Below are 57,671 nucleotides of genomic sequence, written 5' to 3' on the forward strand. Positions count from 1 at the left end.
AGTGGACAACACAAGATTCGGAGTGACAGTAAATGGAGGATATGACACTAAAGGTAAGAACGTGAGAGCAGGAATAGGATTCAGAGCTATTTACTAGAGCGAAGATAAAATGTAGAATAAACAGAGAGGACAGTAGAACTTAGGTTTTACTGTTCTTTTTTTCATAAAAAAGGTATAATATTTATAAGGATAAAAATATAAATAATTCATTTAAAATTGAAGTCAAAATATGTAAGAATCATTGTGTTGTTAAATAACATAATAATCTTCTATTTTTATTTTAAATAGAAATTGTTGCATATTTTTTAGGAGGGATATTATGAAAAAAGTATTCATAGGAGTAAATATAATTTTATTGTGGATTACGATTTGGCATTTTTATAGATTTCCAATAACTGAAAATATGAGTTTGTCTTTGCACAATAAAAAAATTTATAGAAGACTGATATTTAATACAATTGATTCGATTGTTAAAGATAGAAATGACTTATTATTCAATATTAATTTTGGCGGGGAAGAGCAGGATGATGTAGGAAGAGCGTATGTGAAAGGATTGATGAAAAAAGGAGATGTGTGGATAGGATATGTTTACTCTTTTGATGAACTTGTAAAAGAAAGTCCAGCTTATGCTAGTAATCCACCAAATGGAGATGAATTGGTAGTGGAAGAATACGTAAATAAACATTCAGGATATTTTTATGTAACTTCAAATGATACTAAATATCATTTAACAAAAGAAGAAATAATGAGAAAATTTAATTTAAAAAAATTAAGTTTAAAAAATCCTAAATTTTTTGTAGATAAGTTTGGGACGGATAGAGAATTGTCAAATTGGCATAAATATACTTATGAACTGCCACAAAGCAAATTAAAGGATGAGAAAGATATAAAGAACGCAAAGAATATTGAAAAAAGAATAAAAAAGAGAAGAATTTTTTGGATATTGAGTTTAATTCTTTGTTTAATATTGCAAATATTATTTTTAATAAAAAATAAAAAGGGGACGATGCATAATGATTAATTTTATAGAAATAACGAATGAACTTTTTAAAAATAGCTTTGTAAATAAATTAACTGTAGAAGTTGTTTCTCTCAGATTGCTGCTGGCAGTTGTATTTGGAGGAATTGTTGGATATACACGTGAAAAAGACAATAAGCCTGCAGGATTTAGAACGCATATATTGGTATGTTTTGGAGCGGCGGTTATTTCTATGGTACAGGATCAGTTGAGACTTAATATTTTGGAACTTGCTAGCGTAAATTTAAAATTAACTGGGGTTATAAAAACAGATTTGGGAAGACTAGGTGCTCAAGTTGTAAGTGGGATAGGATTTCTAGGTGCAGGAAGCATAATGAAAGAAAAGGGGGAAACTGTTGGAGGAATGACGACTGCCGCTGGAATATGGGCAACAGGCTGTGCAGGACTTGGAATAGGATGGGGATTTTATAATTTAGCAATTCCAGCAATAGTGTTTATGCTTGTAATAATAGTAATATTTAAAAAATTTGAACCTAAAATTGTAAAAAAAACAAAACTTTTAAAATTTGAAGTAAAATTCTTGGAAGATAAAAATTATGCCAAAGGGCTTTTGGCAACATATGAAGTATTTAATCAGAAGTTGATAAAAATAACACAAATAGATAAAAATCAAGCTGAGAATACAGCAATTTTTACTGTAAATATGGATGAAAAAATTGATATTTCTGATATAATTGTATCACTTTCAGCTATTAAGACTGTGGAAATTGTGAAAGAGAACTATAATTAAAAAAGGAGCTTTTGATGCTCCTAAATTTTTTATTTATCTCGATAATGTGAACCACATTGCCATATTTCTAATGTATTATTTACAATTTTAAAAACAATTCGGTTTGCTTTATCAATTCTGACACTCCAATATCCAGCAAGATTTCCGGATAATTGTTCAGGTTTTCCTGTACAATGATATCCATTCCTGTCTATATCTTTAATTAGATTATTTATTTTTCTTATAATTTTTTTGTCCTGGATTTGCCAATAGAGATACTCTTCCCATGCTTCATCAGACCATACTTTTTTCACTATTCCACCTCAATTAATTCGTGTTCTTTTAATGTAGTTTTTCCCTCTTTTACATTTTGGATTGATTGATTTAGACGTTCCATATTTTGTTTGCTATAAAATGGATCTGCGGTTATTTCAAATGGTATCCGTCTTTCAGAACCTAATTTTTTTAAATAGATTGTTATAGCCGCTGATAAAGAAAGTCCCATATCAGAACATGCCTGTTCAGCATTTTTCTTGATGGTATCATCAATTCGTAAATTAATTTGTGCCATAAAATCATCTCCTTTCAAATATAATATACTATATTCTGAAGTAATTGTAAAGTGAATTTATATAATTTGCTATACAAAAAGTTTAGATAATTAGAAATTTGGTTCTGATTTTTATATTATTATAAATTTTAAAAAATATTTTATATTTTCTAAATACCATAATTACAGTCTTTATTGAGTATATTATAAATTTTTTGAAAAAATGTAAAAAAATTTTTAAAAAAGGGTTGACAAAAATATTAAATAGTGATATAGTATATTTGTTAGCAATCATAACAGAAGAGTGCTAATAAATAAAAATAATTTAAATTAAAAAGAAGAAGGTGATGTGTATGGAACAGAACTTTACGCAAAAAAGTATTGAGGCTATTTCAGAGGCTAATAACTTTGCGATTAGATATAGACATTCTGATATAAAGGTGGAACATTTACTGCTTGCACTTGTGGGGCAGATGGATGGATTGATTCCTAGCGTGCTTAAGAAAATTGGAATTGATACGACTGATATGATTAGGAAGATTGAGAGCAAACTGGAAAGTTTTTCTAAGATTGAAGGAGGAAATAGTGAGCCAAGAGCGAATAGTGAATTAAATAGAGTTCTCGTTGGAGCAAGAGATATTGCAAAGAAAATGGGAGACAGCTATATTAGTACAGAACATTTGTTTTTGGCAAGTTACGATAATAACAGTTTTTTGAAAGATTATGGAATAAATAAGAAACAGTTTGAAACTGTACTTGAAAATGTAAGAGGAGGTAGAAAAATTATGACAGATAATCCAGAAAGTACATATGAAGCATTAGATAAATTTGGAAAAGATCTGGTTGAACTGGCTCGAAAAGGTAAACTTGATCCAATTATCGGAAGAGATAATGAAATTCGACGGGCTATACAGATTTTATCAAGAAGAAATAAAAATAATCCGATTCTGATTGGTGAGCCTGGAGTTGGGAAAACAGCCATTGCAGAAGGGATTGCACAAAGAATACTAAAGGGCGATGTGCCTGAAAATTTGAAGGACAAGACAATTTTCTCACTTGATATGGGTGCCTTGGTTGCAGGAGCGAAATATCGAGGGGAATTTGAGGAAAGATTAAAAGCGGTACTAGAAGAAATTGAAAAAAGTGAAGGAAGAATAATTCTTTTCATTGATGAAGTACATAATATTGTGGGAGCAGGGAAAACAGAGGGATCTATGGACGCTGGAAACCTTTTGAAGCCAATGCTTGCACGTGGGGAAATAAAGGTTATTGGAGCTACTACAATTGATGAGTACAGAAAGTATATTGAAAAGGATGCGGCACTTGAGCGTAGATTTCAGCCTGTAATGGTAGATGAACCGACTGTGGAAGATACAATTTCAATCTTACGTGGATTGAAAGAAAAATTTGAGATTTTCCATGGAATTAGAATTACGGATAATGCGATAGTTACAGCGGCTACAATGAGTGACAGATATATAAACGACAGATTTTTGCCAGATAAGGCGATTGACTTGATTGATGAGGCTGCTGCAAAAGTTAAGACTGAAATTAATTCAATGCCAACAGAATTAGATGAAGTGACAAGACGTGTTATGCAGCTTGAAATTGAAAAAGTGGCACTTGAGAAGGAAAAAGATCAGGCTTCTAAAGATAGACTTGTTACATTAGAAAAAGAATTGGCAGAACTTAATGAGAAAAAAGCTGCATTTAAGGCACAATGGGAAAGTGAAAAGCAGGAAGTTGAAAAAATTCAAAATATTAATACAGAAATTGAGAAAATTAAACTTCAAATTGCTGATGCACAAAGAAAAAATGACTATAACAAACTGGCTGAACTGCAATATGGTAAATTGCCAGAACTAGAAAAACAAAGGGCAGATGAAGAAGAAAAAGCCAAAAATCAAAATCCAAGTGCGAATAAATTATTAAAACAGGAAATTGACAGTGAAGAAATAGCAGAAATTGTTGGAAAATGGACTGGAATACCAGTTTCAAAATTGTTACAGGGAGAGCGTGAAAAAATCTTACATCTTGCAGAACAAATGATGAAAAGAGTAATTGGACAAGATGAAGCAATTACATCAATAAGTGACACAATAATTCGTTCACGTGCTGGATTAAAAGATCCAAACCGTCCAATTGGTTCATTCATCTTCCTAGGACCAACAGGGGTAGGTAAGACTTATTTGACAAAAACTCTTGCATTTAACCTGTTTGACGACGAAAGCAATATTATTAGAATTGATATGAGTGAATATATGGATAAATTCAGCACCACAAGATTAATCGGAGCGCCTCCAGGGTATGTAGGATATGAAGAAGGTGGTCAGTTAACAGAAGCTGTAAGAAGAAAACCTTATTCAGTAATCCTGTTTGACGAAATTGAAAAAGCTCATCCTGATGTATTTAATATTCTGTTGCAACTACTTGATGATGGAAGGCTTACAGATGGAAAAGGAAAAGTTGTAGACTTTAAGAACACTATTATCATTATGACTTCAAATATCGGAAGTGAAATCATATTGGAAGATCCGCAAGTTTCAGAGTCTACAAAAGAAGCAGTGTTAAATGAAATGAAACATAGATTCAAGCCAGAATTCTTGAACAGAATTGATGATATTATCGTATTTAAAGCATTAGGAAAAGAAAGTGTAAAAAATATTATCTCACTTATTCTTGATGAAATAAACGATAAATTAAAGGAACAATATATAAAAATTGAATTTACAGACAAAGCTCTAGATTATATTGTAAACGAGGCTTATGACCCAGCTTATGGAGCAAGACCTCTAAAACGTTTTGTTCAAAAAGATATAGAAACTAACTTATCAAAAATGATTTTGAGTAATGAAGTTCCTGAAAATAGCACGGTTGTACTAGATAGTGATGGGGAAAAATTGATTTATAATGTAAAGAAATAGATTGATGTTTGTATAGCGGAATCAAAAAATAATTTTTTAGAAGGAAGCACCAGAAATGGTGTTTCTTTTTGTTTAATACTAAAATTTATTTAAACAATGAATTTATTATAAGCTTTTTTAAAACTAGTTTTACTATAAATGGTAAAGAGTATTAATTAGAGCAAAATCAAAGTGAAGATATTCCAAAAATTTGGAAAAAGCAATAAAATATGGTAAAATGTAATGAAAAACAAAAATAACGAAAGATAAATAATAAAATACTTAATTTAGATTTAATAATTCGAAAGGTGGCTTAAAATATGGATTTTACAAAAGTCAAAGAAAATGAGGAAAGAGCAATTTTAGAAAAAAGAGAAATTGTTAAAAAGGATTTTTGGCGACAAAAATATCATATTCAAGGAATTGTGGGGTTAATTAACGATCCAAACGGATTTTCGCAGTTTAAAGGGAAATATCATATGTTTTATCAATGGAATCCATTAGGAACCAATCATAAAAATAAGACATGGGCTCATAGTGTAAGTGATGACTTATTACATTGGAAAAGGTTGAAAACGGCTTTACGTCCTGATACCTGGTATTCTAAGGATGGAGCTTATTCTGGAAGTGCGATTGTAGATGACGATAAACTTTATTTGTTTTATACAGGAAATGTGAAAGATTGTGATGGGAATAGGGAATCTTACCAATGTTTAGCAGTTTCAAGCGATGGAGAAAATTTCGAGAGATGGGAGCCAAGTATTGTAAATCAGCCTAACGGGTACACTCGACATATAAGAGATCCAAAAATTTGGAAAAAAGATGGGAAATTTTATGCAGTAATTGGTATTCAAAGTGAAGATTTGGAAGGAAAAGCAGTTTTATACAGTTCAGAAAATATAAAAGACTGGAAGTTTGAAGGGGAAATTGCAGGAGCAAATCACGGAAAACTTAAAGATTTTGGATTTATGTGGGAATGTCCTGATTACTTTCAGTTAAAAGATGAAAAAACAGGAGAAGTTAAAGATTTATTAGTATTTTCACCACAAGGATTGGAGCCGGAAGGAGATTTATACAACAACAAATATCAGACAGGATATTTATTTGGGAAATTAGATTATAAAAAAACTGAATTTGAAATTTCATCAGATTTTGTCGAAATTGACAGAGGAAATGACTTTTATGCACCACAGTCAATGGAAGATGATAAAGGGAGAAGACTTATCGTAGGCTGGATGGGAATTCCAGAAGAAGAAGATTTTCCAACTGTAAAAAGTGAATGGCTTCACTGCCTAACTTTACCAAGAGAACTTAAAGTAATAGATGGAAAACTTTATCAAGTGCCTATAAAGGAAATGGAAAGTATCCGTGGAGAAAAAATTGAGTTTAGTGGAAAAGTGACTGGAGAAGTGAAAGTTGGAACAGGAGCAACTTATGAATTAAAAGCTAAATTTACTGATTTTAATTCTGATTTTGGATTAAAATTACGAACTGGTAAAAATAGTGAAACAGTTTTAAAATTTGACTATAATGATAAAAAATTTGTACTAGACAGAACAAAAGGTGAACAAGCTGATAAAAGATTAAGAAAAGTTTATCTTGGAGATATTTCGGAATTGGAACTTACTGTGTTTGTGGATAATTCTTCTGTGGAAGTGTTTATTAACGGCGGACAGGAAGTATTTTCATCAAGAATATTCCCTGAAAAAGAGGCGAATGGAATAATCGTTTTTGCTGATAAAGATGTAAATGTGGAAATAGAAAAATGGGAATGGAAATAAAGTTTTTTAAGTAAGAGAGGAAGAAATTGATAAAGAAAAAGAATATAAAATTAGATATAGTAAATTTACTAGATGAAATTCAGAATGGAAAATACAGTAATATCCAGTTAAATTACTATTTTTCTAAAAAAAATTATACAAAAAAAGAAAAAATGTTTATTACAAATGTAGTAAATATTGTGATAAAAAATTTGATTTATATTGATTATCTGATTGGGAAAAGTGTTAGGAATGTTAAAAAACGAAAAATAAAGCAGCTTTTGAGAATTTCGGTTGCTCAATTATTTTTTATGGAATCGGATAATGCGGGAGTTATTTTTGAGGCTGGAGAGATTGCAAAAATTTTGAATCCACATCAAGCTGGATTTGTGAATGCGACTTTGCAGACAATTTTGAAGAATAAAGAAAAATTTGATGAGGAAATTCCGAAAGATAACAGGGAAAGTATTGTTTTGTCCTATCCGCAATGGTTTGTGAATAAGATGAAAATTGATTATCCTGATGATTATTTAGAAATGCTTAAATCTTATAAAAAAAGAAGTTATTTGTCAGTTAGATTTGATAAAAATAAAATTACGAGAGAAAAATTTGAGGAATTGCTGAAGAATATTAAGACAGATGTCTTATTTTCTGTTGGAGAAGTTTATTATTTATTAAATGCAAATATTTTTGATACAGAAATTTATAAAAATGGAGATGTTGTGATTCAGGATGCATCATCTTATCTGGCAGTGAGAAATTTAGGCGTGAAAGATGGAGAAACTGTGCTTGATGCTTGCTCTGCTCCTGGTGGAAAATCTCTTGCGATTTTACAGCTGTTTAATCCTAAAAAGTTGATTTCTACTGATATTCATGAGCATAAAGTGAAATTATTGAATGAACTTAAAGGTAAATATGATTACAGCAATTTTGAAGTAAAATTGAATGATGCCACACAAATTGAGAATTTAGATATAATGTTTGACAAGATACTTTTAGATATGCCCTGCAGCGGACTTGGAGTTCTTAGGAAAAAGCCTGAAAAAATATATGATTTGACGACAAATGATATAAAAAATTTAAAGAAACTTCAGAAAAAAATATTTGAAAGTGCATATAAATCTTTAAAAAATGGTGGAGAAATGGTTTACAGCACTTGTACATTTTCTAAAAATGAGAATACTAATAATATTCAGTATTTTCTCGAAAAATATGAAGATTTAGAAATTATGGAAGTAGAGCTTCCTGAAAATATTGACAATATAAGAGATGAATTTGGGGGAATTTATATTTCATATAAAAATGAATATTTAGATGGGTTTTATATTGCAAAATTAAGAAAAAAATAAAAAATTTTTGAGTATAGTAAACTAAAAATGAAATTAAATTTTTTAGAGCTAGTTTATAAAATAGAAATAAATTTGAAAACGAAATATTCTATAAAAGTACAGAAAAAATAATTGAAAGGACATATTTGGAATGCGATTTGATTTGGATGATGATGTAAAATTCATATTGGAACAACTGAATAAAAACGGAACAGGATTTCTTGTTGGTGGAGCAGTTAGAGATAGAATTCTAAATAAGGATCCTGGTGATTATGATTTCGCAACTGATATAGGTTATTCAGAATTAAAAAGAATCTTTGCAGATTATAGCCCAAAGGAAATGGGAGCCCATTTTGGGATTCTTATGATAAATGTCAATGGAAAAAGTTATGAAATAGCAAAATTTCGTAAAGAAACAGGAGTTTACAACAGTAGATACCCAAAGGAAATAAAATTTGTAAAAACAATCGAAGAAGATTTAGCAAGACGTGATTTTACAATAAATTCACTTGCTTACAGCAAACAAACTGGAATAGTTGATTTGTATGGCGGAAGGCAGGATATTAGAAGGAAAGTTATAAGATTTGTAGGAAAACCTAAGTTAAGGATAGAAGAGGATGCACTTAGAATTTTGAGGGCCTTCAGATTTATTTCAAAGTTAGGATTTAATTTGGATAAAAAAACATCAGAAGCTATTTATAAAAAAAGGAAATTTTTGTCAAAAATATCTAAAGAGAGAATTTTTGACGAATTAAGTAAAATTTTAATGGGGAAGTATTCAAAAAAAGCTTTTATCGAAATGAAAAAATTACGAGTTTTAGAAATAATAATTCCAGAATTTCGTTATACCTATAATTTTAATCAGAATAATCCCAATCATACTGATGACTTGTTTAACCACATTATAAAAGTTATCCATCTTTGTGATTATGATTTGATAACGAGATTTGCCGCACTTTTTCACGATTTAGGGAAAATAAATGTGAAAATTATTGATGCAAAAGGTATTTTTCATTTTTATGGACATGAAAAAGAAAGTGCATTAATTGCGGAAGAAGAGTTGAGACATCTTAAAGCTTCTAATGATTTTACAAATTCAGTAAAAAAAATTGTAAAAAATCATATGTTAATTTATCAGGACGTTTCAGATAAGACGTTGAAAAAGCTGATTATAGAAATGGAAGAAAAAAATCTAAAAAGACTTTTCAATTTATTTTATGCAGATTTAAATTCTAAAGGAATTAGCAGAAAAAAAGAAAATGAAAAGATTTTGAAAAATTTTTGGGATAAAATTGAAAATATAAAAAAACAGGGGAAAATACCACAGTTTAATGATTTGGATATAACTGGAATTGATTTGATTAATCTCAAATTTAGTAATCGTGAGATTGGGGAAGTAAAAAATAAGCTGTATGAACTTGTCTTAGGAGATGAAATTGAAAATGAGAAGGAAGCATTATTAAAATATATTGTAAAGCATTACAACCTAAATGACAAATTTGAGTATGAAAATTCATGTGGAGCGATTGTTTTTAATGAAAATACTGAGAAAATTTTGCTTGTGAAAATGCACAATGGTAACTGGGGATTTCCAAAAGGACATATCGAAAACAATGAAACAAAGGAAGAAACAGCAATTCGTGAAGTTCACGAAGAAACAAATGTAAATATAAAAATTATTCCAAATTTTGAACGTGAAATAAAGTATATTCCAAACGAAAAAACTATTAAGAAAGTTACGATTTTTGCAGGAATTACACAAGAGGAAGATGTCAAGATTGATACTTTTGAAATTGAGGCTTTTCAGTGGTGTACTTACGAAGAAGCATTAAAGCTAGTTACTTATAAATTACAGAAGGATGTACTGGAAAAGGCAAGAAAAGTATTTGTAAAGTCGAAAACAGGTTAGAGTTTAGAAAAATAAATGTATGAGGAAAATGAAGTAAAAAAATGAAAACAGAGAAAATTTTAGGTTATGAAGTTCACAGAAAAAAAGTAAAAAATATAAATTTACGAATAAAGCCCAATATGGAAGTTTATATTTCTGTGCCAATGAATTTACATCGTGATTATATCGAAAATTTTATCCGTTCTAAAGAAGGATGGATAAAAAGTGTTTTGAAAAAAGTTGAAGATGTGAAGGAAAAACAGAAGGGATTTGAGTACAAAACTGGTGAAATTCATAAATTTTTGGGAAAAGAATACTATTTAACTGTGAAACTAGGAAACTTTAATGGAGTGAATTTAATAAATAATGAAAAAAAGCCGAGTATAATTTTAACAGTTAATGAAAATATTTTGGAAAATATTGACGAAAAGAAAAAAATTATAGAAAAATGGTATTTTGAAAATGCAAAAAAATTATTTCCGCAATTTATGGAAAAATGGCTAAAAATATTGGATGAACATGTGGAGAAAGTAGCAATAAAGCCTATGAAGACTAGATGGGGTTCGTGTAATTATGTAAAAAAGTATATAAATCTTAATACAGAGCTTATAAAAAGAACACCTTTTGAGATAGAATATGTGGTTTTACATGAATTGACACATTTAAAATATCCAAATCACGGGAAAGGTTTTTACAATTATATCGAAAGATATATGCCAAATTACAAAATTGCTGAAAAAATGCTAAATGCTAAACATTAAGAATATTTTTTCTTTAATACTATTTCCCGTTTAAATAGCAAATGTTTAACAAATTTTTAATTACATACTATTTAGCAAGGAATTAAAACTTTTGGTTCTTAATATAGTTTTTATTTTATAAGAAGATTTAATATTGGATTATTTTATTTAATATCAGCTTTTTACTATTTTTATTCGTTTTTTTCTTTTTTTCGCAGGATTGCTCATTGCCGCAAATCCTGCACCTATGGCTAGACTACGACTTTTATTTGTCCAACTCCGAAACTCCTCCTTGCAGTCGTCAAACAGTCGTAGTTGAACAAATAAAAGCTCCGTCAGTATTAAATTATATTTTAATTATTTAGCAATATTAGGATTTTATCCGTTGTTTAAATGAGGTTTAGTATAAATTAAAAGAGGAACTATCATTCAAAGATAGTTCCTTTATTTTTTTATTGACTTAATTAATTAGTATCTGTTATATCATAATCTACTAAAATTTCAATTTCTCCATTTTCATAAACAAAAAGTCCAGTAACAGCTTCGTGAGGCAAGTCACTATGCATTTTCTCGGCTGCTTTACGAATATATCCTTTTTGTGTTTCATCATCAGTAGGACAACCAGCACAGTCGCTATGCCCTGCCACAAAGATATGGTCAGATTTATGTTTATTAACCGAAATTAAAACAACCTTATCTTCTATTTTTTTTAAATAACCCTCATCACTAACAATTTTATTTACCGCTCCTGCATCAGTAATGGTATCAACAAAAGTATATCTATAATTACTTCTGATATATTCATTCAAAATATGAATAAATCTCCCATCCATACAGCATACTAAAGTACAAAACATAATATCCTCCCTCATTCAAACAACTATAGATTTTAAATTATTACAAATTTGAAGTCGCTTGAAAAATATCTTAAAGATGTTGAGATTATAGCATATTTATTGATAAAAATCAAAAATTTTAACTTAGTAAATTTTCTAGAAAATATTCAATCACATATTCTGCACATTTTATCCCATCAACTGCCGCCGACATAATCCCGCCAGCATATCCTGCACCTTCTCCACAAGGCATAAGACCTTCAATATTTGAGAAAAATCTCTCATTTCTAGGAATTTTCACTGGAGATGAACTACGGCTTTCGACAGCTGACAGAATTGCGTCATAATTAGCAAAACCCTTTATTTTTTTATCCATTAAGGTAATTCCTTCTTTTATGGAATCGTTTATAAATTGTGGAAAAATTTCATTTAAGTTTGCAAATTTGTAGCCTGCTAGGTAGCTTGGCTTTACTTTTCCTAATTTTGTTGAAATTTTATCATTTACAAAATCGCCAAATAGCTGAATAGGGGCTTTGTAATCTTTTCCGCCAAGCTCGAATGCTTTTTCTTCCAATTTTCTTTGAAATTCGACTCCAGCTAGAACGCTTTCTCCTGGGAAATCTTCAGGAAATACATTTACCAAAATTGCTGAATTTGCATTTTCCAAATCTCTCTGTGAATAACTCATTCCATTTACAACAAGTCTGCCTTCTTCGCTTGAAGATGGTACAACGACACCTCCAGGACACATGCAGAATGTATAAGCTCCACGTCCATTGCTTGTCTTTACATTTAATTTATATTCTGCAGCAGGTAATTTATCAGCAAATTTTCCATATTGCGAGTAATTTATCATACTTTGAAGATGCTCAATTCTGACTCCTACCGAAAAAGTTTTCCGTTCCATTGCCACATTTTCTTCATTCAGCATAAAGAAAGTTTCTCTTGCGCTATGTCCAATTGCGATAACTACAATATTTGTTGGAATTTCATAAATTTTATTTTTATCAGAATTTTCTACATTTTCAACTAAAATGCTTTTTATTTTGTTATTTTCAGAATCAGATTTTTCATAGTTTACTTTTACAAGTTTTGTACTAAAACGGTACTCTCCTCCAAGGTTTTCGATTTTATGCCTAATTTTACGCATTATTTCGATTAATTTATCAGTTCCGATGTGGGGTTTGGACATATAATTTATTTTTGGATCAGCACCAGCGAGAATTAATTCGTCATAAACCTTCTGAATCCGAAAATTATTTGTATTCGTGTTTAGTTTCCCATCTGAAAATGTTCCGGCTCCTCCTTCTCCAAACTGTACATTCGAATATTTATCAAGTTTTCCAGTTTTGAAAAAATTATAAACATCCTTTTCACGCTCATCTACATTTTTTCCCTGCTCAATGATAATTGGTTTTAATCCAGCTTCAGCAAGCACAAGTCCAGCAAAAATTCCGGCAGGTCCGCTTCCAACAATAACAGGACGTTTCACATTCTCAGTTTCTGTAAAGTTCTCAATTTTTTCCGTAGAATAAGGTTTTTTCTCAATTTTTCGGACATTTTTCACATTTTCAAATCTTTTCTTTTCTATTTCTTCATCAAAGTTAAAGGAAATATCCACCGCATAAACAAATACGATATTATCTTTTTTTCTAGCATCAATTGCCTGTCCTGCGATTTCAAATGATTTTACTTTATTCTCATTGATTTTGTAAAGTTTGTAAACTGTTTTTTTTAAATCATTTTCACTGTGTTTTACAGGCATTTTTATATTATTTATTCTAATCATTTTTCTCCTTAATTAGTTTGGTTGTTTTTAAAAGTTTTTAACATTATTTTTCGTTCTAAATAGTAAATTTGCTATAAATCTATTTTAGTAAGGGAGTTAAATTTTCTTGTTATCAAGTAAATAAAATACTATTTTTATAAAATTTATTATTAAGATATTTAATTTATTGAAATTTTAAATTATACTGTTTTTTTTAAAGATTTTTTCCTAAAAAATATCCAGAAGTCCACGCCCATTGCAGGTTAAATCCACCGCATTCACCATAAACATCCAGTATTTCTCCAGCGAAATACAGATTTTTAATTTTTTTTGATTCTAAATTTTCTAGATTTACTTCACTTAAAGGAATACCGCCAGCAGTGACTTGAGCTGCTTTAAAGCCATTTGTATCAACAATTTTTATTCTATATTTTTTTAAAGTTGTACAGATTTTACGAATTTCGTTGTCTGTAAGTTCATTTATACTTTTCGATAATTTTTCAATTCCTGCCGATTTTGTTAAAAATTGTCCCAGTTTTTTATTGACAACTCCATTAAAAAATTGTTCCATTGTAAAATCCTTTAATATTGTTCGACGTTTTTTCAAAATTTCAAAAATTTCATTATAAGTAAATTTTGGCATAAAGTCAATTTCAAATTCCACGTTTCTGTAAATTGGAAAAACATACGAAATATTGAAAACTACATTTCCAGAAATTCCAAAGTCCGTAAAAAGTAGTTCCCCATCATAAGTACAAATTTTTATTTTCTCTCCACTTTCGTTTTCTCCAAAAGCCGTAACTTCCACATCCGACTTAATACCCTTTAATCCTTTAATTTTTTCTTTTTCTGCCTTTAGCTGTACAATAACGGGTGTTAATTCTGTGACAGTATGCCCAAAACTCTTTGCAAGTTCATAGCCACTTCCATTTGATCCAAGTTCAGGATATGACTTTCCTCCAGTTGCAAGCACTACCTTTTTGGCAATTATCTGCCTTTTATCCTCAGATATTATCTTAAAATCGAACATTTCCTTTTCAATTTTTGTAACATAAAAGTCTGTAATTATCTCTATTCCAAGGCTTTGTGCATAAAATCTGAGTCCATCTACAATTGATGCAGCTTGTCCGCTAAGTGGATAAACTTTTCCACGATTTTCTTCATTACAAATAATTCCGACTTCATCTTCAAAGAATTTCATTGCATCCTGTGAAGTAAAACTCTCCAAAATTTTCTCAATAGGCTGCTTAATTTTTTCAATTCCAAAATAATTTCTATTGGAAGCATTTACATTTGTCAAGTTACATCGTCCATTTCCAGTTGTAAGCACTTTTTTCAGAACCCTCTCCTTTCTTTCCAGAATGACGACATCTTTCCCATTTTTCTTTGCAGTAATCGCTGTCAGAAAACCTGAAGCGCCGCCTCCAATTATTGCTATTTCTCTTTTCATCTTATGATTCCATTCTCCTAAATATTTATGATAAATTTTTTAAATTTTATTAATTTTTTGTTTAAATGCTAATTTATAAAATAAAAACGAGCCGTGTGCTCGTTTTTTTGTATGAAAGAAGTCTAAATGTAGAGATGGGGCGTCTCTATTAGACAGTTATTTATATCACATATATGTATATTTGTCAATATTCTAAAAAAATTCAAAATTAATTTTTTGTTGTAAATATTTAAAATTTATACTTCCAATATTTACAAATATTGGAATTTACCTTGCTTTTTTATTTAGAATATGTTATTCTTTGCTTATGAAAATATTGAAATTTATGAAAAAAAATAGTATATTATAGAGTAGTTAAATTTTATGAAAAAATAGGAGGTAATATGGCTTTAATTATACAGAAATATGGCGGAACTTCCGTTGCAAATGCCGAGAGGGTAAAGGAAGTGGCTAAAAGAGTTGTAAAGTATAAAAAGGCTGGACATGATGTAATCGTTGTTGTTTCTGCACCGGCTGGTAGGACTGATGAGCTAATAAAAAGAGCTTATGAGTTGTCAGATTCGCCAAATAAACGTGAATTTGATATGCTTTTGACTTCAGGAGAGCAGATTTCGATTGCATCACTTGCGATTGCTGTAGCTGATATGGGAGAAAAGGTTGTTTCGTTAAATGCTTTTCAAGTTAATTTTAAAACGACATCTGTGCATACAAAAGCTAAAATTATTGACATTGATACACAAATTATACAGGAAAAACTAAATGATGGAAATGTAGTCGTATTTGCTGGATTTCAAGGAATTACTGAAAATAATGAAATTACTACACTTGGACGTGGCGGTTCCGATACAACCGCTGTTGCACTAGGAGCAGCTCTTAATGCTGATGAAGTGGAGATTTACACTGATGTTGACGGAGTTTATACAGCAGATCCGAGAATTGTAAAAAATGCAAAAAAATTAGAAACAATTTCCTATCAGGAAATGCTGGAACTGGCTGCTTCAGGAGCAAAAGTCCTGCATCCAAGATCAGTTGAAATTGCAGCAAAATATGGTATAAAAATACATTTACGTTCATCATTTGACGATTCTGAAGGAACGATTGTACAAAGGGAAGAAGGATTTGATGAAATAGGAAATCAAAATATTAACATAAAAGGAGAAGCTATGGAAAAAGTAAAAATCGCTGGTATTACCTCTTCTAAAAATGAAGGAAAAATAACACTATTTGGAGTACCTGATAAGCCAGGAATTGCTGCAAAAGTATTTTCTAGACTTGCTAAGGAAAAAATTAATACAGACATAATCTTGCAAAGTTCAAGTGCAAACAAAGAATTAAATAATATATCATTTACTGTAAAAAGTGATGATTTGAAGGAAGCTGTGGCTATTTCGGAACAGATAAAAGAGAATATTGGGGCTGAAGGTGTTTCATATGAAGAAAAAATTGCAAAAGTCTCTGTTGTTGGAATCGGATTAAAAAGTCACTATGAAACTACTGCTGAAATATTTGATACACTTGCTGAAAATAATATAAATATAGATATGATTTCTTGCTCAGAAATCAATGTTTCTTGCATTATTCATGAAAATGATGTGGAAAAAGCAGTAAATGCACTTCATAAAAGATTCATTGAAATGGATAGCTAAGCTAGAAACAAAATATCAGAATAACCAAAAGAGAGGACTTTAGAAAATATGAAAATAGGAATTATTGGATTAGGAACTGTGGGAGAAGGAGTTTTTAAGGTATTAACAAATGAAAAGGAAAGCATTTTTGAAAAGTCAAGAGCTGATATTGAAGTAAAATATGCTTGTGATTTAAATATTGAACGTGAATTTTCATTTGATTTTGATAAATCAGTTCTTACAAATGACTACAAAAAAATATTAAATGACCCTGAAATTAAGATTGTTGTAGAGCTAATTGGTGGAGAAACTATTGCAAAACAGATAATTATTGAAGCATTTCAAGCTAAGAAAAGTGTTGTTACAGCAAACAAGGCACTAATTGCAAAATATGGAGTAGAATTGTTTCAATTGGCAAAGGAAAATGGAGTTTCATTCCTGTTTGAAGCTGCTGTTGGTGGAGGAATTCCTATTGTAACACCTTTGATGGAGAGTCTAGTTGCAAATACAGTTACTGAAATTCGTGGAATTATGAACGGAACTTCAAATTATATTTTGACAAAAATGAAAGAAGATAATTTATCATTTGATGAAGCACTAAAAATTGCCTCTGAAAAAGGGTATGCGGAAGCTGATCCTACTTATGATGTAGATGGAATTGATGCGGGACATAAAATAAATATTCTTGCCTCACTAGCCTATGGAGGTTCAATCAAGTTCAAAGATATGCAATTATCAGGAATAAGAGAAATCAGCACAGTTGACATTTTCTCAGCAAACCAACTAAACTCAACTATAAAATTAATTGCAAGCTCAAAACTTTTATCTGATAAATCAGTACAAATTTCAGTAGAGCCAACATTAATTCCAAACAGCGAAATTTTAGCAAAAGTTGACGATGTTTACAATGCGATTGAAACAACAGGTTCTTATACAGACAAAACTTTATTTTATGGAAAAGGTGCAGGAATGGATCCAACTGCATCAGCGGTAGTTGCAGACATCGTAAAAATTGTAACAAGAAACCATATTGAATCAGATTATTTCTTTAATTCTACAAAAGTATTTGAAATTGTGGACTCAAACACAGTGAAAGATTCTTACTATATAAGAGTTTCAGATGACTTTGATATAGAAAATTCGCCATTTGAACTAATAAATCAAATTGAAAATTACTATATCATCTTAGCAAATAATATTTCAAAAAATGAAATTAACGAGATTTTGAAAGATGCAAAAGAGAAGCTTATATTGAGAGTTATGAAATAATATATTTTTATAATTTACATAATTAAAAGGGCATTTTTATGCCCCATTTTTTGTATTTTTATTATTTTGTTTCTTTTTCTTTAAATGAATTTATAAAATCAATTCTTTCTTCACATTTTTTAGCAACAAACTGTATAAAATCAGTCCAGTCACCTGTTAGCGAACCTTTTTCCAGACTTTCAAAATAAATTGCTTTTTCCGACTTTTCAATAATTATAGGAGGATAGCCATTTTTCATAAGCTCAAAATTTAGAAGGAGTCTGGAAGTTCTTCCATTTCCATCTAAAAATGGATGTATTTTAACAAATTCACCATGTAAAATAGTTGCTCTTTCTATCGGGTGCAACTCATTTGTCTCATTTCTATACCATAACATTAATTTTTCCATTTCAGGAAGTATCATGTAAGGCTGTGGTGGAATATGCTCTGCACCGCTTATATAGACTGGGACTGTTCGATACTGTCCTGGATTTATATTTTCAATGCCTTTTGTTACTAAACTATGAATATCTCTTATCTCTTTTTCTGATAGTTCCGTATCATCTTTTATAATTTCTTCTAAATAATAAATGGCTTCAGCATGCCCTATTATTTCAAGATGTTCTCTCATAGTCTTCCCGCCAACAGTTATCCCATCTTCAAGCAGAACTTTTGTTTCCATCAATGTAAAAGTGCTTCCTTCAATTGCATTGCTGTTGTATGTCCATTTTATTATTAGATCCTCTCTTAATTGTTTCAATAAATGTTCATTAAGTTTTGTTTCTTTGTATTTATTTAATTTTTTATCTATTTCTTCAAAATTTATTTTATATTTTTTTATTTTCATATTATTCCTCGCTTTATTATTTTAAAAATAAACTTGAAAATTATAACTATTTTCTCGAAACTTTTGTTTTATTTAACTTTTATAAACTTAATTTCATAAAACAAGTATATCAAATTTTTTTTTGAAATACAATTTTGATTTTTAAGAAAAAATATAAAAAATCAGAAAATCCCTCAATTATTAAGTTCATTCCTGATTTTATTTTACATAAATTCTAAATTAATTATTTTACAATTTTTAAAATATCTTCCACAATTTGCTCTTTCGTTAATCTATTATTTTTAAACGCCACATCTGGAGCCACTCTATCAGTAAATTCCTTTTTGATACCATAATTTAAGACTTTCATATCAGAAGCCCCGTAGAATCTCGCAATTTTTTCTCCAAATCCACCGTCAATTACACCATCTTCTAGTGTAACAACTAATTTATGTTCTGCTTTTAATTCGTTTAGCAATGTTTCATCAATCCCTGAAGCATATCTTGGATTAATCAATGTTGCATCAATTCCATTTTCTTTTAAAAGTTCTTTTACTTCTTTTCCTAATTTGTAAAAGTTACCCAGCCCTAAGATTGCTATGTCTTTTCCTTTTTCAGTAACAAGATATTTGTTTAAGTCGCTAAAATCTTTTTGTACATTTCCTGTATCTTCTGACAATTGAGAAGGCACTCTTATTGCAACGGGATGTCCTTTGTATTCAATTGACCAGTCTAGCATTGCGAAATATTCTTCCTTACTTGTTGGAGCTAGAAATACGATATTTGGGATATTTGACACTAATGAGATATCAAACCAGCATAAGTGAGTAACATCACTCATTCCACCTAGCCCTCCGCCGAAAATAAGAATGGTAGCTGGATTATTATTTATTGCCAAATCTTGAGAAAGCTGATCGTAAGTTCTTTGAATAAATGTGCTAAAAACTCCATATATTGGTTTTCCTCCATTTTTAGCCATTCCAGAAATCATTGCTACAGCCTGTTCCTCTGCAATTCCGACATCAATAAACTGTTTTGCAAATTTTTCTCTTCTATCCCTTGTAAATCCTAAAACAGTTGGTGTTCCAGAAGTTACAACAGCTACTGTTGAATCTTTTTCCATTTTATCCATCAAAAATTCAGCAGTATCATTACTCAATCCACCAGAATAAGAATTACGTTTTTCTCCTGTTTCTGGATCAAAAGGCATTCCATAGTGCCAAGTTTCCTTATCCTTTTCAGCGTAAGGCAGTCCTTTTCCTTTTTGAGTATGCACGTGAACAACTATTGGATGATCAATATCTTTTACTTTCTCAAAAACTTCTATCAAAGCCTCCAAGTCATTTCCTTTATTCACATAAATATAGTCAAGGCCTAGTGATTTAAAATAATTGTTTTGAGCCTGTCCGTTACTTTCTCTTAATTCTCTTAAATTTTTGTAAAGCCCTCCGTGATTTTCAGCAATCGACATATCATTGTCATTTGCAATAATAATCATATTTGTATTAAGTTCAGAAGCTACATTAAGCCCTTCAAATGCTTCTCCGCCGCTAAGAGAACCATCTCCAATAATTGCAATTATATTTTCTTTTACACCACGTAAATCTCTCGCTTTAGCAAGTCCAGTTGCTAAACTGACAGATGTCGAAGTATGCCCGATTTTAAAGAAATCATGCTCGCTTTCATCTTGATTGGTATACCCTGAAACTTCCAAATACCTATCCAAATCTAAAAATCCAAATTTTCTCCCAGTAATGATTTTATGCGGATAACATTGGTGCGAAACGTCAAATACAAATTTATCAACAGGTGAATTAAATACCTTGTGTAACGCAATTATTAACTCAACTGCTCCAAAGTCAGGACCCACATGTCCCCCTTTATTGCTAACTCTGTGAAGCATTGCATCCCTAATATCCTGTGCTAATACTATTAATTCTTCTCTACTTAATTTTTTTAAGTCTTCTGGCGAATTTACTCTTTCTAATGCCATTTTTTCCCTCCTGTAATTCATCAAATTTCTTTCCTGAATTGTAACAAATATCCCTTATAATTTCAAATGCTTTTTTCTTATTAGTAATTATGCCTTTTAGTAATAGCTAAATCTAAATTATTAAATTTTGATATTTTTTTGAAAATTAAAAATATTTTTAATGGTTTAAATTATAATAAATTAACTTTGAGATTAATCAAAAAAAATTGTTGACAATAAATATTAAATATAGTAAAATAAATATATGAATAAATGTTCATACGTTTAAATAAAATAAATTTGATAAATAAAAAATGGAGGTTAAGTTCATGAAAACTAATGAATGCACATTGTTTATTGATGGGGTAGACTGCCCAAATTGTGCTGCTAAGATTGAACGTAAATTAAATACATTGCAAAGGATTAAGGCAGCTACTGTCGATTTCCTTGGAAAACGAGTTATTATAGAATCTGAGAATTTTTCGCAAGATGAACTGGCAAAATTTATTCAAGATGAAGTAAGTAAAATTAAGGACGGAGTAAAGATTTCTACTAAAAAGCTCCATGCCCACAGCCATAGTCACTCGCATTCTCATGCACACGCTCACTCCCATGATCATAGTCACGCTCATGGAGAAGAGGATACTGATAAAATAAAGAAAAAATTATTAATTGGTGGAATTTTATTTGTTTTAGGAATTTTTATTCCAAAAACTTTATTTATTCCTAAATTAGCTGTATTTCTAATAAGTTATTTCATAATTGGTGGCGATGTGCTGCTGTCTGCTGTAAAAAATATTTTGAAGGGGCAAATCTTTGACGAAAACTTTTTGATGGCGATTGCTACAGTTGGTGCATTTGCTATTGGGGAATATCCTGAAGGTGTGGCTGTTATGCTATTCTATCAGCTTGGGGAACTATTTCAAGGTATTGCAGTCAATAATTCAAGAAAATCTATTATAGCGTTAATGGATATTCGTCCTGATTATGCAAATCTTAAAACTGATAATGGAATAAAAAAAGTAAATCCCGAAGAAATAAAAGTTACTGACATTATTGTAGTAAAACCAGGAGAAAAAGTACCTTTAGATGGAAAGATTATAAATGGAAATTCAGCTTTTGACACTTCTGCACTAACAGGAGAATCGTTGCCACGTGAAGCAAAATCAGGAGATAACGTCCTAAGTGGATTTATAAATAAAACAGGGCTTGTGGAAATTGAAGTTGCAAAAGTGTTTTCAGAATCAACTGTTTCCAAAATACTTGACTTGGTGGAAAATGCCAGCAGTAAAAAGTCAAAAACAGAAAACTTTATTACAAAATTTGCAAAATATTATACTCCAGCAGTTGTAATAACAGCTTTAATTATGGCAATTTTCCCTCCATTGTTAATTTCAGGCGCAACATTTACAGACTGGATTTATCGTGCTTTAATTTTCCTTGTTGTATCTTGTCCATGTGCTTTGATTATCTCTATTCCATTAGGGTTTTTTGGTGGAATTGGTGGTGCTTCAAAACACGGAATTCTGGTAAAAGGTGCAAATTATCTGGAAGCATTGAATGATGTGGAAAGTGTCGTTATGGACAAAACTGGAACTTTGACAAAAGGTATCTTCAAAGTTACTGAAATAAACGTTGAAAATAATGTAAAAATAAATGACTTTGAAAATAATAAAACTGATTTGACACAATCTTTACTATTAAAATATGCTGCACATATTGAAAAATTTTCAAATCATCCTATTGCACAGTCAATAGTTTCTGAATATGAAAATACTGTTGCAAAAATTGATGAAAGCGTTATAAAAGATTTTGAAGAAATTTCAGGATTTGGAATAAAGGCTAACATAAATAATCATCAGATTTTAGCTGGAAATTCTAAATTGATGAACTTGGAAAATATTAAATTTACTGAAAAAGAAAATTTAGGAACTGTAATTTACATTGCATTTGATGGGCAATATATCGGAAATGTCCTAATTTCTGATGAAATAAAAGCAGATTCTCCAAAAGCAATCAAAGGAATGAAAGCAAACGGAATCAAGGAAATTATAATGCTTACTGGTGATAACAATGCAATTGGTAAAAACATTGCTCAAAAGCTTGGGATTGATAAAGTTTTTGCTGAACTGCTTCCAAATGAAAAAGTTGAAAAACTGGAAGAAATTTACAAGACTAAAAGTGAAAAAGGGAAGGTTGTATTCGTAGGAGATGGAATAAATGATGCTCCTGTACTTGCCAGAGCCGATATTGGAATCGCAATGGGAGGTGTTGGAAGTGATGCTGCCATCGAAGCTGCTGATGTTGTAATAATGAACGATGAACCTTCAAAAATCGTAACTGCTATGAAAATAGCCAAAAAAACTAAAACAATTGTTTGGCAAAACATTGCTTTAGCATTTGCTGTAAAATTAATAGTTCTAATTCTAGGGCTTTTTGGGGATGCAACAATGTGGGAAGCTGTATTTGCAGACGTTGGTGTTGCCTTACTTGCTGTATTGAATGCAACTAGAGTTTTGAAATATAAAGTTGATGAAAATTAAAATGTAAATAAAAAATCGGAAGAAAATATCTGACAAATTAGATTAACTTCCGATTTTTTTTTATAAAAAGAAAAGTTTGCAAATAATAATAAAATTTGTTATCATAAATTTGAGAAAATTATTTGAAAATATTCAATTGCAAGGAGAGATGGCTGTGGGAAATATTATTTCTATGAATGATATGAAAAAAAAGGAAATTCTTGATATTTTAGAGCTGGCAAGAAAGATTGAAGATTGTTCAGAAGAGAAAAAATTAAAATTTTTACATGGAAAAATAATTGCAACATTATTTTTTGAACCAAGTACACGAACAAAAATGTCTTTTGAATCAGCAGCAATGCGATTGGGAGCTAATATTCTCTCGTTACCGCCTGTAGAACAGTCATCTGTTCAAAAAGGAGAATCATTTACTGATACAATTAAAATGGTAGAAAGCTATTCAGATTTAATAGTTGTAAGGCATCCGCTTGATGGAGCGGCAAAACTTGCCTCAGAAACTTCAAAGAAGCCTGTGATTAATGCAGGAGATGGATCAAATCAGCACCCTAGTCAGACTTTACTTGATTTATATACAATTCTTGATGAAAAAGGAACACTTGAAAATTTAAAAATAGCATTTGTTGGAGATTTGAAATATGGAAGAACAGTTCACTCACTTGCAAAAGCACTTACACACTTTAATCCATCGGTAATGTATTTTGTAGCACCGCAGTCATTGCAGATGCCTGAATATTTACTGGAAGATTTAAAAAAAAATGGGATAAAATATGAGATTTTAGAAGATTTTAGGGACTGTATTGATAAAATTGATGTTTTTTACATGACCAGAATTCAGAAAGAACGATTTCCAGATATTAAGGATTACGAGAAAGTAAAAGGAATTTATGTTATAAATCGTGAAAATATAGTTGGAAAATGTAAAGAAGATATGATAATTCTTCATCCCTTGCCAAGGGTAGATGAGATTGAAACAGATTTAGATGATACAAAATATGCACTATATTTTAAGCAGGCCAAAAATGGTATTCCAGTAAGGCAGGCTATGATGATGACTGTATTAGACAAAAATAAGGAGTTTTTTAATCAAGATACAGAATATAAGAATTCCCAAAATATCAATTATATAAAAAATATGAAATGCAATAATTCAAAATGTATTTCAAATCACGAAAATATTGAAGCAAAATTTATTCATATAAAAGAAGATTCTGAAAAATTAGATGAAAATAATTTGGAAGAAAAAACGAAATATAAATGTTTTTATTGCGAAAAAGTAATTTTGGAAGATGAAATAAAAATTCAATAGTTAATTTAAAAATAGTTTATTAAAGAAAGGAAAAGAGATGCCTAGAATAATTATAGAATCAAAAATATCTCCTAATGGTGCAGGAGATAGGTTTAAATTAAAAATAAATGATGAAAAAATTGTAGAAGTAAAATTTAATGAAAAAACAGAAATTGATGTAGACTATGGAGAACAAACGCTTCAAGTATACAATAATTTTTTAATAAAAACTCCTAAAAAAGTTATAAATGTGGAATCAGATAATCAAAACTACAGAATAACACTTCATTTTAAAGCATGGGGAATTACTTTTGCCTTTCAGATTCTAATGGTAATATTAATTATGAATTTACATCAGACAGCTGTTTTTATTGCAATTCCAATATTTATTTTAGAAATTTTGATTCTAATTTTTATGGGAATGTTTGAAATAAAAGAAGTTAAAAGGAAGGAAGATTAGAATGGCTAGAATTGATGAGAGAGCAAAAGATAGAATATTTGTTGCGCTGGATTATGATAATATGGAAGATGCAAAAAGACTTGTAGAGAAACTTGGAGATAATATTTCAATGTATAAAGTTGGGCTTGAGAGCTATCTAAATACAGACGGGAAATTAATAGATTATTTGCACGAAAAGGGGAAAAAAGTATTTTTGGATTTAAAATTTCACGATATTACGAATACTGTGAAAATGGCTTGTGCGAATGCTATTAAAAAAAATGTATTTATGTTTAATATTCATTGTTCAAATGGAAGCAAAACTATGAAAGAAGTTGCTGAATTGGTAAAGGAAAGTAAATCAGAAAGCCTTTTAATTGGAGTGACAATTTTGACAAACTTGGGTGAAAATGATATTTTTGAAATGTATAAAAGTGATTTAAAATTAGAGGAAATTGTTTTGAATCTTGCCACAATTGCCAGAAATAGCGGAATGCACGGAATTGTGTGTTCACCCCAGGAGTCAAAGGACGTAAAAGAAAAACTAGGAGAGAATTTTGTAACAGTCTGTCCTGGGGTACGTCCTAAATTTACATTAAATGCTGATGGGAAAAGTAATGATGACCAGACACGAATTATGACGCCAGCAGATGCAATAAAACAGGGGGTAGATTTTCTTGTAGTTGGGCGCCCAATAACTAGGGCTGCAAATCCAGAAGAAAGTGCAAAATTAATTTTGGAGGAAATTTCAGAAGCATTATAAAGGACTATTTCAAAGAAATAAAAAATTAAAGTAATAAAAAAAATCAAATTTTAGAATAGAATAAATAGAATTCAAAGATAACTGTATTAAAATAGAGTGTACAAAATTTAAAAAAAATAAGGAGAAAATTTATGAAAAAAAATTTATTGTTATTAACATTGGGAATTTTGGCAGTATGTCAGTTAGGGTATAGTGAAAATACAGATGTTAAAGTTGAAAAAACTCAGATGGAGGATGTAAAACAGACTCAAGAAGAGGTAAAAACAAATGAAACGGAAAATACAGAAAACACAGAAACAGAATTAAAACAATCACAAGAACAAGAAGCAGAAGAAACAAAAGAAACAAATCAAGCACCAAGACAAGTTCAAAAGGAAGCACCAAAAACTAAAAGACTTACTCCAGAACAAGAAAGAAGGTTAGAAGCAAAAGCTAAAAGAAATAAAGAAAAAAACATGACATTAGATGAAAAATTGGATTTACAGATTTTAAAAATGGAAAGATTGCTAAAAAGTTTAGAAGGAAAATAAAAGATAAAGTATTAAGGAAATATGAGTATATCTATAAAACTTAGGAGTAAAACATGGAAGATAACAAGATTATCATTCTAAAAAATGGCATTGATGTTTTTGGAAATAAAATTGAAATTTTAATAAATGATGAAATTATTAAAAAAATTTCTGAAAATATTGATGAAAGCAGATTTAAAAATAACAAAAATGTCAGAATCATTGATGTTGAAGAAAAATTAATAATGCCAGGAGTTATTGATGTGCATACGCATATGAGAGAACCAGGAATTACCTACAAAGAAGATTTTACAACAGGTTCACGTGCGTGTGCCAAAGCTGGTATTACGACTTTTTATGATATGCCAAACACAATTCCGACGACCACAACGTTAGAAAATTTGCTGGAAAAGAAAAAATTAGCAAGTAAAAAGTCAATTGTGAATTTTGGATTTCATTTTGGTGGAAGTAAAAATGATAACGTTGAGGAAATGAAAAAGGTTTTGAGAAATGGCGAAGCAAATACAGTAAAAATTTTTATGAATGTAACGACTGGAGAGATGCTTATCGAAGATGATAAAATCTTGAAAAAGGTATTTGAAAATTCTGAATTGGTACTGGTTCACGCTGAAAATGATATGATTGACAAGGCAATAGAATTAAATAAAAATTATGGAAAAGGACTTTATGTTTGTCATATCCCATCAGCGGAAGAATTAAAAAAAGTTATAAGTGCCAAGAAAAATAAAGAATTAAATACAAAAGAGCATCCAATTTATGCTGAAGTTACGCCTCATCATTTATTTTTAAATACTGAGATTCGTGAAAGTACAGAGCGGAATAAAATGCTTCTAAGAATGAAACCTGAATTAAGAGAAAAATCTGATAATGAATTTTTATGGGAGGCAATAAATCAAGGAGAAGTTGATACAATTGGAACAGATCACGCACCACATCTAATAAGTGAAAAATTGGAAAAAATTACGTTTGGAATGCCAGGAGTAGAAACTTCACTTGCACTTATGATAAATGCCTTCAACGAAGGGAAAATATCACTTGAAACAATACAAAAGTTAATGTGTGAAAATCCTGCAAAAATAATGAAAATTGAAAAAAGAGGAAAGTTGCAGGAAGGTTTTTTTGCCGATATAATTGTAGTTGATACACAAAAAGATTGGATTGTCGGTGTAGATGACACAATTGAATCAAAATGTGGCTGGACTCCTTATGAAAACTGGAAATTAAAAGGAAAAAACACAATGACAATTGTAAATGGAAAAATTATTTATGAAAATGGGAAAATTAATGATATTCCTAAAGGAAAAGAAATCAAATTTTCAGAATAAATCATTTACCTATATGTTAATAACTAATAAATAGTTTAGAAATAAAACAAAAATCAAAATTTGAAAGGAAATGATAAAATGGCTAATTTAACATTGGAAGAAAAAGTAGCAAAGGCATTATTTGATGTGAAGGCAGTAAAAATCAATGTAGGAGAGCCTTTTACGTTTGCATCTGGAATAAAGAGTCCAATTTATTGCGATAATCGTTATGTATTAGGATTTTCAGATGAGAGAGATACAATTGTAGAAGCATTTGTTGAAAAGCTTGATAAAAATGTGGAAGTAATTGTGGGAGTTGCAACAGCTGGTATACCTTGGGCTTCGTTTATCGCTGACAGAATGAAAAAACCGCTTGCATATGTAAGAAACAAACCAAAAGATCATGGTGCGGGAAAACAGATTGAAGGTGCAGAAGTAAAAGGGAAAAAAGTCGTTGTAATTGAAGATTTGATTACAACAGGTAAAAGTAGCCTTATTGCAGTTGATGTGCTTCAAAAGGAAGAAGTGAAGGAACTGGAAGTAAAATCAATTTTTTCTTATGGATTTGACAGTGCAAAAGCAAATTATGCGAAATATAACTGTAAATTCAGTTCACTTTCAAATTTTGATGTTTTAATAAAATTATTGGCTCAAACGGATTATTTGACACAGGAAGAAGCAAAAATTGCTTTGGAATGGAGTAAAAATCCTGAAAAATGGGGAAGATAATAATTCTTAAAATAAATATTTAAAAAATTTGAAAATAAAAAATATAAATGAAGTAACTAAATATGAAAAGAATATTATCAATTATTGTAGGACTAATTCTGATGCTAACATTAGCAAGTTGTCAAAATGGAAAAAAATTTGCTGAGAATGACTTGAAAGAATCAATGGAAGCTCTTCAAAAAGGAAATTTTTCTGTATTAAAAGTTGATAAACAAACTGAAGATGCATTCAAGGCATTTGAGGGAGCATATGAAAAGATGTCCTATAAAATTAACAAGACGACAGAGAAAAATAAAGATAAAATCCTTTTAAATGTTACTATGAAGTATCCTGATTTATCAGCAACAGCAGAAATGTTTAAAGACAAAATATCAAAAGAAGTTCAATCATTGAGTGGAAAATCAGATGAAGAATTTAATAAGCAAAGCATGCCAATTTTAAAGGAAGTGGTAAATGAGAAATTAAATGATTCTAATTTAAAATATTTTGAGGAAACATTTGATATTACATATGTAAAACAGGGGGATAACTGGGAAATAGAGGAAAATAATCCACAATTTATTAAAGCGGTATCCTTTAATTTTCCAATATAGTTTATTCAAAATCAGATTTTTTATAAAGAACTTTAAATTATAACAGTAAAAAAATCTGTAAAAATATTTGATTTTTCAATTTTTTTGTAGTATAATATTTGCTTTAAAATACAAATAAATTTTTATAGGAGAAAATATTATGGACAACAATAAATTTGGTGAAAATGCAAAAGAGCAGCTGGAAAGAGAAATAGAAGAATTAAAACGTCAGAAAGAAATTCAGGATTTACAAAGACAGAAAGAAGAGCTGGAAAAAATAGTTTATGGTAGTGTTGCGGGAAGCAGTACTAAAAATATAAATAAAGTGGAAAAGCCTATTAGAAATACAAATAATCCAGAAATAAATAAACAAGAAGACGAAGAAGAGGAAGCTGAAGAAAAATACGTTTCAAACAAAATGACGACAATTCTAGCTGCTGCAGTTGCAATATTTATTGTTTTAGTTGGATCTGGGATTTTTTATCTGAGAAGTCAGAATAAGAAGAAAAAAGAAAATCTAAAAAAAGAAATGGCAGCAGTATCACAAAATCAAAATATACCAACTGTAACAAACGCTCAAACTTCTGAAATTGTGCAACAGAAGGAACAAAAAAAGGTAGAGCAGCCAAAAGTTGAAGAAAAAAAAGAGATGCCTAAGGAAAGTAATGAGAAATTAGTTGTAAAAAGTCCAGTAGGTGTAAAAAAAGGAAGTTATTGTATAAATCCTAGTGCCAGTGAATCGGCATTCGATACTGATACTGTAGAAGATTCGTATGCACAGCATGGATATATGGCAGATATTTCATTTCAGGACTGTGTAATTAATAATGGGAGCTCTTTAAGACATACAGGACCTGTAACAGTAACTGTAAATCTTGCTGAAGAAAAAAATTATGACGCTGTTATGAATAGAAGCAAATGGTATTTGGAAAATGGCCAAATTAGAAGAGTAAGTGGAGGTGACAGCACATCTTTATATTTTAATGGATGGCTAATGTATAAACAAAGTAATTAATCAAAAATAAAATTATAAATCAAGGGTAGAAGTTATTGCCCTTGTTTTGTTATATAGGTTTTAGAATTTTTAATAAAAAATTTTGATATATAATTGACTTTTTTTTGAAAATAATCTATAATTTGATAGAACTCTTGCATATATAATTTAGTATTGGATTACTGAAATAAAATAATTTTGGTAAAAATTTTAAAAATAAAATTAACATAGTTTTAAGTAATTTAAATTATGTAGCAGGTTTTAAAGTTCAGAAAAGGAGTAAAAATTGAAAAAAATACAATTTATAATAATTCCTACGATATTGTCCTTTGGATTAATAATATCTGCAGCATTAATTTCAAATGCCATGAACAAAGCAAATAAAGATGAAAACAGAATTACAGTAAAAGGAGTAGCGGAACGTAGAATAAAAGCAGATAAGGCACTCATAAATATCGTAATTTCTGATAAAAATGAAAATCTCGACGAATTGAAAAAAAGTATATCAGAAAAAGAAAAATTGGCAACAGATTTGATTAAAAATCTAAAAATTGATTCAAATGATTATAGTATTGGAAATTTAAGAATTCAGCCAAATTATATTGAAGCTTCATCGAATGTAAAACAGCAGACAACAGCAATTTCTACTCCAATTATGCAAAATGCTAAAATTTCAGATTACGAGGGAGTTGAAACAATTTCTATTGTAACGAAGGATATTGACAAAGTCGAAGAGTTTTTTCAAAAATTATTAGAATTAAAGTTGCAAAGTAACAATATTCAAATAAACGAGCCAGAATTTTTTATAACGAATATCGAAAGATATAAAAAAGATATGGTAGTAGATGCTTCTCGAAATGCTGAAATAAGAGCAATTGAGATGTTAAAAGTAAATAACAATGAAATTGGCGGACTAAAAAATATTAGTCAAGGGCAATTTGAGATACTAGAAGACACAGAAGATGTGAGAAAAATCAATGAAAATGAGGCTAATCAAATTTATAAAAAAATGAGAGTGGTAGTAACTGCAACTTATTTGATAAAATATTAGTTAGGAAAATCAAGTTTATTTTTAGAATAAATAGTAAATATAAGTTAAAAAATAAATCATAAAATAAAGTGAAAATTTAGGAGGAAAAAATTAATGAAACCAGCAGCAGAATTAAGACAAGGAAGCACATATAGAAAGGACAACATCCCATATTTAATACTAAAAGCTGAAAGACATCAGTCAACATCAGGAAAAAGACAAAGAGCAGCAGAAGTAAAATTTAAAACAAAAGAGTTAATCTCAGGAAAAATACAAGAAATAACAGTTTTAGCAACTGAACTTATGGACGATATTATTCTTGATAGAAATCAAATGCAATTTTTATATGAAACTGATGGAGAATATAATTTCATGGATCAGGAATCTTTTGAGCAAATTACTTTATCAGCTGAAGATTTAGGAGATGCAGTAAATTTCTTAGAAGAAGAAATGATTATTCAAGTATTGATGTATGAAGGAACTCCAGTTGGTGTAGAATTGCCAAATACAGTAATTAGAGAAGTAACTTATACAGAACCAGGATTAAAGGGTGATACAATTGGACGTGCGACAAAACCAGCAACTGTATCTACAGGGTATGAATTGCAAGTGCCTTTATTCGTAGCAATTGGAGATAAAATCAAAATTGATACGAGAACTGGTGAATATATCGAAAGAGCAAATTAATAACAATTCAGAATTATAATAATAAAAAATGTAGCTATCGAAAAAACGGTAGCTTTTTTTGAAAAGGTGAGAAAAAATTAATAAAAAATTAAAATTTAAAAAAGAGGTAAACTTTATGAAAAATGATAAAATAAAAAGAGTTGAGCAAATGGAAAAAATTATGGATAAATCAGCGGATATTTTTAGAGAACTGAACATGGTGTTGGATAAGCTGGAAGAAAATTTGTCAGATTATAAAAAGCTGGATGAATATTACAGTAGCGAAAACTGGTTTTTAGATGTGGAAGACTTTAATAACGGTGTTTTGCCACAAGACTTGAAATGTGGAGTTTTGAGCGAAGACGGAGCTTATAATTTGTTTGGGGAAAATCATGAATTGGCAATTAGAATGGTGGAGATTGCAGCTAAGATGTTGAGAAGATAATTCTCAGAAATAAAATAAAAAAATCAAGGGGTTGATTGAGATGAAGAATAAAATAATTAGAGGGTTAGTTTTTGTTCTTTTAGTTTTGGGAATATTTTCTTATTTTAGAAAAGAAAAGATAAATGAGACAATTGATGTAAATAGAGATGAGAATAGAATTTTAGTTGCATCATTTAATGCTATGCGTCTTGGTGAGAAACAAAAAGATTATCGGACACTTGCGAAAATTTTAGAAAAGTTTGATTTAATTGGGATAGAAGAGGTTATGAATGAGAAAGGAGTTAAGAAAGTTCAGGCGTATTTGGAAAAGTTGACAAAAGAGAAATGGGATTACATTATTTCGGAAAATTCTGTAGGAAGTGAAAATTATCGTGAATATTTTGCATTTATTTATAGGAAAAGTAGATTTTCTGAAGCGAGAGAGCTTGGATTTTATAAGGAAAAGGATGAGAATGAGTTTATGAGAGAGCCGTATGGTGCATATTTTAAAGCAGGAAACTTTGATTTTGTGTATGTTATTGCACATTCGGTTTTTGGTGATAAAGAAAAACAGAGACTACTTGAGGCAGCAAATTATGTCAATGTTTATGAATATTTTTCTAAATTGACAGATGAGAATGATATAATTATCGCTGGGGATTTTAATACGCCTGCTGATAATATGGCTTTTAAAAATATGGCTGATAAATATAACGTCAAGTATATTTTAAATCCTGAAGAAAATTTGACTACACTTTCGGATAGTAAACTTGTAAGTTCTTATGATAATTTTTTCATGAATTTTGAAAAAACAAAAGAATTTACTGGAAATTTTGGAGTTTATAACTTTATAAAAAATAATAATTATGCTATAATAAAAAAATATGTGTCAGATCATTTGTTGATATTTTCAGAATATTCAACATTGGAGGATTTAGATTAAATAGATTTATTAAAGTTAAAAATTTATTTTTGTTAAAGAAAAACTATAAGTAAACTGAAACTGTTGAAAAAATCTAAAAAATATCAATGAAAAAGAAAGGAAATAAATGAAAGAAAAAGCATTAAATAGAAAATTGGTTTATAAAAAGGTTATTAATATTGGATTACCTGTGGCAATTGAAAATATGATTTATGCACTTATGAACTTTGTTGATATGTTTATGGTGGGGAAAGAGATTGTGGCGCTTGGATTGGGGACAGTTGCTGTTGCAGGATTGGGGTTTGCAAATCAGATGTTTATGATTTTTATGACTTCACTTTTTGGGATGAATAGTGGCGGTGGAATTTTGGCGGCTCAGTATTTTGGGAATAAGGATTACAAAAATCTGAAAAAATGTCTTGGAATAACGATAATTGTTGGATTTTTATTTTCACTGCTATTTCTTTTCGCAGGATTATTTACGCCAAAACTTGTAATTTCAGTATTCACAAATGATAAAAAAGTTATAGAAATAGGGGCTTCATATTTACGTATAGTAGCGTGGACTTATCCACTTGTGGGAGTTGGTTTTGCCTTTAATATGCAGCTTCGTGCAATAGGGAAAACCAAATATTCATTTTACTCAAGTGTAATAGGGCTTTTGATAAATGTGGTTATTAACTATGTTCTGATTTTTGGACATTTTGGATTTCCTGCGATGGGAGTACGTGGTGCTGCAGTTGCAACAGTTATTGCGAGAATTATAAGCACTTTTTATATAATTTATGTGATTTATAAGTTAAAATTGCCAATTGCAGGGAAAATAAATGAATTATTTGACTTATCAATGGAATTTTTTGTAAAAGTTATGAAAATATCGCTTCCTGTGTTTATTCACGAAATATTGTGGGTACTTGGAGCAAGTGTGTATGTAATGATTTTTGGAAGAATGGGAACAAATTTTGCAGCTGCAGTTCAGGTTGTAAAATCAATTAGCAGTCTTGTATTGACATTGTTATTTGGACTTTCGAGTGCAACTTCGGCTATAATTGGTAATGAGATTGGTGCTGGAAGAGAAGAAAATGCTTATGACTATTCAATAATTTTATTAAAGGTGGCTGTTATTTCAGGGATTATTATTGGAGCAATTGTATTTATTTTCAGTCCATTTATTCTACAACATGTAAATGAAAAAAGTTACCCACTAGCAAAAGAGGTTGTGAAGGCAGAGGTATTTGTAATTTTTGTAAAAGCAATAAGTTTACAGCTATTAGTTGGAATTTTACGTTCAGGAGGGGATACGCTCTGGACAATGTTTGTGGATTTGATTCCGCTTTGGTTTATTGCGATTCCAGTAACATATTTTTCTGGATTATATTTAGGATTTCCAGTTGTATTTGTATATTTACTTTCATGCAGTGACGAAATTATAAAAATATTTCCATGTATCTGGAGATTGAAGAGCAAGAAGTGGATAAACAATCTAGTTAGTTAGAAATTTGAATAAAAATGAAATATTTAAAAGGGAAAGTAATAAAAAATAAAAGAGGGTGGTTAAATTGGGAATAAAAAAGACGAAAACAGAAAATTAGTTAATGGATTAAAAATTGAAAATACAGAAAGTATGGAATATTTTCAGAAACTTGTAAATTTTGGAATGTGGAGCGATTTGATTAGGATAGCGTTTTATAAGAAGAAATTTAAGATGGTGAAGGAGAGAGTTCGATAAGTAAATTTAATTATATGGATATTCCGATACAATATATTTATTAAATAATTTAGTATAATTTTTTATTTGCTGCAACTTGGAATAAAAGGAGGTTTATATATGAATTTGTTTGAAAGAGAATATAAATTTTTATATAAAGAAAGTAAAGAAAATATTAGCCAATATAAAAGAAACAAAAGTTATAAGAAAATTATAACAAAGTATAAAGAAATATCAAAAAATGAAGATATAGAAAAGATAGATATATTGTATTTTTTGATACGATATGAAATATTTTTACTTTTGATATTTCCTCTATATTTTAGTAATTTTTTTAATCAATATAAAATAATATCAGAACTTATAAGTTTATATCCTAGAATTTTAATTGTTATAACCTATTTGTATAGTATGTCTAATAAAATGATATGGAATATTTTTTTAAAAAGCATCATAAAAATAAAACTAGAAAATAATTTTTTTAAAAGTATCGTAAAAATAAAACTAGAGAATATTTTGTTATTAATTTCATTTTCAATACCGATATTTTTATATATTTTCAAATTCAACATATTATTTATAAAAAGATCCTTAGTTAGTTTATTTATCATTAATTTATTTTTTATTATTATAATAAGAAAAAAAATGAATAATGAGAAGGAATATGATGTTAGAAAAAATAAAATAAAAAAATCATTAAAAAAAGAAATTTCATATTTGAGATTAAAAAAAGATGATTTAAAATTTATTTTAGAAAAAAAGAGATTAAAGATTTCTATTTTTTTTATGGTATCACTTTTTTCGACCTCCTTATTTCCAATAATAGATATTATTAAAGGTCCGAATTATCTGTCAGAAATTATAATAAATAATCAAAAATTTATAGAATATTGGTTTTATCTTTTTCTTATATTATTGATAATAAAAGCTATTTATCAGATTTATATAAATATATTTGATATTTCAGAAGAAGAAAGAGTTGAACTAAATGATATATTATTAGAAATATATGATGAAATAAAATAAATTTAGTTTAAGAATTACTAAATATTATTCTCTTTTTAAATAGTGAAAAACTTTTTTATTATATGATTTAATAAGGAATCACCAAATAAATAGAAAGGATTGAGATTAGATAATGGGTTTTAAAAGAAAAAAGTATTTATTAATTGGTATTTTAACAGCCTTTACAATTTCATGTTCCACAATAAAAACTCCTCCACTTGGAGTAAATTATGAAGGTCCATTGAGGGATAGTGATAATGTTGAGTTTCATTATGATTTGACTTATCTGGATAAGGATGGGAATATTCGGTATGACAGGCAGATTTGGGAGGCGACTTATAAGGTTGTGGATGAGGCAAAGGATTATCTGATTGTGGAGATGTTTTTGTTTAATGACATTTATAATAAGGATAAGGAGCATTTTCCAGAGTTTGCTAAGGAATATACGAGAAGGCTTATTAAAAAGAAGATGGAAAATCCTGATTTGAAGGTATATGTACTTTCAGATGAGAATAATAATTTATACGGGGCTTTTGAGCATCCATTTATTACAGATATGAAAAATGCTGGGATTGATGTTATAATGGTGGATATTTTTAAGCTCAAGGATACGTTTCCATGGTATTCGCCAATTTGGAGAACTTTTATAGAGCCTCACGGAAATCCACAGGGGAAAGGATGGATTGGGAACTTTTACGGGCCTATGTGGCCTAAATTGACTTTGAGAAATTTATTGAGGGCATTGAATGTAAAGGCCGATCACAGAAAAATATTTTTAAATGAAGAAAATGTTGTAGTTTCAAGTGCTAATATTCACGATCCTAGCTATTTTCATGAAAACGTAGCAATATCGGCTAATGGAGAAATTACAAAGGATGTTCTGCATGGATTACAGCTTGTGGCTGAATTTTCAGATGGGAAGATTGATGTAACTGAGAAGCAGGAAAATAAAATAAATACCAGTCAAATTGGAAATTTAACGAACAATCAGACAAGTGAGACAAATAATTTTTCTGAAAGTGAAACTGAAAAGCAAGTTAAAGAAATTGAGAAAAAGAAGAAAGAATTTGTGGAAGAGGAAACAAGAAGATTTGCACAGACTGGAGAACTTTCTGAAAAAAGTCAAAATTCTGAAAACGAAAATCAGAAAAATGGAGATACGATTACAAGATTTGATGATGAAAATAATAAGTATCAGCTTCAGTTTGTGACAGAAGCAAAAATTGGGGAGCATCTGGATAAGGACATTGACAGTGCGAGAGCAGGGGATGAAATACTTATGGGTATGTATTTTCTGGCTGATAAAGGTGTTGTTAACAGATTGATAAAAGCTGCAAATCGTGGTGTAAAAGTTCGGATTATTTTTGATAGAAGTAGAGATGCTTTTGGAATGAGTACGAATGGACTGCCTAACAAACCTGTTTCTAAGAAATTGAAGAAAAAAACTAAAAATAAAATAGAAGTGAAATGGTATTTTACAAATAATGAGCAATATCACACAAAGATAACACTAATCAAAAAAACAGATGGCAATGTTATAATACACACAGGTTCGGCTAATTTAATCAAAAAAAATATACGTGGTTACATAATGGATGCTAATTTTAGAATTTTGACAAATAATAATTCTAAGCTGACAAAAGATATCTATACATATTTTGATAGATTATGGGAAAATAAGGATGGTTTGTTTACCATAAACTTTGATGATGAGCCAACTACGAAGGCAAGTGCAGATTTTATGTATAAAATTTTAGATGCAGCACAATTAGGATCATTTTAGATGAAAAAATATATAGAAAATATATTAAATTAAAAAATTATAAAAATAAAAAGAATTTGAAAGAGAGGAATGAGAAACGAATGAAAAGAAAAATAATGTTAGTGGTAGTAATTTTAGCTATTGGTATGATGTCAGTTTCTTGCTTTAAAAAGAAAAAGGATGATAAGAAAAATAATCAGCAGACACAACAGCAACAAAATAAGGACATTAATACTGATATTTTTAATCTTGGAGGACAGGCTCAAGGAAATCCAAATATACAAAATTTAACTCCTGAGGAACAGCAAAATTTAATTGACAATCAAATTGATCCTGCAAAAGTTTCTGAAGCATTGACAAAAGCTCAAAATGGAGATAAGGAATCAATTATGTCGCTAGCACAGCTTTATTACAATTTAAAAAATAAGGATAAAGTTAAACAAATTTTGCAATACGGTGTAGATAAAAACTATCCTGAAGCAATTTATAACTTGGCTATGATTTTTAAAGAAGAAGGAAATACGGCAGAAGCAAATAAATTGATTGCAAGACTTCCAAAAGGTTCTACAACGACTGCTGGTAGACAGCAAATGAGACAAATAAAAATGCGTCCTGGTGCAGAAGCATATAATAGAGGTATTGATTTAATAAAAGCAAAGAGATATAAAGAAGCTAAAGTGGAATTTGAAAAAGCATATAATGCTGGGATAAAGGAAGCTGACATACGTGTGGCACTTTTAAATAAAGAACTTAAAAATGAGTCAGAAGCGATGAAATGGTTCCAAAAGGCTGCAAACCGTGGTGTTAAAGAGGCAAATTATGAAATTGGAGCAATTTTATATGATGGTGGTAAACAGACTGAATCACGTCCATACCTTCTAAAAGCGTATAATGCTGGGAATAAAGGACTTGCAATGCCAATCGCAATGTCATACCATCAACAAAATAATATGACAGAGGCTTTGAAATGGTATAAAATAGCTGCAAAAAATGGAGATAAAAATGCTGCGGCTACTGTTGAAAGAATTGAAAAGGGTGGAGTAGTTGAAGAAAAGAAAAATGACAAACAGCCAAAAACATTCCTAGGAAATGTAAACTCATCTCAAAGTTTGACAGAAAGCACTCTTAATAATGTAAAAAGTAAAAGTAAAGCAGAAGAAGCTTCAAAAGTTGAAATTAAAGCTGAAAAACCAAGCACAGCTAAGCAGCAGCAACCTGCACAAACAGTAAAATCTGACGAAAAATCTTCAGATGTAAGTATTGATGAAATTATGAAGAAAAAAGCAGCAGAATACAATAAATAAAAATACAGGAAATAAAAATTTTTTAATATTGACATTTGTAAAAAAATATTATATACTTGTTTTACAACAAAGTTATTTGAAAATCAAATAAATTATAATACAATTTAATAAAACTTATCAAGAGAGATATTAGGGAACGGCCCGTTTGAGTATCCAGCAACCTGTAATAACAAGGTGCTAAGTCCGGCATATGAATGCGAAGATAAGAAACAATTCTCTTCCTTTCTAGGAAGAGATTTTTTTTAAGTCAAAATATTTTATGCATTGAAATTGGAAATTATAAGTTTTAAGATTGATTGTTGTAAATTAAGTTGTGTTTATAGAAAAAATTAGGAGGAAATAGAATGGCTAAAAAAATTTACTTTACATCAGAATTTGTATCACCAGGACATCCAGATAAAATCTGTGATCAGATTTCAGATTCAATATTAGATGCTTGTCTTGCAGATGACGAAAGTTCAAGAGTAGCATGTGAAACATTTGCGACTACTGGGCTTGTAGTCGTTGGGGGAGAGATTACAACTAAGACTTATGTGGATGTTCAGAAGATTGTTAGAGATAAAATTTATGAAATTGGATATCGCCCAGGAATGGGATTTGACTCTGACTGTGGTGTGTTAAATACTATTCATTCACAGTCGCCTGATATTTCTATGGGAGTCGATACAGGTGGAGCTGGAGATCAGGGGATTATGTTTGGAGGGGCAGTTAATGAAACTGAAGAATTAATGCCTTTGGCACTTGTGTTATCTCGTGGAATTATTCAAAGACTGACTGAAATTACAAGAAATGGAACACTCGCTTGGGCAAGACCAGATGCAAAGGCACAAGTTACGTTAGCTTATGATGAAAATGGAAAATTGTTAAATGTTGATACAGTTGTTTTATCAGTGCAGCATAACGAAGATGTAACAAATGCACAAATTGAAAAGGATTTGAAAGAACTTGTTATAAAACCTGTGTTGGAAAAATATAACTTGAATATTGAAAATGTAAGAAAATTCCATATTAATCCGACTGGAAGATTTGTAATTGGAGGGCCTCACGGAGATTCTGGACTTACTGGAAGAAAAATTATAATTGATACCTATGGTGGTTACTTTAGACATGGTGGAGGAGCGTTTTCTGGAAAAGATCCATCAAAAGTTGACAGATCGGCAGCTTATGCGGCAAGATGGATTGCCAAAAATATTGTTGCAGCAGGTTTTGCCACAAAATGTGAAGTTCAGCTATCTTATGCGATAGGTGTTGCTGAACCTGTATCAATTCGTGTAGAAACATTTGGAACTGGGACAGTTGAAGAACCAAGGATTGAAGAGGCTGTTGCAAAATTATTTGACTTGACACCAAATGGAATCCAAAAATCATTAAACTTAAGAAAACCATCATTTAGATACCAAGATTTAGCGGCATTTGGACATATTGGAAGAACTGATATTGATTTGCCTTGGGAAAAACTGGATAAAGTTGAAGGCTTGAAACAAGAATTAGGAAAATAATTCAAAAATAGGGAGTGAATAAGTCACTCCCTTTAACTGTTTATTCATTAGAATATTTTTCAAAAGCTTTTTCAAATCCAATTGTATAAATATCAAAAAAGAAATTTATATTTTTTTCAGGAATATCACCTAATGCTTTCATAACATTTTTTGCAAAATGTACTGGACTGTCACCTCTTGCAGTTACCATCTTTCCATCAATTACTGATTCTGCTTTCACAAAATTTTCAGAATTTGTATAACTTTCATTATCCTTTATATCAGCAAGATTGTTTACAGTATGTTTGCAATCATTTAGAAGTCCGTTAGTTGCAAGGAAATAAGCGGCATCACAAATTGCACTCACAACTTTATTTGGATTATTCTTAAATTTTTTAACAAGTTCAATAATTGTGTAGTTTGTTTCAAAACTCTGGTTTCTCCAAGTTTTTCCTCCAATTAAAATCAATCCGTCAGTATTGTCTTCTGTTATTTCTTCTAATGTCATATCAGGTATCATTTTTAAATTACCCATTGACACTTTAATATCCTTATCAGTTGAAGCATAGCTAACTGAATAATTTTGAGTTATATTTTTGTCATTCAATGCTGAAGACAGAAATGCAGTTTCCCAGTCTGCAAATTCATCTAAAATTAAAAAAACTATATTTTTCATTATTGTTTTGTCCTTTCTTAGCTGCGATTAATTTTCTATTTTAAAACCAAATAAAATTATTTCGTTTTTAATAGTTTAATTTTAAAAAGTTTTAAAAGAATTGAAAATATTATAAATTATAATATAAAAAAAGTCAAATTTTTAATTTTTTACAGGCTGTCTTATTACTGTCTTCATCTTATTCACATCTGCCTTTCTCGGGTCGCTCAAATAAATTTCATGATGATATCTTTTTTCTGTTAATTCTATATTATATCCATTTTTTTGTGCAAATTCATTCATTCTTTGGATAGTTTCAGGCTCATCATTGTAGCTTCCTATATGCATGCATTGTACACAAAGTCCTTCATTATAGCTGAAAAATTCAACTTTTGAAAAATCTTTTTTCTTTTTTTCAGTGGCACACTTTATAGCCCATTTTACATCTTCCTTTTTAATAAAATCAGGTACTCTAATTAAAGAAATCCAGTTAAATAATTCCTTGTTTAACAAATAATTTTCATTCTCTACATTTTCCTGCCACCAAAGTCCTTCTAGTGGTGGAACAACATAGTCAAAAAATCCTTCAATTTTGTATTCTGTTTTATAGCTCATCTTAAGAGTGTAGGCAACTCCATATAGCATTTCAACTGCTTTCTGATACTCACCATCTTTTTCGTTGGGATTTCCTTTTCCTCGCACTGCTATAAAATTCATTTTAGGAATTTCTATAATTTCAGGTTTTTCTGACGGTCTATAAAATTTTTTAAATTCTTTCTTAAAATCAAATGCCATAATTATCATCTCCTAGTTATTATTTTATGCTAATATAAATGTGAATTTCCATATTTTCATAATCATTACCTGCTATATATTCTTCAAAATCATAAGTATAGTTTCTTATATCAGATTTTTCCTTCCCAAATTCTTCCCAAAATTTATACCAAAATTCTCCAACAGCCTTTACAGGATCACCAAAAATCACAAATTTTGCATATTTTCCTTTAGGAATTTCTAGACTTGTCATATCTTCAGGAATTTCATCAATTTTATTTTTCACTTCACAGCCTGTAAGACAGTCGTACTCAAAGCCATTTTCATTACTGTAATTATAATAGACTCCAATAGCATTATTGTTAATTCTGTCCTTTATATTTTTGGTACCTTTTTCAGAATACAGTTTTTCCCATAAATTTGAAATTTTTTCAGACATTGTTTCATCATCTTTCACTCTTGTTTTAAATCCAACAAGAATTTTTTCTTTAATTTCTACTATTTCATATTTCATAATTATCATCTCCTAATTATTATTTTATACTGATATAAATGTGAATTTCCATGTTTTCATAGCTTTCACCTGATATTTCATAATTGTCTTTAGTTATATATTCTTCAAAATCATATGTATACCTTCTATTATCCGAAAAATCTTCACTCAATTCTTTCCAAAATTTATTCCAAAATTCTCCAACAGCCTTTTCAGGATTTCCAGTAATTACAAATTTTGCATATTTTCCTTCAGGAATTTGGATTTTTATCATATTTTCAGGGATTTTATCTATTGCATCCTTTACTTCACAACCTGTAAGACAGTCATACGCAAGTCCATTTTCATTACTGTAGTTATAATAAACTCCCATAAGATTACCGTTTTTTCTATCTTTTACATTTTTGACACCTTTTTCAGAATACAAATCTTTCCATAAATTCCAGATTGTATCATGTGCTGTTTTCTCTTCCTTTATTCTCGCCTTTAATCCAACAAGAGTTTTTTCTTTAATTTCTACTATTTCGTATTTCATAATTATACCACCTTTTCTATCAAGTTTTATTGTATCAATTATAGCAATCATAATATGACAAGAGTATGTCATATTAAAAAATAAAATTTTGATTTATAAAAAATATATTTGTTAAGAAAAATTTAAAAAAAAAATACGACAATAAAATATTGCCATATTTATTAATTTTTATAATTTATCTCATCAATTCTGGACCATAACCAAAACCAAGATATTTGTAAATAGCATTATTTATGGTGTAATCTTGAATTACTCCCCATGTATTAGGATATTTTTTTACATATACTTTGATATCGTTTTCCATATATTGTAAATTATTTCTTTTAACTAATTGCAAATAAAATTCAGAACCTTTTTCTAGCAAAAAGTTTTGATATTGTTTATTGTTCATTTTTGAAATTTTTTTCTTTTCTTCATTGCTAATTTTTTTTATGTAATTTTCTAATTCAGAGGCATGAGCTGTAAAATTAGGACCTTTAATATGTACAGTTAGGACAGCTGTACCATTTTTAATTTCGGCATCCAATACTTTGTATGAAATTTTTGAGTTTGCGATTATTAAATAATCTGTAGAATTTTTTAATGATTTATCTGTCTGACTTGCTGCAATATCTTCTAAATTTTTTTTACGTTGATTGCTTACATTTTTTCCCAAAATTTCATTTGTACCTTCCACAGAGTTTGTAAAAACATTTTTCTTGACATTTTCAGGATTTGTGTGAAATTTCATAAAATCATAAAAGCTGTTGATTACGGCTTGTTTTTCATCATTTGAAGTATTGTTTTTAGCATTAGAAAATCCAAAGATGCTAAAAAATAAAAATGTTACTGTTAAAAATTTTTTCATTTGCAACACTTCCTTTCGTTTTTAATATTTTAGAAAATTATAGCATTTTATTCTTGAAAAAAACTTTGAAAAATATTTTCCTATTTATAATTTTCTTTCATTTTTGCAATTTTTTCAAACATAATTTTCTTTATTCTCTCTGGCTCTTTTACCTTCAAATGTTCTCCAAAAGATAGAAGATAGCCGTAAACCCATTCATTTTCAGGATATTCCATTATAATTTCAAAATTGCCATTTTCCATTTTGTTTATATTCTCTTCAGAAAATTCATCATAAATACGGTATGCCTGTGATTTGTCTATTTCAACTATGATTTTTATATTTTTTACCATACTTTTTTTGTTATTTATTTCAAAGTCTTTGATTGTTTTTTCAAAATATTCGTTTGTTAAAGTCAGATTTTTAATTCTTGTTATTTTAAATTGACGAATATCATTTTTTTTGTGGCAATAGGCGAATAAGTACCATGCTTTTTCTTTAAACCATAAATTTAAAGGGTCTGCTGTTCTTTCATAATGTTCGCCTTTTGTGTTAAAATAGTTAAATTTTACGGTTTGTTTAGTTAATATTGCCTCTTTAATTTTTTCAAATAAAGTACTATCATCGCAATTATATCTTGAAAAGTCTATTTTTATCCAGTTGTCTGACTTTTTGTTAAAAATAGTTCTTAATTTTGAAAGAGTTTTATTGTTGTTAGGATAATTAGTGGCATTTAAGCTTTGAAGGGCATAAAGTATTTCATTTTGCTCATTTTGTGAAAGTAGCGATTTATTTATGATATAGCTATCCATTAATTTTATTCCACCAGATTTTCCCCTTTGAAAATATACTGGAATACCAGCAGAAGAGAGAATGTCAATATCTCTATAAATTGTTCTGACAGACACTTCAAAATGTTCAGCAAGATCTTTTGCAGTAATAGCTCTTTTCTCCAGCAATAAATATACAATTTCAAATAATCTGTTGATTTTCATAATAACTAAACTCCTTAAAATATTAGATAGAAAAAAAGGAGAAATGCCTACTAAGAGACAGAACTCCTTATTCCAAAGTTTTTTATGATTTTTTTTAATCATTTTATATGATTTTATTATTTCTTGTTTACACAAGAATTATATGTAAAGAATATATTTATTTATAAGAAATTAATTCACAAATTAACTAAATGGATTAATTGCCCATCTAAATGTCTTGTTGTAAAAATCACTGTCTAAACTAGAAACTGTTACTCTTCTACTTCCAGAAGAAGCATGAATAAACTGTCTATTACCCATGTAGATTCCTACGTGAGAAATACGACCTTTTCCAGTTGTTTCAAAAAATACCAAATCACCTTTTTTCATATTCATTGATGAAATTCTTGGTTTAAATGTTGCTTGTGAACTTGAAACTCTAGGCAAGTTTACATTAGCAGCTTTTTTGAATACGTAACCAACGAAGCCTGAACAATCAAAACTGCTAGGACCAGTTGCTCCCCAAACATACGGTGAACCTAATTTTGTTTGTGCGAAAGAGATAATTTGATCTCTTACTGCTGTGGAAGAAGTTCCACCACTATTCACCTCTCTTGGTTTAGGTTTTGATACAACAGCTAAATCTATAGTTTTATTACTATAATGATTTTTGATTGTACTTTGTAAATCTGCAAATGATACAGCAGAAATAATCAAAGCTCCAGTTAGCATCAATATTTTCTTCATTAGAACCTCCAATCTACCTTTGAACTTTGGTAAACATATTATAGCAAAATCAACTTTTTTTTTCGTTTTATTAAAATTAATTTTAAATTAAAATGATAAAAAAGTAATTAAAAGCAATAATTGTCATTTTATAATTGTGAATCTATTTTGAAATTTTTTCTTGAAGTTTTTAAAAGATATTGTTATAATATAGTAGAAAAGTTAAAAATGAAATATAGAAAGGATGATAAAAATGAAAAAATTGATTTTAATTGGAATAACAATTATTTCAGCTATGGCTTTTGCTGATACAAACACAAAAAAAATTCTTGAAGAATACAGAAAAGAAGCTCTTCAAGATCAAGGAAGAAAAGAAGTTAGAGTAAAACCTGAAAAAGAAGCAAACAAAACAATTAAAGTAACACCAGTTACTGAAAATGTTGAAGAAGTTGTTGTAGAGGAAGTTGTTGAAGATAATACTGGTAATGTAGATGATTCTTTACAAAATGTTGACGCTGCAATTGAAAAGGTGAATTTTTATTTAAGAAATAACCCAGAAAAATTTGAAAAACTTGAAAGACGTTACAGAGCTGTTGTTGGACAAGAATAAATTTTTTAATGGAGGCACTTTATAGTGCCTTTTTATATTTGTAATATAATTTTAGATATATAATAGTTATATTATTTTTGATTTGCTATTTAGTATTTTTATGTATGTTTAGGAGTTAAACTGAAATTGAAGTTATTTATTGCAAAAAAATAGAGAATAAATTATAAAAACGCTTGATATAATGTATGTTATATGGTATTATAATAATACCGCTTTAAAATTAAATTTAAATATTTTTATTACTTTTTAAATACACTAAATTTAAAAAATATACATTTTTTAAACTGGTTTGATTTTGAAGAAATTAATCGTATCAATATTAAAATGCTTATGTTTTTATATTTGATATTTTGGAATAAAAAATGAGAGGATTAGAAAATAATGAAATTAGATGATTTTTCTGAGAAAAAGAGCACAGGTAGAGCAGTTCTGATTTTGATAATAATAATAATAATAATGTTTGCCTTTAAAAATAGAATTACAAGTTCATTTACATTTTTAGATGGAATAACTCAGTCAGTAAACTTTAGGTTAGTAAAAGTAAAAAGTATGTTATATACTCAGGTTTTAAAATTAAAATCACGAGTTAATGATATTAGTTATGTTGAAGATTATGCTGAAAATAATAAAAATAGAGATTTTGAATTACAGAAAAATAAAGTTCAGAATATGGAACTTGCATATTTAAAAGAAGAAAATGAAAAATTACGGCAAATGCTAGGTATGCGTCAAAAAAATCCAGCTGAATTTATAGCAGCAGATGTTGCACTTGTGGAAAATGGTAATTCATCTGAGAAAATGTATATAAATAAGGGGTCTGCACAAGGAATAAAAATAAATCTGCCAGTAATGTTTGACGGTTATCTTATTGGAAAAATTTCTAAGGTAAGTGAAGAATATTCAGAAGTGACTCTGTTAACAAGTAAGACTTCAAAATTAAGTGTCGTTTTAAATGGTTCTGATCAACAAATATTACGTGGAAATGGTAATGGAACTTTCTCTGTGCAAAATTATAATGAAGGTAAAGTAGATAAAAATACAATATTTAATATAGAAACTTCTGGAGTTAGTGATGTTCTGCCAAAAGGAATAAGAATAGGAAGTTTCAAAGTAACTGAAGTAAATGCATTTAATAAAATGAAAGAAATTAGATTTAAACCAAGTTTTAATATATTTGATATTCAAAGTGTGTTAGTTTACAAATGGAGTGTTAATGATATAATAAATACTCAGATACAAAATCAAGTGAAGGCTGAAGAACAGCAAAATAAAGAAAATTCACAAACAAATTAAAGAAAGTTGTATTAATATATACAAAATAGTGGCAACTTAATTAAGAATCACTATTTTAAAAATATAAAAAGAGGTGAGTTTGGTTATGTTAAAACAATTAACAATAACAAAAAAAGTTATATTATTATTTTTATTGGTATCAGTATTTTCTTTTTCTAAAGATTTTTGGGAAAAAAGAAACTTTACAGTAAACGTTACTGAAGATGCAACAATTAATGGCAAAAAAAGAAGCAAAAGTTATGTGATGTCTTATAATTCTGGGACAATGAAATTAACAATTACAGCTCCAAGTGTGAATAAAGGAGAAGTGTATACTTTTAGCGGAAGCAAGAAGACAATCTATTATCCAAGTCTAAAACAGACTGTAACACAGAAAGTTGAAAAAAGCGAAGCAAATATATTATCTGTATTTAATAAATTACGAGGTATAACTTCTAAAAAAACGCAAACTAGAAATGGAGATACATTTACATTTTCTAATAGTTGGCTAACTGCAATAAAAAGCAGTGGAAATACAGTGAATTTTAGTGACTATAAATCATCAAATGGGTATAGTTATCCAAGTAAAATATCTGTAAGTGATGGAAGTTCTCAAATAATTTACAGATTGTCTAATTTTAGATAATAAAAAATTTAAACTGATATGAAATAAAATGAAGATATGAAAATAATAAAGACAAATTGTATTGTTTTAAAGAAAGTAGAAATGAGAGAGGCGGATTTACTCGTAACATTGTTTAGTAAAGATTATGGAAAAATCATGGCAACAGCATATGGAATTCGAAAATCAAAAAAAAGAGATGTTATTTCTTTAAATCCGCTTAATAAAGTTGAAGTAACACTTATACAAAAGAATAATTACTATATTGTAAAAGATGTAGAAATAATCCAAAATTTTAAACATATTATGAAAGATATTGAAAAATTGGAAATTTCATTATATGTATTAGACAGTATAGATAAGATTTACTATACAACAGATGAAAATGGAGATTTTTTTGATAAATTAGTAGAAATATTAAGTTTTATTGATGTTCTTCCATATATAAAAAAAGGCTATAAATATTATATTTTATTATCATTTTTAAGAAGAATAATGATAGAACAAGGAATTTATGATATAAATGAAATTAGTTTGATACTAGAAAAAGAAAAATCGGAAAATATTAGAAAGTATAAGGAAATTTTAAAAATTTCAAAAAATAGTTTAGAAAATTCTGAAATTCAGGAAAAAATGGAAATGTATGTAGATTTTCTAAAAAAAATAGTTATAATTTTTGAAGATTTTATAAATTCAAATTTACAAACTAAGATAAAATTAAAGAAATTTATTATGGAGGAATTTTATGGAAATTAAAAATGTTGCTGATTATATTAAAGTTGACACAATAAATTTAAATTTGGAATCAAAAAATAAAAATGCAGTAATTAAAGAATTGTATGGTAACTTAAAAAAAACAAATTTAATAAAGGATGAAGAACAGGGATTAAATGATATTCTTGCAAGAGAAGAGATGGGTTCAACTGGAATTGGTAAAAGAATAGCGTTACCACATGCAAAAACAAAAGCAGTAGATGAATTGATTGTGACTTTTGGAATTTCAAGAAATGGAATAGCATATAATTCAGTAGATGATGAAAATGTAAATATTTTCTTTATGTTTCTATGTCCAGAAAATAAAAGTCAAGAATATTTAAAAGTATTGGCAAGAATATCAAGGTTAATAAGAGAAGACAGATTTATAGATAATTTATTGAAGGCTGAATCAAATGAACAAATTATTGAAATTATTCGAACAGAAGAGATGAATGGATAATAAGTCGTATTAAATATTATAGAAATAATTTTTAATAAATTAACATATAACCCTGTAAAATTAATAAAATATTTTAAAAAAGATTAGGGGGGAATATTATGAGATGTCCGTTTTGTGGTTATGAAAATACAAAAGTAGTGGATAGCCGTGCTTATTTTGAAGGAAACTCAATCAAACGACGGCGTGAATGTGAGAAGTGTGGTAAAAGATTTACCACTCATGAAAAAGTTGCTGAATTATCATTGGTTGTTGTAAAGAAAAATGGTGAAAAACAGCCATATTTACGCGAAAAAGTCTATAATGGAATTGTAAGGGCGTTTGAAAATAGACATATTGATGTAGAAAAAATAGAAGAAACAATAGATAAGATTGAGCGTGAAATATTGACTTCATATTCAGGTGAAATAAAATCAAGTGAATTAGGTGAAAAAATACTTTCATATCTAATAGATTTAGATGAAATTGCCTATGTGAGATTTGCCTCAGTTTATAAAAAATTTGATAGTTTAGATAGTTTTATAAAAGAAATAGAAAAAATAAGAAATGATAAAGACAAACAAGATAGACATAAAAATTTAAAAATATAGGAGGAATAATGAGAAAGCTACGTATAATAGGAAATATCATATTTTTCAGTTTAGTAGTTTACTTTATTGGGCAAAGTGCAAGAATCTTTTTTAATAAAAGATCTATGCAAAACAATTTGATTAGTACAGATAAAGAAATAAAAGAGCTTAACGATAAAAAAAATAGATTATTAAGTCAAGAAAAGAATTCAGATGAAGATGAAAAAACTGAAAAATTTGCGAGAAATAATTTGAATTTAAAAAAAGAAGGAGAAGAAACTTATAAAATTTCAGAATAATTTGTTAATAAATTATTGAAGTTAATTTTTATGAGTCATAGTATAATGAATAATATTTTTGACATGGAAAGTTTAAAAAATAAATTAGAGCTATATAAAATAGAAGATGAGAAGAATAAATATGTTTTTAGAGCAAATTTAAAATATATGATTTCATCGTCTATTTTTTTTATAATAATTGTTATTATAGCAGGATATTCTTTATATAAAGGAATTGCTGGAATTGAAAAATTAACAACTATAAAAATTGTTTTTATTGCGATTCTTTTTGGATATGTTATCGTTGCATCTTTTCTTTTATTCAGTTTTAAGATTGTGATTGAAGATAATAAAATATTTTTAAAAAAAATAACCATTAATATTGAAGATATTGAAAGTGCTAGTATAAAAATAATTAGAGTAAGTTCAAGTAAAGCAGATAAATTTTTAGAGGTAATAACAAAAGATAAAAAAAGAATACAAATTAGATTAAATATTAACAATGAATTGTTATTTTTAAAATTAATACAAAATAAAATTGGAGAAAAATTGGATATTTAAAAATATTCAGGAAAGGTAGAAAAATGAACATAAAAAAAATGATTGTAATAATTAATGTCCTTATATGTAGCTTTATGTTTGGAGATGACGGTTCTGTAAAAAAAGCTCTTGTAAAGGTTTATGCAGCTCATCAGATGTATAATTATGCATCACCTTGGCAAAATGGGCAGGACTACAATTCTACAGCAACAGGATTTATAATTGATGGAAACAGAATTATTACAAATGCGCATGCCGTATTAAATGAAAAATTCCTACAAGTTAGAAAAGAAGGAGATTCTAGAAAATACAAGGCAAATGTAAAATTTATCTCTGAAGAATATGATTTGGCTATGATTGATGTGGAAGACAAGTCGTTCTTTAATGGGACAGCTACATTAAAATTAGGAACATTGCCTCAAATTCAGGATAATCTTACGGTTTACGGGTATCCGCTTGGTGGGGATAAACTTAGTACGACTAGAGGAATAGTTTCTAGAATGGAGCATAATACGTATACTTTAACAAATCAAAAATTTTTAATAGGGCAAACTGATGCCGCCATTAATAGTGGAAATAGTGGAGGACCTGTTTTAAGCAATGGAAGAGTTGTTGGAGTTGCATTTGCGGGACTTACTCAAGCAGATAATATAGGATATTTTATTCCTGTAAATATAGTTAATAATTTTTTAGATGATATAAAAGATGGAACTTATGATGGACCACCAAAATTAGGAATACAATGGGCAAAACTTGAAAGTACATCACAACGTCAAATGTTAGGATTAAAAAATGATTCAAAAGGTATTATTATAAAAAAAGTTTTCACAAATTCGCCATTTTATGGAGTTTTACAAAGAAATGACGTATTGTTAAAATTAGATGGACAAAATATTGAGTCAGATGGAACAATTGAGTTTCGTAAAAATGAAAAAACAGATTTTAATTTTATAAACCAGGAAAAGAAATACGGACAGAATCTAAGTTATGAAATCATAAGAGATAAAAAAGTTCAAAAAGGACAAGTTACATTAAAGAAAACAGATATAAAGTATAGTGTTGTAAAAAGTACAAAATTACAGGATGCACCATCATATTATGTATACGGGGGATTAATATTTGAACCTCTTACAACAAATTATATTACAGCACTTTCTCAAGCACGACCATCAAATACACTTGCTGCAATATATGATAGAGAAGATTTGTTCAAGGATTACAATGGATTGGTGATTTTAGTAAGAGTTCTTCCATTTGATGTGAATCTTGGATATTCTGAGCTTGAAAATAAGATAATTACGAAGGTTAATGGACAAAAATATAAGGATTTTAATGATTTTGTACAGAAAGTTAAAAATACAAACAGTGAATTTATTGTTTTTGAAGATGAAGACAGTAATGAAATAGTACTTGATGTGGCAAAAGTTAAGGCTCAAAAAGCAGAATTGATGGACAACTATAACATTTCACATGAAATGTCGAGTGATATAAGATAATAAAACTAATTTAGGAGAAGAAAAGAATAAATATGGTAGAATTTTTTATTGCATTTAAGCATATTATTGAAAGAAAATTTCAAAGCATATTTTCAGTTCTTGGAGTTGCTATTGCAGTAACAGTTTTTATTGTTTCATTAACTGTTTCAAACGGACTGGACAAAAATATGATAAATTCATTATTGACAATGAGTCCACATATTCTTATAAAAAATAAAAAATCAACTTTTTTTGAAAATTATAATGAAATCATAGAAAAAATAAAAAAAATAGATGGCGTAAAAGCTGTTATCCCGCAAATAAATAGTCAATCAATAATAAAAAGCAATGGTTTGGCAAAAGGTGTGCTGGCTGATGGAATTAGTCCAGAAAATGTAAAAAATGGCTTAAATCTAAAAATAGTAGAAGGAAATGATAATATTGCAGAGCTTAATTCAGTTCTTGTTGGTGAACAATTAGCGATAGAGATGAACTTGCAAGTTGGGAAAGAAATAAGTCTTGTGTCTGCTGAGAATAAAGAAATAAAATTAATTGTCCGAGGTATTTTTAAAACAGGATTCTTAGATTATGATTCAAATCTTGCGATTGTACCATTAAAAACTATGCAAATTTTATCTGAACAAGGTGAATCTGCGACAGAAATTGGAATCAAGGTTGAACAGCCTCAAAAAGTTGAAAATGTATTGAATCAAGTAAAAAATGTTGTTAATCATAATGAATACGGTGTGATAAGCTGGAAGACGATAAATCAGAATCTTTTAAAAGCAGTACAGTTTGAAAAATTTGTGTTAATTGCGATTTTAAGTTTACTTCTTGTCATTGCAAGTTTTGCTGTATCGGTAATTTTAAATATGATTGTACGTGAGAAAATTAAGGATATTGGAATTTTGAAATCAATTGGATATACAAATAAAAATGTTCGAAGAATTTTTACTATAGAAGGATTGATAATTGGCGTATTTGGGATGATTTTGGCAAGTGGATTGTCGCCACTTGTACTTATAGGGTTAAAAATTTTATTTAAGGAATATATGAAAGGTGGAACTTATTATCTGGAAGAGTTGCCTTTGTATATTTCACAAAAGGAACTTCTTATTATTTATGGAGTAACATTTGTAGTTGTATTTTTGTCAACAATCTTCCCAGCAGCTAGAGCAGCCAGATTAAAACCTGTGGAGGCGTTAAAATATGAATAAAATAATAGAATTGAAAAATGTTAATAAAATTTATAAGACAAAAGTTGAAAATATTCATATTCTAAAAAATATAAACTTAGCGTTTAACAAAGGAGATTTTATTTCTATACAAGGTAAGTCAGGAAGCGGGAAAACATCCCTTTTAAATATACTTGGTCTTTTAGATGAGCCGACTGATGGAGAAATTTATATAGGTGGAGAAAAGATACACTATAAAAATGAAAAAGCAAAAACAGCAATAAGAAATAAAAAAATAGGATTTGTTTTTCAATTTCACTATTTGCTAAATGAATTTACAGCACTTGAAAATGTTATGATGCCTGCACTTGTAAATAAAAATATGAATAAGAATGAAATTAAGAAAAAAGCAAAAGAACTGCTTGCACTAGTGGGACTTGCAAAACGTATAAAACATAAACCAATGGAGCTTTCAGGAGGGGAAAAGCAGCGTGTGGCAATAGCAAGGGCAATGATTAACGACCCTGATATAATACTGGCTGATGAACCTACAGGAAATCTTGACACAGAAACAAGTAATATGATAAATGAACTATTTATGAAAATAAATCAAGAAAGAAATCAGTCAATAATAATAGTTACTCATAGTCTGGAACTAGCAAATTTGGCTACTTATAAGTATAAAATTGAAAATGGTGAATTTAATATGATTTTACCAACAATACAATTTTAGGAAATTTTGATAATGGAAAAAGAAAAAATTTATCTGCATTATGATATGGATGCCTTTTTTGCTGCAATTGAGCAAAGGGATAATAAGGAACTTAGAGGAAAGCCTATTGCAATAGGGCATGGAGTTGTTACAACGGCAAGCTATGAAGCTAGAAAATATGGAGTAAAATCTGCAATGCCAACAGTTCAGGCTAAACGGCTATGTCCAAATCTTATCGTTGTGAGCCTTAGAAAAGGTGTTTACTTTGAAGAGGGCAGAAGAATACAGGGATTAATAAAAAATGTATTGAAAAAATCCGAATTTACATCTGTTGATGAAGGTTATATTGATATTACAGAATTTATTCGAAATAAAAATATGAAACTTGATAAAAGAGATGAAATTTTAAAGATAGAGAGATTTATAAAAAAATTTAAAAAATTTATTTATGATAATTCTAAGCTTACTTGCTCAGTTGGTATAGGTTTTAGCAAGATAAGCGCTAAAATTGCAAGTGATATTGATAAGCCAAATGGTTATTTTATATTTAGAAACCGTGAACATTTTTTAGATTATATTTATAATAAGGAGCTTGGGATAATTCCAGGAATTGGAAAAAAAACAAGGGAAGTATTGAAATTATTTAATATAACGAATGTCTTTCAACTCTATGAAATTGAAAAAAATGAGTTAATCAGAAGATTTGGAGAAAGTAAAGGAGAATATCTGTATAATGCTATTCGTGGCTTGCATTCTTCTGAAATAAATACAGATAGAAAAAGACAGTCTTATGGACACGAAGTTACTTTTAATCAGGAGGAAAATGATATTTTGGCATTACATGCTGAATTAAAAAAGCAATCCGAAAGATTGAGCAGCAAACTTATTGAAAAAAATGAATTCGCTAAAACTATTACAATAAAAATCAGATATTCCAATTTTGTAACACATACCCGTTCAAAGACTTTGAAAAGTGCAACGAATGATGTAAACGAAATATACGAAGCAGCAATCGAAAATCTAGAATTCTTTGAAAAAAAAGATGAAGTACGACTTATTGGGGTACAGCTGAGTTCAATTTTGAAAAGTAATGTAGTTCAGTTGTCATTTGATGATTTAAAATAGATTATTAGAAAATTTGAGAAAAATTATTTAAGTTGGGAAGTGAAAGTAAATGACTTTAAATGAAAAAGAAATATTAGATTACATTGATGAAATAAATCTCTTGTTAGAGAAAGCCTATGTACCTTACTCAAAATTTCCTGTAGCAGCATTGTTAATCGATAATAATGGAAAAAAGCATAAAGGAGTAAATGTTGAAAATGCATCCTTTGGACTTACTCTCTGTGCCGAACGTAATGCGATTACAACAGCGGTTACTGAAAATATGGAGAAAATAAAAGTACTTGTTGTAACAGGAAATACACCTGAGCCAATTAGCCCTTGTGGAGCGTGTAGACAGGTAATAAGAGAGTTTTCTGACAACGATACAGTAATAATTTTAGCAAATAAAGATAAAAAATATAAAATCACTTCATTGGAAGAGCTTTTGCCATATTCATTTGGACCAGAAGATTTGTAGAAATTTATAATATTTTTTAAATAATTAATAAATTATTATATTTTTTACAGTTTTTACTTGGCAAAATCAAAAAAATAGGTTATAATATAATTGAAAATAACGTATGTTATATAAAAATTATAAACATAAATTTATATTATTAGGGAGTGATTTTTATGAAAAAGTTTGTACTAAAGAAAATGTTTCTAGTTTCAATTCTATCTATGGGTCTTAGTGCCATTTCAATGGGAGCGGCATTTATAACATCGTCAAAAGACAATGCAATTAATATAAGACAATCTGCTAATACAGATTCTAAAGTTATTGAAACTGTTACAAATGGACAGATATTGGAAAGTAATGAAAAGTCTGGAGAATGGCATAAAGTAACTTATTACGATAACGATATAAAAAAATCATTTACTGGTTATGTTCATGAAGGACAATTAAAGGAAATTGTAGGAAAACTTACTATAACTTCAAGCGAAGGATACAGTAATATAAGAGAAAAACCAACAACAAAATCTACTATAAAAACAAGATTAAAAACAGGACAAACTGTTTACGCAATAAGCAAAACAGATGACAACTGGTATTATATAAGATATAATGGAAATGAGCACGGATATATTTTCAGTAATCAAGTAAGTAAAAAATAAATTTAGAATAGTTTAGAAATAATTAATTATAAAGTAAAAAAATGGCAGGAAGTATTAATATATATAATCCTGCTATTTTTATATCCAAGAATTTACAGTAAAACTTATTTAAAACCAAACTCAAAAGCTATGACTATTTTACTCAAACCATAAATTTATATAATTTTTAGCAGTTTAATTTAAAATAGGTTTGAGTATATTTCAAAAATAAAAATGAAATTCGATAAAAATTGATTTGATAACTTTGATAAAAAAAATAAAATTTAATTCTTAAGTATCCATATAAGAGGCTCTCATTAAAAAAAACTGCTTATAATAAATATTTTTCTTATAGTTTTTATGTTTTTTCTTTTTATAAAGCAAGGGAAATCAATCGCCATTTCCCTTTATTTCGCAATAAAAGTTATTTTAACATCTTTAAATAATAGCATATTAAAGAGAATGGCGAAAGTGCTACGCACTAACCCTGGCTTGTCTAAGCATTTTTTTGAAATATTCCCAAATTTTATTTGGGAAAGTAGTCTAAACATTTATTATTTGGATAAACTTAAATTGCTACGAAAACGAAACTCGCTGACGCTCACTTTCGCAAATAAAGACTATAACAACTCCACAAAATATATTTGCGATAAAGGTTATGGCAAAAGAAACACATAAATGTGTTTAGTCATTTTTATTCCAAAAAAATCACGACATTCTATATTAAATTATAAAGATTATTGTATTTAAGTTTCAGGCTTTTACATTTTAAAAATATTAAATAAGCAAAATTTCGTTAAAGGAAAAATAACTAAATACGAATGTATTTCTTTCGCCATAATTTTTATAATGATAGAACTTATTTATGTTAAAATAACTTTTGTTTGCGAAAGTGAGCGTAGTTTTTTTACGAAGCGAGTTTTATTTTTTTTTTATAAGAAAGTTTTGCGTAAAGCGGGGTAGTTCGTAGAACATTTTGCCATTATCTTTAAGTAGTAGCCAGTTATACATGTTAAAATAATTATTATTGCGAAAAAGGGCATGGTGTCTGATGCCCTTACGTTACAAAAAAATTGAATAGAAAAAACATTATTAATCATAATATTTAATAAATTGAAATAAAAAAAGTCTTTAAGATGGATACTTAATGATGAATTTAATTAAAGGGTATTTAGCTGTATAATAGCATAATCTTGTAAAAAAAAATAATTTTAAATTCATAATTTTTTATTTCTGTTCTTTAAACGGGAAATAGCACTAACTATACATCTCATTCAGCCTTGCTTCAACAGTTTCATCATTTAAATAATCATCGTATTCCATTTCTTTTTCTAAAATACCTTTTGGTGTAATTTCAATTATTTTATTTGCAATTGTTTGAATAAATTCGTGGTCGTGTGTTGTGAATAAAATTGTTCCGTTAAATCTTTCCAGCGATTTATTTAACGATGTAATTGATTCAAGATCTAAGTGATCTGTTGGGTTATCTAATAATAGTACGTTTGCATTTGATAGCATCATTTTTGAAAGCATGCAACGAACTTTTTCCCCTCCAGAAAGTACTTTGGCCTTTTTTTTCGCCTCTTCTCCTGAGAATAACATTCTTCCTAAGAATCCACGTACATATTCTTCGTGCTGGTCAGGTGAAAATTGTCTTAGCCAGTCAATCAATGACAAATCTACACCTTCAAAAAATTCAGAGTTGTCTTTTGGGAAATAACTTTGAGAAGTTGTAACTCCCCATTCCACAGTTCCTGAATCTGGTTCTAATTCACCAGCTAGAATTTGGAAAAGAGTAGTCTTTGCAATGTCATTTTTTGATAAAATAACAACTTTATCCCCAGTATTTATCGTAAAGGAAATATTGTTAAGAACTTTTTCGCCATCGATAGTTTTGGTTAAGTTCTCAACTTTTAACATATT

56 protein-coding genes, 1 pseudogene and 1 riboswitch (1 of these 58 running past the window's edge) are annotated in these 57,671 nt (G+C 28.9%); of the genes and pseudogenes, 42 read left to right on the forward strand and 15 right to left on the reverse strand.

Translation table 11 applies throughout. The features are described 5' to 3' along the window. Positions 1-319: 319 nt before the first annotated feature. Both ACEG17_RS02730 and ACEG17_RS02735 read left to right on the forward strand, forming a co-directional pair. Positions 320-1,021: a hypothetical protein gene (locus ACEG17_RS02730; RefSeq protein ID WP_372582448.1), complete on the forward strand. Its 702-nt coding sequence runs from the start codon at positions 320-322 to the stop codon at positions 1,019-1,021. Further along, positions 1,014-1,769 (forward strand): MgtC/SapB family protein, encoded by a 756-nt coding sequence (locus ACEG17_RS02735; protein ID WP_372582449.1) that lies wholly within the window; start codon positions 1,014-1,016, stop codon positions 1,767-1,769. Before ACEG17_RS02730 ends, ACEG17_RS02735 begins: the two co-directional genes overlap by 8 nt. A gap of 29 nt (positions 1,770-1,798) precedes the next feature. Here ACEG17_RS02735 and ACEG17_RS02740 read toward each other — a convergent pair whose 3' ends face one another. Together ACEG17_RS02740 and ACEG17_RS02745 are read right to left on the reverse strand one after the other, a co-directional pair. Beyond that, positions 1,799-2,062 carry a Txe/YoeB family addiction module toxin gene (locus ACEG17_RS02740; protein ID WP_372582450.1) on the reverse strand — a complete coding sequence of 88 codons (264 nt, stop codon included), beginning with the start codon at positions 2,060-2,062 and terminating at the stop codon, positions 1,799-1,801. After that, positions 2,062-2,319 carry a type II toxin-antitoxin system RelB/DinJ family antitoxin gene (locus ACEG17_RS02745; protein ID WP_314294381.1) on the reverse strand — a complete coding sequence of 86 codons (258 nt, stop codon included), beginning with the start codon at positions 2,317-2,319 and terminating at the stop codon, positions 2,062-2,064. The genes ACEG17_RS02740 and ACEG17_RS02745 overlap by 1 nt, the downstream gene beginning before the upstream one ends. A gap of 332 nt (positions 2,320-2,651) precedes the next feature. Here ACEG17_RS02745 and clpB point away from each other — a divergent pair, with 332 nt between their 5' ends. The 5 genes from clpB to ACEG17_RS02770 all read left to right on the forward strand — a co-directional run bounded on the left by clpB (position 2,652) and on the right by ACEG17_RS02770 (position 10,938). Next, on the forward strand, positions 2,652-5,222 hold the full coding sequence (gene clpB / locus ACEG17_RS02750; protein WP_372582451.1) for an ATP-dependent chaperone ClpB: 2,571 nt from the start codon (positions 2,652-2,654) through the stop codon (positions 5,220-5,222). 299 nt (positions 5,223-5,521) lie between these two features. After that, a complete protein-coding gene (locus tag ACEG17_RS02755; RefSeq protein ID WP_372582452.1) occupies positions 5,522-6,982 on the forward strand; it encodes a glycoside hydrolase family 32 protein in 1,461 nt (486 codons plus the stop codon). Between the two features lie 26 nt (positions 6,983-7,008). After that, the gene (rsmB, locus tag ACEG17_RS02760) at positions 7,009-8,310 is read left to right on the forward strand and encodes a 16S rRNA (cytosine(967)-C(5))-methyltransferase RsmB (protein ID WP_372582453.1); all 1,302 of its coding nucleotides are present in this window, start codon (positions 7,009-7,011) and stop codon (positions 8,308-8,310) included. A gap of 130 nt (positions 8,311-8,440) precedes the next feature. Next, positions 8,441-10,198 carry an NUDIX domain-containing protein gene (locus ACEG17_RS02765; RefSeq protein WP_372582454.1) on the forward strand — a complete coding sequence of 586 codons (1,758 nt, stop codon included), beginning with the start codon at positions 8,441-8,443 and terminating at the stop codon, positions 10,196-10,198. 41 nt (positions 10,199-10,239) lie between these two features. After that, a complete protein-coding gene (locus ACEG17_RS02770) occupies positions 10,240-10,938 on the forward strand; it encodes a M48 family metallopeptidase (RefSeq protein ID WP_372582455.1) in 699 nt (232 codons plus the stop codon). A gap of 443 nt (positions 10,939-11,381) precedes the next feature. Here ACEG17_RS02770 and ACEG17_RS02775 read toward each other — a convergent pair whose 3' ends face one another. From ACEG17_RS02775 to ACEG17_RS02785, 3 genes are all read right to left on the reverse strand, one after another. Next, entirely contained in the window at positions 11,382-11,774 is a 393-nt protein-coding gene (locus tag ACEG17_RS02775) for a carbonic anhydrase (RefSeq protein WP_372582456.1), read from the reverse strand. Positions 11,775-11,892: 118 nt separating this feature from the next. Continuing rightward, positions 11,893-13,542: an NAD(P)/FAD-dependent oxidoreductase gene (locus ACEG17_RS02780; protein ID WP_372582457.1), complete on the reverse strand. Its 1,650-nt coding sequence runs from the start codon at positions 13,540-13,542 to the stop codon at positions 11,893-11,895. Positions 13,543-13,735: 193 nt separating this feature from the next. Next, a complete protein-coding gene (locus tag ACEG17_RS02785) occupies positions 13,736-14,971 on the reverse strand; it encodes a BaiN/RdsA family NAD(P)/FAD-dependent oxidoreductase (RefSeq protein ID WP_372582458.1) in 1,236 nt (411 codons plus the stop codon). 383 nt (positions 14,972-15,354) lie between these two features. Between ACEG17_RS02785 and ACEG17_RS02790 the strand changes: the two genes are divergently transcribed. Both ACEG17_RS02790 and ACEG17_RS02795 read left to right on the forward strand, forming a co-directional pair. Further along, a complete protein-coding gene (locus ACEG17_RS02790; RefSeq protein ID WP_372582459.1) occupies positions 15,355-16,617 on the forward strand; it encodes an aspartate kinase in 1,263 nt (420 codons plus the stop codon). A gap of 48 nt (positions 16,618-16,665) precedes the next feature. Further along, positions 16,666-17,865 (forward strand): homoserine dehydrogenase, encoded by a 1,200-nt coding sequence (locus tag ACEG17_RS02795; RefSeq protein WP_147005765.1) that lies wholly within the window; start codon positions 16,666-16,668, stop codon positions 17,863-17,865. A 61-nt stretch (positions 17,866-17,926) separates the two neighbouring features. Here the strand turns inward: ACEG17_RS02795 and ACEG17_RS02800 are convergent, their stop codons facing one another. After that, positions 17,927-18,691, reverse strand: coding sequence for a Fic family protein (locus tag ACEG17_RS02800; protein ID WP_372582460.1), 765 nt, complete (start codon positions 18,689-18,691; stop codon positions 17,927-17,929). 223 nt (positions 18,692-18,914) lie between these two features. Then, positions 18,915-20,663: a 1-deoxy-D-xylulose-5-phosphate synthase gene (locus ACEG17_RS02805; RefSeq protein WP_372582461.1), complete on the reverse strand. Its 1,749-nt coding sequence runs from the start codon at positions 20,661-20,663 to the stop codon at positions 18,915-18,917. A 308-nt stretch (positions 20,664-20,971) separates the two neighbouring features. Between ACEG17_RS02805 and ACEG17_RS02810 the strand changes: the two genes are divergently transcribed. The 19 genes and pseudogenes from ACEG17_RS02810 (at position 20,972) to metK (ending at position 40,121) form a co-directional block, all read left to right on the forward strand. Beyond that, entirely contained in the window at positions 20,972-23,185 is a 2,214-nt protein-coding gene (locus tag ACEG17_RS02810; protein WP_372582462.1) for a heavy metal translocating P-type ATPase, read from the forward strand. Positions 23,186-23,333: 148 nt separating this feature from the next. Then, positions 23,334-24,266 (forward strand): annotated as a pseudogene (gene pyrB / locus ACEG17_RS02815) (aspartate carbamoyltransferase); the annotation flags it as partial. Positions 24,267-24,317: 51 nt separating this feature from the next. Then, the gene (locus tag ACEG17_RS02820) at positions 24,318-24,491 is read left to right on the forward strand and encodes a hypothetical protein (RefSeq protein WP_372582601.1); all 174 of its coding nucleotides are present in this window, start codon (positions 24,318-24,320) and stop codon (positions 24,489-24,491) included. Between the two features lie 37 nt (positions 24,492-24,528). Continuing rightward, on the forward strand, positions 24,529-24,930 hold the full coding sequence (locus ACEG17_RS02825) for a hypothetical protein (protein ID WP_372582463.1): 402 nt from the start codon (positions 24,529-24,531) through the stop codon (positions 24,928-24,930). A gap of 1 nt (position 24,931) precedes the next feature. Then, on the forward strand, positions 24,932-25,672 hold the full coding sequence (gene pyrF / locus ACEG17_RS02830; protein WP_372582464.1) for an orotidine-5'-phosphate decarboxylase: 741 nt from the start codon (positions 24,932-24,934) through the stop codon (positions 25,670-25,672). Between the two features lie 131 nt (positions 25,673-25,803). Beyond that, positions 25,804-26,202: a hypothetical protein gene (locus ACEG17_RS02835; protein ID WP_299573977.1), complete on the forward strand. Its 399-nt coding sequence runs from the start codon at positions 25,804-25,806 to the stop codon at positions 26,200-26,202. Positions 26,203-26,255: 53 nt separating this feature from the next. Then, positions 26,256-27,527: a dihydroorotase gene (locus ACEG17_RS02840; protein ID WP_372582465.1), complete on the forward strand. Its 1,272-nt coding sequence runs from the start codon at positions 26,256-26,258 to the stop codon at positions 27,525-27,527. Between the two features lie 78 nt (positions 27,528-27,605). Further along, positions 27,606-28,235: an orotate phosphoribosyltransferase gene (pyrE, locus tag ACEG17_RS02845; protein ID WP_372582466.1), complete on the forward strand. Its 630-nt coding sequence runs from the start codon at positions 27,606-27,608 to the stop codon at positions 28,233-28,235. 62 nt (positions 28,236-28,297) lie between these two features. Further along, positions 28,298-28,828 (forward strand): hypothetical protein, encoded by a 531-nt coding sequence (locus ACEG17_RS02850; RefSeq protein ID WP_372582467.1) that lies wholly within the window; start codon positions 28,298-28,300, stop codon positions 28,826-28,828. A 139-nt stretch (positions 28,829-28,967) separates the two neighbouring features. Beyond that, positions 28,968-29,822, forward strand: a complete 855-nt coding sequence (locus tag ACEG17_RS02855) for a hypothetical protein (protein WP_372582468.1) — start codon at positions 28,968-28,970, stop codon at positions 29,820-29,822. A 265-nt stretch (positions 29,823-30,087) separates the two neighbouring features. After that, complete coding sequence (locus ACEG17_RS02860) at positions 30,088-30,852, forward strand: SIMPL domain-containing protein (RefSeq protein WP_147005752.1); 765 nt, start codon at positions 30,088-30,090, stop codon at positions 30,850-30,852. A gap of 93 nt (positions 30,853-30,945) precedes the next feature. Continuing rightward, positions 30,946-31,518: an elongation factor P gene (gene efp, locus ACEG17_RS02865; RefSeq protein ID WP_147005751.1), complete on the forward strand. Its 573-nt coding sequence runs from the start codon at positions 30,946-30,948 to the stop codon at positions 31,516-31,518. Between the two features lie 115 nt (positions 31,519-31,633). Continuing rightward, positions 31,634-31,942, forward strand: coding sequence for a DUF4298 domain-containing protein (locus ACEG17_RS02870; RefSeq protein ID WP_372582469.1), 309 nt, complete (start codon positions 31,634-31,636; stop codon positions 31,940-31,942). A 40-nt stretch (positions 31,943-31,982) separates the two neighbouring features. Then, positions 31,983-32,864 (forward strand): endonuclease/exonuclease/phosphatase family protein, encoded by an 882-nt coding sequence (locus tag ACEG17_RS02875; protein WP_372582470.1) that lies wholly within the window; start codon positions 31,983-31,985, stop codon positions 32,862-32,864. Between the two features lie 106 nt (positions 32,865-32,970). After that, entirely contained in the window at positions 32,971-34,338 is a 1,368-nt protein-coding gene (locus tag ACEG17_RS02880) for an MATE family efflux transporter (RefSeq protein ID WP_372582471.1), read from the forward strand. A gap of 858 nt (positions 34,339-35,196) precedes the next feature. Then, positions 35,197-35,577, forward strand: coding sequence for a hypothetical protein (locus ACEG17_RS02885; protein ID WP_372582472.1), 381 nt, complete (start codon positions 35,197-35,199; stop codon positions 35,575-35,577). A 112-nt stretch (positions 35,578-35,689) separates the two neighbouring features. Then, on the forward strand, positions 35,690-37,339 hold the full coding sequence (locus tag ACEG17_RS02890; protein WP_372582473.1) for a phospholipase D family protein: 1,650 nt from the start codon (positions 35,690-35,692) through the stop codon (positions 37,337-37,339). A gap of 80 nt (positions 37,340-37,419) precedes the next feature. Then, entirely contained in the window at positions 37,420-38,622 is a 1,203-nt protein-coding gene (locus ACEG17_RS02895) for a tetratricopeptide repeat protein (RefSeq protein ID WP_372582474.1), read from the forward strand. A gap of 111 nt (positions 38,623-38,733) precedes the next feature. Continuing rightward, positions 38,734-38,831: riboswitch (SAM riboswitch) on the forward strand. Positions 38,832-38,966: 135 nt separating this feature from the next. Continuing rightward, positions 38,967-40,121 (forward strand): methionine adenosyltransferase, encoded by a 1,155-nt coding sequence (metK, locus tag ACEG17_RS02900; RefSeq protein WP_372582475.1) that lies wholly within the window; start codon positions 38,967-38,969, stop codon positions 40,119-40,121. 40 nt (positions 40,122-40,161) lie between these two features. On the opposite strand, the gene ACEG17_RS02905 is transcribed toward metK, so the two are convergent. From ACEG17_RS02905 to ACEG17_RS02935, 7 genes are all read right to left on the reverse strand, one after another. Beyond that, on the reverse strand, positions 40,162-40,776 hold the full coding sequence (locus ACEG17_RS02905; RefSeq protein ID WP_372582476.1) for a DJ-1/PfpI family protein: 615 nt from the start codon (positions 40,774-40,776) through the stop codon (positions 40,162-40,164). 141 nt (positions 40,777-40,917) lie between these two features. Beyond that, the gene (locus ACEG17_RS02910) at positions 40,918-41,550 is read right to left on the reverse strand and encodes a GyrI-like domain-containing protein (protein WP_372582477.1); all 633 of its coding nucleotides are present in this window, start codon (positions 41,548-41,550) and stop codon (positions 40,918-40,920) included. A gap of 19 nt (positions 41,551-41,569) precedes the next feature. Next, entirely contained in the window at positions 41,570-42,043 is a 474-nt protein-coding gene (locus ACEG17_RS02915; RefSeq protein WP_372582478.1) for a GyrI-like domain-containing protein, read from the reverse strand. 19 nt (positions 42,044-42,062) lie between these two features. Next, on the reverse strand, positions 42,063-42,557 hold the full coding sequence (locus tag ACEG17_RS02920; protein ID WP_372582479.1) for a GyrI-like domain-containing protein: 495 nt from the start codon (positions 42,555-42,557) through the stop codon (positions 42,063-42,065). A gap of 175 nt (positions 42,558-42,732) precedes the next feature. After that, positions 42,733-43,404: a hypothetical protein gene (locus ACEG17_RS02925; protein WP_372582480.1), complete on the reverse strand. Its 672-nt coding sequence runs from the start codon at positions 43,402-43,404 to the stop codon at positions 42,733-42,735. 80 nt (positions 43,405-43,484) lie between these two features. Next, positions 43,485-44,378 carry a helix-turn-helix transcriptional regulator gene (locus ACEG17_RS02930; RefSeq protein ID WP_372582481.1) on the reverse strand — a complete coding sequence of 298 codons (894 nt, stop codon included), beginning with the start codon at positions 44,376-44,378 and terminating at the stop codon, positions 43,485-43,487. Between the two features lie 183 nt (positions 44,379-44,561). Continuing rightward, positions 44,562-45,104, reverse strand: a complete 543-nt coding sequence (locus ACEG17_RS02935; RefSeq protein ID WP_372582482.1) for a C40 family peptidase — start codon at positions 45,102-45,104, stop codon at positions 44,562-44,564. Positions 45,105-45,336: 232 nt separating this feature from the next. On the opposite strand from ACEG17_RS02935, the gene ACEG17_RS02940 reads away from it, so the two are divergent. From ACEG17_RS02940 to ACEG17_RS03005, 14 genes are all read left to right on the forward strand, one after another. Next, the gene (locus tag ACEG17_RS02940; RefSeq protein ID WP_372582483.1) at positions 45,337-45,693 is read left to right on the forward strand and encodes a hypothetical protein; all 357 of its coding nucleotides are present in this window, start codon (positions 45,337-45,339) and stop codon (positions 45,691-45,693) included. 381 nt (positions 45,694-46,074) lie between these two features. Next, positions 46,075-46,986, forward strand: coding sequence for a rod shape-determining protein MreC (gene mreC, locus ACEG17_RS02945; protein ID WP_372582484.1), 912 nt, complete (start codon positions 46,075-46,077; stop codon positions 46,984-46,986). An 85-nt stretch (positions 46,987-47,071) separates the two neighbouring features. Then, positions 47,072-47,611, forward strand: coding sequence for a hypothetical protein (locus ACEG17_RS02950; protein ID WP_372582485.1), 540 nt, complete (start codon positions 47,072-47,074; stop codon positions 47,609-47,611). Positions 47,612-47,647: 36 nt separating this feature from the next. Continuing rightward, the gene (recO, locus tag ACEG17_RS02955; RefSeq protein ID WP_372582486.1) at positions 47,648-48,343 is read left to right on the forward strand and encodes a DNA repair protein RecO; all 696 of its coding nucleotides are present in this window, start codon (positions 47,648-47,650) and stop codon (positions 48,341-48,343) included. Continuing rightward, positions 48,333-48,803, forward strand: coding sequence for a PTS sugar transporter subunit IIA (locus tag ACEG17_RS02960; RefSeq protein ID WP_372582487.1), 471 nt, complete (start codon positions 48,333-48,335; stop codon positions 48,801-48,803). Before recO ends, ACEG17_RS02960 begins: the two co-directional genes overlap by 11 nt. 98 nt (positions 48,804-48,901) lie before the next feature. Then, entirely contained in the window at positions 48,902-49,390 is a 489-nt protein-coding gene (gene nrdR / locus ACEG17_RS02965) for a transcriptional regulator NrdR (RefSeq protein ID WP_299571798.1), read from the forward strand. A gap of 8 nt (positions 49,391-49,398) precedes the next feature. After that, on the forward strand, positions 49,399-49,668 hold the full coding sequence (locus ACEG17_RS02970) for an FtsB family cell division protein (protein WP_147005727.1): 270 nt from the start codon (positions 49,399-49,401) through the stop codon (positions 49,666-49,668). A gap of 30 nt (positions 49,669-49,698) precedes the next feature. Then, complete coding sequence (locus tag ACEG17_RS02975; RefSeq protein WP_372582488.1) at positions 49,699-50,208, forward strand: hypothetical protein; 510 nt, start codon at positions 49,699-49,701, stop codon at positions 50,206-50,208. A 23-nt stretch (positions 50,209-50,231) separates the two neighbouring features. Then, complete coding sequence (locus ACEG17_RS02980) at positions 50,232-51,683, forward strand: S1C family serine protease (RefSeq protein WP_372582489.1); 1,452 nt, start codon at positions 50,232-50,234, stop codon at positions 51,681-51,683. Between the two features lie 32 nt (positions 51,684-51,715). After that, entirely contained in the window at positions 51,716-52,879 is a 1,164-nt protein-coding gene (locus ACEG17_RS02985; RefSeq protein ID WP_372582490.1) for an ABC transporter permease, read from the forward strand. Next, on the forward strand, positions 52,872-53,570 hold the full coding sequence (locus tag ACEG17_RS02990; RefSeq protein WP_147005724.1) for an ABC transporter ATP-binding protein: 699 nt from the start codon (positions 52,872-52,874) through the stop codon (positions 53,568-53,570). Before ACEG17_RS02985 ends, ACEG17_RS02990 begins: the two co-directional genes overlap by 8 nt. 12 nt (positions 53,571-53,582) lie before the next feature. After that, positions 53,583-54,674, forward strand: coding sequence for a DNA polymerase IV (dinB, locus tag ACEG17_RS02995; protein ID WP_372582491.1), 1,092 nt, complete (start codon positions 53,583-53,585; stop codon positions 54,672-54,674). 49 nt (positions 54,675-54,723) lie between these two features. Then, positions 54,724-55,131, forward strand: coding sequence for a cytidine deaminase (gene cdd, locus ACEG17_RS03000; protein ID WP_372582492.1), 408 nt, complete (start codon positions 54,724-54,726; stop codon positions 55,129-55,131). A gap of 155 nt (positions 55,132-55,286) precedes the next feature. Continuing rightward, entirely contained in the window at positions 55,287-55,769 is a 483-nt protein-coding gene (locus ACEG17_RS03005; RefSeq protein WP_372582493.1) for an SH3 domain-containing protein, read from the forward strand. Between the two features lie 1,236 nt (positions 55,770-57,005). On the opposite strand, the gene ACEG17_RS03010 is transcribed toward ACEG17_RS03005, so the two are convergent. Continuing rightward, positions 57,006-57,671, reverse strand: partial view of an ABC-F family ATP-binding cassette domain-containing protein gene (locus ACEG17_RS03010; RefSeq protein ID WP_372582494.1) — the 3' end only. It continues 954 nt past the right edge of the window; only the last 666 of its 1,620 coding nucleotides appear in the window; the start codon falls outside the window, past its right edge; the stop codon is at positions 57,006-57,008.

Source organism: Leptotrichia hongkongensis (assembly GCF_041538065.1).
GTDB classification, from domain to species: Bacteria; Fusobacteriota; Fusobacteriia; order Fusobacteriales; family Leptotrichiaceae; genus Leptotrichia; species Leptotrichia hongkongensis.

What these genes read in the sequence shown, in the direction of transcription:
- ACEG17_RS02975 (WP_372582488.1), top strand. Translation starts at nt 49,699, where the DNA reads ATGAGTCATAGTATAATGAATAATATTTTTGACATGGAAAGTTTAAAA.
- ACEG17_RS02745 (WP_314294381.1), bottom strand. Translation starts at nt 2,319, where the DNA reads ATGGCACAAATTAATTTACGAATTGATGATACCATCAAGAAAAATGCT.
- ACEG17_RS02820 (WP_372582601.1), top strand. Translation starts at nt 24,318, where the DNA reads ATGAAATGCAATAATTCAAAATGTATTTCAAATCACGAAAATATTGAA.
- ACEG17_RS02925 (WP_372582480.1), bottom strand. Translation starts at nt 43,404, where the DNA reads ATGAAAAAATTTTTAACAGTAACATTTTTATTTTTTAGCATCTTTGGA.
- ACEG17_RS02730 (WP_372582448.1), top strand. Translation starts at nt 320, where the DNA reads ATGAAAAAAGTATTCATAGGAGTAAATATAATTTTATTGTGGATTACG.
- ACEG17_RS02970 (WP_147005727.1), top strand. Translation starts at nt 49,399, where the DNA reads ATGAGAAAGCTACGTATAATAGGAAATATCATATTTTTCAGTTTAGTA.
- ACEG17_RS02960 (WP_372582487.1), top strand. Translation starts at nt 48,333, where the DNA reads ATGGAAATTAAAAATGTTGCTGATTATATTAAAGTTGACACAATAAAT.
- ACEG17_RS02765 (WP_372582454.1), top strand. Translation starts at nt 8,441, where the DNA reads ATGCGATTTGATTTGGATGATGATGTAAAATTCATATTGGAACAACTG.
- ACEG17_RS02755 (WP_372582452.1), top strand. Translation starts at nt 5,522, where the DNA reads ATGGATTTTACAAAAGTCAAAGAAAATGAGGAAAGAGCAATTTTAGAA.
- ACEG17_RS02920 (WP_372582479.1), bottom strand. Translation starts at nt 42,557, where the DNA reads ATGAAATACGAAATAGTAGAAATTAAAGAAAAAACTCTTGTTGGATTA.
- ACEG17_RS02935 (WP_372582482.1), bottom strand. Translation starts at nt 45,104, where the DNA reads ATGAAGAAAATATTGATGCTAACTGGAGCTTTGATTATTTCTGCTGTA.
- cdd (WP_372582492.1), top strand. Translation starts at nt 54,724, where the DNA reads ATGACTTTAAATGAAAAAGAAATATTAGATTACATTGATGAAATAAAT.
- ACEG17_RS02785 (WP_372582458.1), bottom strand. Translation starts at nt 14,971, where the DNA reads ATGAAAAGAGAAATAGCAATAATTGGAGGCGGCGCTTCAGGTTTTCTG.
- ACEG17_RS02805 (WP_372582461.1), bottom strand. Translation starts at nt 20,663, where the DNA reads ATGGCATTAGAAAGAGTAAATTCGCCAGAAGACTTAAAAAAATTAAGT.
- ACEG17_RS02775 (WP_372582456.1), bottom strand. Translation starts at nt 11,774, where the DNA reads ATGTTTTGTACTTTAGTATGCTGTATGGATGGGAGATTTATTCATATT.
- ACEG17_RS02735 (WP_372582449.1), top strand. Translation starts at nt 1,014, where the DNA reads ATGATTAATTTTATAGAAATAACGAATGAACTTTTTAAAAATAGCTTT.
- ACEG17_RS02825 (WP_372582463.1), top strand. Translation starts at nt 24,529, where the DNA reads ATGCCTAGAATAATTATAGAATCAAAAATATCTCCTAATGGTGCAGGA.
- ACEG17_RS02950 (WP_372582485.1), top strand. Translation starts at nt 47,072, where the DNA reads ATGTTAAAACAATTAACAATAACAAAAAAAGTTATATTATTATTTTTA.
- ACEG17_RS02810 (WP_372582462.1), top strand. Translation starts at nt 20,972, where the DNA reads ATGAAAACTAATGAATGCACATTGTTTATTGATGGGGTAGACTGCCCA.
- ACEG17_RS02875 (WP_372582470.1), top strand. Translation starts at nt 31,983, where the DNA reads ATGAAGAATAAAATAATTAGAGGGTTAGTTTTTGTTCTTTTAGTTTTG.
- ACEG17_RS02840 (WP_372582465.1), top strand. Translation starts at nt 26,256, where the DNA reads ATGGAAGATAACAAGATTATCATTCTAAAAAATGGCATTGATGTTTTT.
- ACEG17_RS02795 (WP_147005765.1), top strand. Translation starts at nt 16,666, where the DNA reads ATGAAAATAGGAATTATTGGATTAGGAACTGTGGGAGAAGGAGTTTTT.
- ACEG17_RS02850 (WP_372582467.1), top strand. Translation starts at nt 28,298, where the DNA reads ATGAAAAGAATATTATCAATTATTGTAGGACTAATTCTGATGCTAACA.
- ACEG17_RS02870 (WP_372582469.1), top strand. Translation starts at nt 31,634, where the DNA reads ATGAAAAATGATAAAATAAAAAGAGTTGAGCAAATGGAAAAAATTATG.
- dinB (WP_372582491.1), top strand. Translation starts at nt 53,583, where the DNA reads ATGGAAAAAGAAAAAATTTATCTGCATTATGATATGGATGCCTTTTTT.
- ACEG17_RS02990 (WP_147005724.1), top strand. Translation starts at nt 52,872, where the DNA reads ATGAATAAAATAATAGAATTGAAAAATGTTAATAAAATTTATAAGACA.
- recO (WP_372582486.1), top strand. Translation starts at nt 47,648, where the DNA reads ATGAAAATAATAAAGACAAATTGTATTGTTTTAAAGAAAGTAGAAATG.
- ACEG17_RS02980 (WP_372582489.1), top strand. Translation starts at nt 50,232, where the DNA reads ATGAACATAAAAAAAATGATTGTAATAATTAATGTCCTTATATGTAGC.
- ACEG17_RS02780 (WP_372582457.1), bottom strand. Translation starts at nt 13,542, where the DNA reads ATGATTAGAATAAATAATATAAAAATGCCTGTAAAACACAGTGAAAAT.
- pyrE (WP_372582466.1), top strand. Translation starts at nt 27,606, where the DNA reads ATGGCTAATTTAACATTGGAAGAAAAAGTAGCAAAGGCATTATTTGAT.
- efp (WP_147005751.1), top strand. Translation starts at nt 30,946, where the DNA reads ATGAAACCAGCAGCAGAATTAAGACAAGGAAGCACATATAGAAAGGAC.
- ACEG17_RS02985 (WP_372582490.1), top strand. Translation starts at nt 51,716, where the DNA reads ATGGTAGAATTTTTTATTGCATTTAAGCATATTATTGAAAGAAAATTT.
- ACEG17_RS02890 (WP_372582473.1), top strand. Translation starts at nt 35,690, where the DNA reads ATGGGTTTTAAAAGAAAAAAGTATTTATTAATTGGTATTTTAACAGCC.
- ACEG17_RS02790 (WP_372582459.1), top strand. Translation starts at nt 15,355, where the DNA reads ATGGCTTTAATTATACAGAAATATGGCGGAACTTCCGTTGCAAATGCC.
- ACEG17_RS02800 (WP_372582460.1), bottom strand. Translation starts at nt 18,691, where the DNA reads ATGAAAATAAAAAAATATAAAATAAATTTTGAAGAAATAGATAAAAAA.
- mreC (WP_372582484.1), top strand. Translation starts at nt 46,075, where the DNA reads ATGAAATTAGATGATTTTTCTGAGAAAAAGAGCACAGGTAGAGCAGTT.
- ACEG17_RS02885 (WP_372582472.1), top strand. Translation starts at nt 35,197, where the DNA reads ATGAATAATGAGAAGGAATATGATGTTAGAAAAAATAAAATAAAAAAA.
- ACEG17_RS02915 (WP_372582478.1), bottom strand. Translation starts at nt 42,043, where the DNA reads ATGAAATATGAAATAGTAGAAATTAAAGAAAAAATTCTTGTTGGATTT.
- ACEG17_RS02910 (WP_372582477.1), bottom strand. Translation starts at nt 41,550, where the DNA reads ATGGCATTTGATTTTAAGAAAGAATTTAAAAAATTTTATAGACCGTCA.
- ACEG17_RS02930 (WP_372582481.1), bottom strand. Translation starts at nt 44,378, where the DNA reads ATGAAAATCAACAGATTATTTGAAATTGTATATTTATTGCTGGAGAAA.
- nrdR (WP_299571798.1), top strand. Translation starts at nt 48,902, where the DNA reads ATGAGATGTCCGTTTTGTGGTTATGAAAATACAAAAGTAGTGGATAGC.
- ACEG17_RS02940 (WP_372582483.1), top strand. Translation starts at nt 45,337, where the DNA reads ATGAAAAAATTGATTTTAATTGGAATAACAATTATTTCAGCTATGGCT.
- ACEG17_RS02895 (WP_372582474.1), top strand. Translation starts at nt 37,420, where the DNA reads ATGAAAAGAAAAATAATGTTAGTGGTAGTAATTTTAGCTATTGGTATG.
- pyrF (WP_372582464.1), top strand. Translation starts at nt 24,932, where the DNA reads ATGGCTAGAATTGATGAGAGAGCAAAAGATAGAATATTTGTTGCGCTG.
- ACEG17_RS02880 (WP_372582471.1), top strand. Translation starts at nt 32,971, where the DNA reads ATGAAAGAAAAAGCATTAAATAGAAAATTGGTTTATAAAAAGGTTATT.
- ACEG17_RS03005 (WP_372582493.1), top strand. Translation starts at nt 55,287, where the DNA reads ATGAAAAAGTTTGTACTAAAGAAAATGTTTCTAGTTTCAATTCTATCT.
- ACEG17_RS02835 (WP_299573977.1), top strand. Translation starts at nt 25,804, where the DNA reads ATGAAAAAAAATTTATTGTTATTAACATTGGGAATTTTGGCAGTATGT.
- clpB (WP_372582451.1), top strand. Translation starts at nt 2,652, where the DNA reads ATGGAACAGAACTTTACGCAAAAAAGTATTGAGGCTATTTCAGAGGCT.
- ACEG17_RS02770 (WP_372582455.1), top strand. Translation starts at nt 10,240, where the DNA reads ATGAAAACAGAGAAAATTTTAGGTTATGAAGTTCACAGAAAAAAAGTA.
- metK (WP_372582475.1), top strand. Translation starts at nt 38,967, where the DNA reads ATGGCTAAAAAAATTTACTTTACATCAGAATTTGTATCACCAGGACAT.
- ACEG17_RS02855 (WP_372582468.1), top strand. Translation starts at nt 28,968, where the DNA reads ATGGACAACAATAAATTTGGTGAAAATGCAAAAGAGCAGCTGGAAAGA.
- ACEG17_RS02905 (WP_372582476.1), bottom strand. Translation starts at nt 40,776, where the DNA reads ATGAAAAATATAGTTTTTTTAATTTTAGATGAATTTGCAGACTGGGAA.